Annotated in this window: 53 protein-coding genes and 2 tRNA genes (2 of these 55 only partly in view); 21 read left to right on the plus strand and 34 right to left on the minus strand. The window is 58.2% G+C overall.

Features of this window, described 5'->3' with window-relative positions; translation table 11 throughout:
- On the minus strand, positions 1 to 556 hold the 5' portion of the coding sequence (locus tag CEPID_RS08505; RefSeq protein WP_047240613.1) for an alpha/beta fold hydrolase. It extends 401 nt beyond the left edge of the window; 556 of the gene's 957 nt are visible here — the first part of the coding sequence; it begins with the start codon at positions 554 to 556; the stop codon falls past the left edge of the window.
- A gap of 117 nt (positions 557 to 673) precedes the next feature.
- Here CEPID_RS08505 and CEPID_RS08510 point away from each other — a divergent pair, with 117 nt between their 5' ends.
- Positions 674 to 934: an acyl carrier protein gene (locus CEPID_RS08510; RefSeq protein ID WP_047240614.1), complete on the plus strand. Its 261-nt coding sequence runs from the start codon at positions 674 to 676 to the stop codon at positions 932 to 934.
- Here CEPID_RS08510 and CEPID_RS08515 read toward each other — a convergent pair.
- From CEPID_RS08515 to CEPID_RS08530, 4 genes are all read right to left on the minus strand, one after another.
- Positions 931 to 1,266, minus strand: a complete 336-nt coding sequence (locus CEPID_RS08515) for a hypothetical protein (protein ID WP_047240615.1) — start codon at positions 1,264 to 1,266, stop codon at positions 931 to 933. The two genes, CEPID_RS08510 and CEPID_RS08515, sit on opposite strands and share 4 nt — an antisense overlap.
- 191 nt (positions 1,267 to 1,457) lie before the next feature.
- Positions 1,458 to 2,270: a serine hydrolase domain-containing protein gene (locus tag CEPID_RS08520; RefSeq protein ID WP_047240616.1), complete on the minus strand. Its 813-nt coding sequence runs from the start codon at positions 2,268 to 2,270 to the stop codon at positions 1,458 to 1,460.
- A gap of 24 nt (positions 2,271 to 2,294) precedes the next feature.
- Positions 2,295 to 3,641: a dicarboxylate/amino acid:cation symporter gene (locus CEPID_RS08525; protein ID WP_047240617.1), complete on the minus strand. Its 1,347-nt coding sequence runs from the start codon at positions 3,639 to 3,641 to the stop codon at positions 2,295 to 2,297.
- 666 nt (positions 3,642 to 4,307) lie between these two features.
- Positions 4,308 to 4,380, minus strand: a tRNA-Asn gene (locus CEPID_RS08530).
- 156 nt (positions 4,381 to 4,536) lie between these two features.
- Between CEPID_RS08530 and CEPID_RS08535 the strand changes: the two genes are divergently transcribed.
- A tRNA-Ile gene (locus CEPID_RS08535) sits at positions 4,537 to 4,610 on the plus strand.
- Positions 4,611 to 4,666: 56 nt separating this feature from the next.
- Here CEPID_RS08535 and CEPID_RS08540 read toward each other — a convergent pair.
- Complete coding sequence (locus tag CEPID_RS08540; protein WP_047240618.1) at positions 4,667 to 5,497, minus strand: cytochrome c biogenesis CcdA family protein; 831 nt, start codon at positions 5,495 to 5,497, stop codon at positions 4,667 to 4,669.
- A gap of 101 nt (positions 5,498 to 5,598) precedes the next feature.
- Here CEPID_RS08540 and CEPID_RS08545 point away from each other — a divergent pair, with 101 nt between their 5' ends.
- Entirely contained in the window at positions 5,599 to 5,841 is a 243-nt protein-coding gene (locus CEPID_RS08545; RefSeq protein WP_047240619.1) for a hypothetical protein, read from the plus strand.
- Here CEPID_RS08545 and dnaG read toward each other — a convergent pair.
- Entirely contained in the window at positions 5,838 to 7,739 is a 1,902-nt protein-coding gene (dnaG, locus tag CEPID_RS08550; RefSeq protein WP_047240620.1) for a DNA primase, read from the minus strand. The genes CEPID_RS08545 and dnaG overlap by 4 nt on opposite strands.
- Before the next feature lie 107 nt (positions 7,740 to 7,846).
- Here dnaG and CEPID_RS08555 point away from each other — a divergent pair, with 107 nt between their 5' ends.
- Both CEPID_RS08555 and CEPID_RS08560 read left to right on the plus strand, forming a co-directional pair.
- Positions 7,847 to 8,371 (plus strand): ribonuclease domain-containing protein, encoded by a 525-nt coding sequence (locus CEPID_RS08555; RefSeq protein ID WP_144413493.1) that lies wholly within the window; start codon positions 7,847 to 7,849, stop codon positions 8,369 to 8,371.
- On the plus strand, positions 8,361 to 8,624 hold the full coding sequence (locus tag CEPID_RS08560; RefSeq protein ID WP_047240622.1) for a hypothetical protein: 264 nt from the start codon (positions 8,361 to 8,363) through the stop codon (positions 8,622 to 8,624). Before CEPID_RS08555 ends, CEPID_RS08560 begins: the two co-directional genes overlap by 11 nt.
- Here the strand turns inward: CEPID_RS08560 and CEPID_RS08565 are convergent.
- Positions 8,621 to 9,886 (minus strand): deoxyguanosinetriphosphate triphosphohydrolase, encoded by a 1,266-nt coding sequence (locus CEPID_RS08565; protein WP_047240623.1) that lies wholly within the window; start codon positions 9,884 to 9,886, stop codon positions 8,621 to 8,623. The two genes, CEPID_RS08560 and CEPID_RS08565, sit on opposite strands and share 4 nt — an antisense overlap.
- Positions 9,887 to 9,974: 88 nt before the next feature.
- Between CEPID_RS08565 and CEPID_RS13415 the strand changes: the two genes are divergently transcribed.
- The gene (locus tag CEPID_RS13415) at positions 9,975 to 12,026 is read left to right on the plus strand and encodes a TPM domain-containing protein (protein ID WP_083984421.1); all 2,052 of its coding nucleotides are present in this window, start codon (positions 9,975 to 9,977) and stop codon (positions 12,024 to 12,026) included.
- A 32-nt stretch (positions 12,027 to 12,058) separates the two neighbouring features.
- On the opposite strand, the gene CEPID_RS08575 is transcribed toward CEPID_RS13415, so the two are convergent.
- Genes CEPID_RS08575 through CEPID_RS08585 form a run of 3 tightly spaced genes read right to left on the minus strand, consistent with a single transcriptional unit; the run spans position 12,059 to position 14,424 of the window.
- A complete protein-coding gene (locus CEPID_RS08575; protein ID WP_236684228.1) occupies positions 12,059 to 12,499 on the minus strand; it encodes a hypothetical protein in 441 nt (146 codons plus the stop codon).
- A 21-nt stretch (positions 12,500 to 12,520) separates the two neighbouring features.
- Complete coding sequence (locus tag CEPID_RS12520) at positions 12,521 to 13,042, minus strand: hypothetical protein (RefSeq protein WP_052843465.1); 522 nt, start codon at positions 13,040 to 13,042, stop codon at positions 12,521 to 12,523.
- Positions 13,043 to 13,044: 2 nt separating this feature from the next.
- Positions 13,045 to 14,424, minus strand: coding sequence for a glycine--tRNA ligase (locus CEPID_RS08585; protein ID WP_047240625.1), 1,380 nt, complete (start codon positions 14,422 to 14,424; stop codon positions 13,045 to 13,047).
- Positions 14,425 to 14,675: 251 nt separating this feature from the next.
- On the opposite strand from CEPID_RS08585, the gene CEPID_RS08590 reads away from it, so the two are divergent.
- On the plus strand, positions 14,676 to 14,978 hold the full coding sequence (locus CEPID_RS08590) for an ArsR/SmtB family transcription factor (RefSeq protein WP_047240626.1): 303 nt from the start codon (positions 14,676 to 14,678) through the stop codon (positions 14,976 to 14,978).
- 49 nt (positions 14,979 to 15,027) lie between these two features.
- Positions 15,028 to 15,438 (plus strand): Fur family transcriptional regulator, encoded by a 411-nt coding sequence (locus CEPID_RS08595; protein ID WP_047240627.1) that lies wholly within the window; start codon positions 15,028 to 15,030, stop codon positions 15,436 to 15,438.
- 632 nt (positions 15,439 to 16,070) lie between these two features.
- Here CEPID_RS08595 and CEPID_RS08600 read toward each other — a convergent pair.
- The 13 genes from CEPID_RS08600 to CEPID_RS08660 all read right to left on the minus strand — a co-directional run bounded on the left by CEPID_RS08600 (position 16,071) and on the right by CEPID_RS08660 (position 28,991).
- A complete protein-coding gene (locus tag CEPID_RS08600; protein ID WP_047240628.1) occupies positions 16,071 to 17,141 on the minus strand; it encodes a VIT1/CCC1 transporter family protein in 1,071 nt (356 codons plus the stop codon).
- Between the two features lies 1 nt (position 17,142).
- Positions 17,143 to 17,814 carry an isoprenyl transferase gene (locus CEPID_RS08605; RefSeq protein ID WP_236684328.1) on the minus strand — a complete coding sequence of 224 codons (672 nt, stop codon included), beginning with the start codon at positions 17,812 to 17,814 and terminating at the stop codon, positions 17,143 to 17,145.
- 64 nt (positions 17,815 to 17,878) lie between these two features.
- On the minus strand, positions 17,879 to 18,610 hold the full coding sequence (gene recO / locus CEPID_RS08610; protein ID WP_047240630.1) for a DNA repair protein RecO: 732 nt from the start codon (positions 18,608 to 18,610) through the stop codon (positions 17,879 to 17,881).
- An 18-nt stretch (positions 18,611 to 18,628) separates the two neighbouring features.
- Positions 18,629 to 19,537 (minus strand): GTPase Era, encoded by a 909-nt coding sequence (gene era / locus CEPID_RS08615; protein ID WP_047240631.1) that lies wholly within the window; start codon positions 19,535 to 19,537, stop codon positions 18,629 to 18,631.
- Entirely contained in the window at positions 19,534 to 20,826 is a 1,293-nt protein-coding gene (locus tag CEPID_RS08620; protein WP_047240632.1) for a hemolysin family protein, read from the minus strand. The genes era and CEPID_RS08620 overlap by 4 nt, the downstream gene beginning before the upstream one ends.
- A complete protein-coding gene (ybeY, locus tag CEPID_RS08625; protein WP_047240633.1) occupies positions 20,823 to 21,353 on the minus strand; it encodes an rRNA maturation RNase YbeY in 531 nt (176 codons plus the stop codon). Before ybeY ends, CEPID_RS08620 begins: the two co-directional genes overlap by 4 nt.
- Positions 21,350 to 22,303 (minus strand): PhoH family protein, encoded by a 954-nt coding sequence (locus tag CEPID_RS08630; RefSeq protein ID WP_047241454.1) that lies wholly within the window; start codon positions 22,301 to 22,303, stop codon positions 21,350 to 21,352. Before CEPID_RS08630 ends, ybeY begins: the two co-directional genes overlap by 4 nt.
- Before the next feature lie 75 nt (positions 22,304 to 22,378).
- Positions 22,379 to 23,137 carry a 16S rRNA (uracil(1498)-N(3))-methyltransferase gene (locus CEPID_RS08635; RefSeq protein ID WP_047240634.1) on the minus strand — a complete coding sequence of 253 codons (759 nt, stop codon included), beginning with the start codon at positions 23,135 to 23,137 and terminating at the stop codon, positions 22,379 to 22,381.
- Entirely contained in the window at positions 23,134 to 24,270 is a 1,137-nt protein-coding gene (dnaJ, locus tag CEPID_RS08640) for a molecular chaperone DnaJ (protein WP_047240635.1), read from the minus strand. The genes CEPID_RS08635 and dnaJ overlap by 4 nt, the downstream gene beginning before the upstream one ends.
- A 51-nt stretch (positions 24,271 to 24,321) precedes the next feature.
- Positions 24,322 to 25,320 (minus strand): heat-inducible transcriptional repressor HrcA, encoded by a 999-nt coding sequence (gene hrcA, locus CEPID_RS08645; RefSeq protein WP_047240636.1) that lies wholly within the window; start codon positions 25,318 to 25,320, stop codon positions 24,322 to 24,324.
- A gap of 1 nt (position 25,321) precedes the next feature.
- Positions 25,322 to 26,416, minus strand: coding sequence for a radical SAM family heme chaperone HemW (hemW, locus tag CEPID_RS08650; RefSeq protein ID WP_047240637.1), 1,095 nt, complete (start codon positions 26,414 to 26,416; stop codon positions 25,322 to 25,324).
- Positions 26,413 to 27,075, minus strand: a complete 663-nt coding sequence (locus tag CEPID_RS08655; protein WP_047240638.1) for a hypothetical protein — start codon at positions 27,073 to 27,075, stop codon at positions 26,413 to 26,415. Before CEPID_RS08655 ends, hemW begins: the two co-directional genes overlap by 4 nt.
- 86 nt (positions 27,076 to 27,161) lie before the next feature.
- Positions 27,162 to 28,991: an AMP-dependent synthetase/ligase gene (locus tag CEPID_RS08660; RefSeq protein WP_047240639.1), complete on the minus strand. Its 1,830-nt coding sequence runs from the start codon at positions 28,989 to 28,991 to the stop codon at positions 27,162 to 27,164.
- Between the two features lie 84 nt (positions 28,992 to 29,075).
- Here CEPID_RS08660 and malQ point away from each other — a divergent pair, with 84 nt between their 5' ends.
- Positions 29,076 to 31,178: a 4-alpha-glucanotransferase gene (malQ, locus tag CEPID_RS08665; RefSeq protein ID WP_047240640.1), complete on the plus strand. Its 2,103-nt coding sequence runs from the start codon at positions 29,076 to 29,078 to the stop codon at positions 31,176 to 31,178.
- 205 nt (positions 31,179 to 31,383) lie between these two features.
- Here the strand turns inward: malQ and CEPID_RS13325 are convergent, their stop codons facing one another.
- The 3 genes from CEPID_RS13325 to CEPID_RS08675 are packed head-to-tail and all read right to left on the minus strand — an operon-like array spanning position 31,384 to position 35,129.
- Complete coding sequence (locus CEPID_RS13325; protein ID WP_158408037.1) at positions 31,384 to 31,551, minus strand: hypothetical protein; 168 nt, start codon at positions 31,549 to 31,551, stop codon at positions 31,384 to 31,386.
- A gap of 12 nt (positions 31,552 to 31,563) precedes the next feature.
- Entirely contained in the window at positions 31,564 to 33,543 is a 1,980-nt protein-coding gene (locus tag CEPID_RS08670; protein ID WP_047240641.1) for a M3 family metallopeptidase, read from the minus strand.
- 26 nt (positions 33,544 to 33,569) lie between these two features.
- On the minus strand, positions 33,570 to 35,129 hold the full coding sequence (locus tag CEPID_RS08675) for an FMN-binding glutamate synthase family protein (protein ID WP_144413495.1): 1,560 nt from the start codon (positions 35,127 to 35,129) through the stop codon (positions 33,570 to 33,572).
- A 172-nt stretch (positions 35,130 to 35,301) separates the two neighbouring features.
- Between CEPID_RS08675 and treS the strand changes: the two genes are divergently transcribed.
- On the plus strand, positions 35,302 to 37,053 hold the full coding sequence (treS, locus tag CEPID_RS08680; RefSeq protein WP_047240643.1) for a maltose alpha-D-glucosyltransferase: 1,752 nt from the start codon (positions 35,302 to 35,304) through the stop codon (positions 37,051 to 37,053).
- Between the two features lie 12 nt (positions 37,054 to 37,065).
- A complete protein-coding gene (locus tag CEPID_RS08685; protein WP_047240644.1) occupies positions 37,066 to 38,187 on the plus strand; it encodes a phosphotransferase in 1,122 nt (373 codons plus the stop codon).
- Here CEPID_RS08685 and idi read toward each other — a convergent pair.
- The gene (gene idi, locus CEPID_RS08690; RefSeq protein WP_047240645.1) at positions 38,146 to 38,688 is read right to left on the minus strand and encodes an isopentenyl-diphosphate Delta-isomerase; all 543 of its coding nucleotides are present in this window, start codon (positions 38,686 to 38,688) and stop codon (positions 38,146 to 38,148) included. The genes CEPID_RS08685 and idi overlap by 42 nt on opposite strands.
- Positions 38,689 to 38,753: 65 nt before the next feature.
- On the opposite strand from idi, the gene CEPID_RS08695 reads away from it, so the two are divergent.
- Together CEPID_RS08695 and crtI are read left to right on the plus strand one after the other, a co-directional pair.
- Positions 38,754 to 39,644, plus strand: a complete 891-nt coding sequence (locus CEPID_RS08695) for a phytoene/squalene synthase family protein (RefSeq protein WP_047240646.1) — start codon at positions 38,754 to 38,756, stop codon at positions 39,642 to 39,644.
- Positions 39,644 to 41,158, plus strand: coding sequence for a phytoene desaturase family protein (crtI, locus tag CEPID_RS08700; protein ID WP_047240647.1), 1,515 nt, complete (start codon positions 39,644 to 39,646; stop codon positions 41,156 to 41,158). The genes CEPID_RS08695 and crtI overlap by 1 nt, the downstream gene beginning before the upstream one ends.
- A 22-nt stretch (positions 41,159 to 41,180) precedes the next feature.
- On the opposite strand, the gene CEPID_RS12525 is transcribed toward crtI, so the two are convergent.
- Entirely contained in the window at positions 41,181 to 41,741 is a 561-nt protein-coding gene (locus CEPID_RS12525; protein WP_052843467.1) for a hypothetical protein, read from the minus strand.
- Positions 41,742 to 41,890: 149 nt separating this feature from the next.
- On the opposite strand from CEPID_RS12525, the gene CEPID_RS08710 reads away from it, so the two are divergent.
- Positions 41,891 to 43,738 (plus strand): ABC transporter ATP-binding protein, encoded by a 1,848-nt coding sequence (locus CEPID_RS08710; protein ID WP_047240648.1) that lies wholly within the window; start codon positions 41,891 to 41,893, stop codon positions 43,736 to 43,738.
- Between the two features lie 203 nt (positions 43,739 to 43,941).
- A complete protein-coding gene (brnQ, locus tag CEPID_RS08715) occupies positions 43,942 to 45,330 on the plus strand; it encodes a branched-chain amino acid transport system II carrier protein (RefSeq protein WP_047240649.1) in 1,389 nt (462 codons plus the stop codon).
- Between the two features lie 701 nt (positions 45,331 to 46,031).
- On the opposite strand, the gene CEPID_RS08720 is transcribed toward brnQ, so the two are convergent.
- Both CEPID_RS08720 and CEPID_RS08725 read right to left on the minus strand, forming a co-directional pair.
- A complete protein-coding gene (locus CEPID_RS08720; RefSeq protein WP_047240650.1) occupies positions 46,032 to 47,903 on the minus strand; it encodes a BCCT family transporter in 1,872 nt (623 codons plus the stop codon).
- A 169-nt stretch (positions 47,904 to 48,072) separates the two neighbouring features.
- Entirely contained in the window at positions 48,073 to 48,624 is a 552-nt protein-coding gene (locus CEPID_RS08725; RefSeq protein ID WP_047240651.1) for a hypothetical protein, read from the minus strand.
- 120 nt (positions 48,625 to 48,744) lie between these two features.
- Between CEPID_RS08725 and CEPID_RS08730 the strand changes: the two genes are divergently transcribed.
- Genes CEPID_RS08730 through CEPID_RS08745 form a run of 4 tightly spaced genes read left to right on the plus strand, consistent with a single transcriptional unit; the run spans position 48,745 to position 53,692 of the window.
- Positions 48,745 to 50,289: an ABC transporter substrate-binding protein gene (locus CEPID_RS08730; RefSeq protein ID WP_047240652.1), complete on the plus strand. Its 1,545-nt coding sequence runs from the start codon at positions 48,745 to 48,747 to the stop codon at positions 50,287 to 50,289.
- On the plus strand, positions 50,289 to 51,224 hold the full coding sequence (locus tag CEPID_RS08735) for an ABC transporter permease (protein ID WP_047240653.1): 936 nt from the start codon (positions 50,289 to 50,291) through the stop codon (positions 51,222 to 51,224). Before CEPID_RS08730 ends, CEPID_RS08735 begins: the two co-directional genes overlap by 1 nt.
- 6 nt (positions 51,225 to 51,230) lie before the next feature.
- Positions 51,231 to 52,079: an ABC transporter permease gene (locus CEPID_RS08740; protein ID WP_047240654.1), complete on the plus strand. Its 849-nt coding sequence runs from the start codon at positions 51,231 to 51,233 to the stop codon at positions 52,077 to 52,079.
- The gene (locus tag CEPID_RS08745; RefSeq protein ID WP_407921622.1) at positions 52,076 to 53,692 is read left to right on the plus strand and encodes a dipeptide ABC transporter ATP-binding protein; all 1,617 of its coding nucleotides are present in this window, start codon (positions 52,076 to 52,078) and stop codon (positions 53,690 to 53,692) included. Before CEPID_RS08740 ends, CEPID_RS08745 begins: the two co-directional genes overlap by 4 nt.
- Positions 53,693 to 53,804: 112 nt before the next feature.
- Here the strand turns inward: CEPID_RS08745 and CEPID_RS13660 are convergent, their stop codons facing one another.
- From CEPID_RS13660 to CEPID_RS08755, 3 genes are all read right to left on the minus strand, one after another.
- On the minus strand, positions 53,805 to 53,933 hold the full coding sequence (locus CEPID_RS13660) for a hypothetical protein (RefSeq protein ID WP_269079456.1): 129 nt from the start codon (positions 53,931 to 53,933) through the stop codon (positions 53,805 to 53,807).
- 59 nt (positions 53,934 to 53,992) lie between these two features.
- Positions 53,993 to 55,027: a bile acid:sodium symporter family protein gene (locus CEPID_RS08750; RefSeq protein WP_047240656.1), complete on the minus strand. Its 1,035-nt coding sequence runs from the start codon at positions 55,025 to 55,027 to the stop codon at positions 53,993 to 53,995.
- 259 nt (positions 55,028 to 55,286) lie between these two features.
- Positions 55,287 to 56,549, minus strand: a complete 1,263-nt coding sequence (locus tag CEPID_RS08755; protein WP_047240657.1) for an alpha/beta fold hydrolase — start codon at positions 56,547 to 56,549, stop codon at positions 55,287 to 55,289.
- Between the two features lie 56 nt (positions 56,550 to 56,605).
- On the opposite strand from CEPID_RS08755, the gene CEPID_RS08760 reads away from it, so the two are divergent.
- Together CEPID_RS08760 and CEPID_RS08765 are read left to right on the plus strand one after the other, a co-directional pair.
- The gene (locus CEPID_RS08760; protein ID WP_047240658.1) at positions 56,606 to 57,310 is read left to right on the plus strand and encodes a 6-carboxyhexanoate--CoA ligase; all 705 of its coding nucleotides are present in this window, start codon (positions 56,606 to 56,608) and stop codon (positions 57,308 to 57,310) included.
- Positions 57,307 to 57,671: the beginning of an aminotransferase class I/II-fold pyridoxal phosphate-dependent enzyme gene (locus CEPID_RS08765; RefSeq protein ID WP_047240659.1), read on the plus strand. It continues 772 nt past the right edge of the window; the window shows 365 of its 1,137 coding nt (coding positions 1-365); the start codon lies at positions 57,307 to 57,309; the stop codon falls past the right edge of the window. The genes CEPID_RS08760 and CEPID_RS08765 overlap by 4 nt, the downstream gene beginning before the upstream one ends.

A 57,671-nucleotide genomic window follows, 5' to 3' on the forward strand; every position in this document is an offset into this window, starting at 1 on the left:
CGAGAATTCGATAGGCCCGGTCAGCGATCGGCATTGCCAGTACCTGTGGCAACCCTTGTGCTGAAAGCGATTCGATGGACGTTGCAATGAGCATTAAGCCCCGAATGCGTCGATACACTGCCTCCGGTGCGCGACGCAGCAGGCTCAAAGCGATCAAACCACCCAAGGAATGCCCAACGACGATGAGTGGCCCTGCCGGGGCTAACGCATCGATAGCAGCCCGGACGTCGTCCGCAGCTCCGTCCACGGTCAGCAGCTCGGGGTCATACTCCCCGGTGCGGCCGTGCCCACGCAAGTCAAGCATCAAGCAGCGCACGCGCGGGTAATTATCTCGCAGGAAGCGGGCCTGCTGGAAGAAAGAATCCGCGGCAAGGGTGAAGCCGTGTATAAAAACGACTGTGGTCTCCGCATCATCGGGACCCAGGGTGTAGGTGGTAATGGGACCAGCCGGGCCGTCAATGTGCCCAATGGTGCACAAATTCCCCAGCCCAGGGACTTGTTTGGTCGGCGGGTTGGTGAGCCTAGCGAGGCGGTTGAACAATGGGGAGAAGTCCATGGAGCGACAAGTATCTTTCTTAAGGCTGGAAGCTGATGCCCTAGCTTATCGAACAACCGAGTAATGTTGTAGGGACACTATTTTTCGTCCTGCGTGGTTGCAGTAAGGAGATTTCCCATGAGTGAGTCCGGACGCGACGCCAAAAGCATCTTCGCGGCGCTGAGCGATCTCATCGTCAAGTGCACCGGATTTGATCCCGACGAGATCCGCCGAGAATCACGCATCAATGATGAACTAGCCATCGATTCGCTGTCACTGGTGGAAATTGCCGTTCGCGCGGAGGACACCTTCGGCGTGCGTATCGACGATGACGCAGTCAATTCCTTCCACACCGTCGGCGATGCCGCCGACTACCTCGAAGCTCGCCTCAAAGACTAATCGACGATTCGCAAGTCCACGATAAAGCCGTGCGCTAGCGCCAGCTTGGCGACGGCGGCGTCGAAAAGCTCCAGTTCGGCCAGAGAACCGGTCAAGACTTGCCGACACGCGATGGTGCCCGGCGCTGACTGACTACGGTGCCACTGCGTGCACCAGGCAGCTGTGAGCGGGTCTGCACCAGGGACATAGAGCTGAGATGGGCTGGTTAAGCAGTCCACCATGAGGTCTTCCACTGTTCGTCGCAAAGATCGGGGCATCCGATCGATTGCGAGCACAGCGGTGCTGGCGGTGCACACCTCGTGGTGCGTCCGCTGTGGTGAAAAGGTGGTCACGAGTGGTGTCCTTTATGAATTGTTGCGGGCAAACAGCGAGCGCTTGTTTGCAAGACGAGCATCGTCTTCCCCAACGTCCTCGTGTGCAACACCCGCCATTGTGCGCAACACCATCCACAAGGGCAACCCTCAACTAACACTTCATTCCCCCGTTTATTGAAGTTCAAGTTGAGGTTAATGGCAGTAGCTGACTAGCGGGTGGCGCTGGCCCAGAGGTCGTCGTTGAAGTCGCCCCAGCGAGGCTTGGCCCACTCCCCGAAGGCGCGATCTGTGAGCACGATCCCGGCACAGGAAGCAGCCAAGTCCAACCACAGAAATGTCCCGGACTGCCCGAAATGCCCAACAGTTGCTGGGGGTTGGTGAGAACCAGTCCAATGCGGATTCTTCTCCCCTTTGATCTCGAAGCCCAAGCCCCACGAACACGGGTTAAACCGGCCATAACCAGGCACAATACCTGCCAGATCGGGGAACTGTACCGTAGTAGCCTCGCCCAAGGTTTCCGGGGAAATTAGGCGCGGGTCGAGCACCTCGGCCGCAAACTTCACTAAATCAGCGACGCTTGCCTGCGCGCCGTGCCCAGCCGACCCGAGCAAGCGAGCTGATTCCATGCCGAGCGGCTGGAACACGGCTTCAGAAAGGTAGTCCGCAAACGACATTCCTGCCTCTGTGGCGACATAGTCTGCGAGAATGTCGAACCCTGCAGAAGAATACAGCCTGCGCTCGCCCACCGGACGTTCCGGTTCCGGGTTGGAAAACCCTACCCCGGAGGCGTGTGCGAGGAGGTGCCGCACGGTGGCTCCTGCTGGCCCCGCGGGCGAATCCAGCTCAAAAACTCCTTCCTCAATCGCCACCAGAAAGCCGTATGCCGCCAGCAGCTTGGTCACACTGGCTAGTTCAAACACCCGGGAGGTATCCCCACTGGTGTTGATGCTAGCCGGCGTAAGCAATGCGCCAGCGGCGTTATCGACGGGCCAAGATTGAATGCGATCGAGCGTTTCAGTCATGCCCCCAAGTGTAATGAGTGTGGCCTAGCTACCCACGCGCACTTCCTGCTTTTCCAGAGCCTCTTGCTTTTCCAGCGCGGCTTCTGCGGTCTTGGTGTCGTCAAGGAAGACGGATTCGTCGAGAAGCCCTTCGCGCTTAGCCACGATCATTGGCACGAGCGCCTGACCTGTGACGTTGACGGCGGTGCGGCCCATATCGATGATTGGGTCAATCGCCAACAGCAGCCCCACGCCTTCGAGTGGCAACCCGAGTGTGGACAGGGTCAAGGTGAGCATCACGGTAGCACCGGTGGTGCCCGCGGTGGCTGCAGAGCCGATCACCGAGACGAAGGCGATCAGGATGTAGTCAGTCAGTTGCAGCGGCACGTGGTAGAACTCGGAGACGAAAATCGCAGCGATCGCTGGGTAAATCGAGGCGCAGCCATCCATCTTTGTGGTGGCACCTAGCGGAGCAGCAAAGGACGCGTAGGCCCGAGGGACACCCAGCGCCTGCGAGGTGGTGCGCTCCGTCACTGGCAGCACGCCCATCGACGAGCGCGTAACAAAACCGAGGGAAGTAAGTGGCCACACCTTGCGGAAGAACTGCGCAACGCTCAGGCCATGCATCTTCAAGATAACTGGGTAAATCACACCGATGACCAGCGCCAAACCAATGTAGATCGCCAGAACAAAGTGCCCCAATGAACCAATCGCCTGCCAGCCATAAACGGCAACTGCCTTACCAATCAGCGCTGCGGTACCGATCGGCGCAAGGCGAATAATCCACCACAGCACCTTCTGCACGATCGCCAACACCGACTCCGCCAGCTCCAGCACCGGCTCCGCCTTCTTACCGACCTGCAGCGCAGCCACACCAAAAGCAATCGACAACAGCAGCAGCTGCAAAACGCTAAAGCTTGTCGACGCACTGTCGCCCTTCACCGAGACGCTCAGGCCCAGGATATTGCTTGGGACCAGCCCCTGCAGGAATGCCCACCAGGACCCAGTGCTCGACGGTGCCTTCGCAGCAGCCTCGGAGACAGTCGTGTGCGTACCTGGCTGCAAAACCAACGCGACGAGGATACCCACCACAACCGACGCGAAAGCCGTGATTGCGAACCACACCAAAGTTTGCCAGGCGAGCTTAGCTGCATTGGAGACCTGACGCAGGTTTGAGATGCTGGTCAGCACAGCTGTTACTACCAGGGGCGGAATGAGCACCTTCAACAAGCTGACGTACGCGCTACCAACTTGAGTCAACCCCTGGGTCAGCCAGTTACCCTCCGCCATTCCACGGGCAGCTAGCCCTAAGGCTATACCGATAATCAGACCATAAATGATCTGGGCACCGAAGCTGGTAAACCTATTGGCACCCGATGAAGTCTTTGCCATCTCATTCCCATCCCTAAAGTAGACCGATTAGTCTATCTTGACTTTGTTTCATTTTGCTTAACGTCGGAATTTTAGCGCTTATTCCCGTCGTGTCATAATTGATTAAATGTAGACTAACTAGTCTACTTCTGCGGTGGTGCTGAGGTTGCGGTTCAGTCGACGCACTAGCGCTCGTGGCAGGGTGGACCGGTGCGCCGACGCACCATCGTCAGTGCGTCATGCGTGCTCCATCCGTGAGCCCTCAACGCGCCCTCAGCGCGCCCTCAGCGCGCCCTCAGCGCGCCGAATACCTTCGAGAATGCGCCGCAAATTTCTTACAACCTGAAAGGCAATCGGGGGTTAAGTAAAGAAACGGGTGTCTCTGATGCGTGTTTTCCGCGACGTTGTAGGCCCGAAGCCAGTATTTACTGTTGTCTGGGGGGCCGTAGCCGCTCGATGTCGTCACTTCGGTGTAGTCGGACTACCGCTGCGGGATTATATTCATTAAACAACGCTGCTCTACGTAGTCAGACTACGCCGAAGCGACGACATAGCACTTATGCAGCAAACCCGCACCGCCGACGACACCCCAACCGGACACACTTTTCTTTACTTAACCCCAGATCCGCAAACCGAAGAAACAACAAAACCCGCTCCTGTTTCCACAGGTAGCGGGCTTATTACTTGCTCCTCCAACTGGGCTCGAACCAGTGACCCTTCGATTAACAGTCGAATGCTCTGCCAACTGAGCTATGGAGGAATATGTTTTCCCTCACCCTTCCGGGCGCTTCCAACGAGAATTAACTATATAGTCGGGTGCCGTTTCAAATCAAATCGCCAGTTCAAGACCGTTTTTTCGGCTTCGATACCCGCTAAAGCTATACTAAATTCCATCGTTGTGTTTCGCACCGATGCAGGGGCTATAGCTCAGTCGGTTAGAGCCGTGGACTCATAATCCATTGGTCGCGGGTTCGAGCCCCGCTGGCCCCACAATAAACCTGCAAAACCCTGCAAAACCCTGCACATTCTCACTATGTGCAGGGTTTTCACGCCTCATCACGCTCCCGCGTGCTCCGTATCAGCGCACTCATCGCCATCACTAACAAAATCGCCAACGTCACAATGGCAAGCAAGAGTTCTTTGCCTCGCACAAATCCCAACACAGCGGCTTGTGCACAAAGTTGTTGGTCCACTGAAACCAAGCTAGGCAGCCCGGACGTGCCGTGCGTCGCGAGGAACATCCAACCAATCAACACGAACAACGCGCCAGCAATCGCGGATGTCGTATGCAAACGTAGCGGACCGAAGTGAAACACTCGTCCTCGCAGCCAGGTAACCGATCCCAACCGGCGGCTGTCCCACAGCCAAGCCAAGAGGAAAAGCGGAAGCGCCATACCGAAGGCATAGGAAAGCATGACGAGTGCCCCGATGATGGCGGATCCGGTGACGGTGGCCGTCGTTAAGACTGCCCCCAGTAAAGGCCCAGCGCAGAAACCGGCGAAGCCGTACACCGCCCCCAGGAGAAACACCGAGAGCCAGCTGACCCCGCTCACTCGAGAATTGAGAGAGGAGAGGAAGGGAATTCGGAACCCGCCGCCGAAGAATGTCAGCACGCCAAGGGCGATGACCAGCCAGCCGCCCGCAGTAATGAGGGTGCTGCGTTGCCCCGCAAGCAGAGAGCCTGCCCAGCCGAGCCCCATCCCAATCGGCACGAGGACGAGGGACAATCCGGCGAAGAACACGGAAGTCCGCAGGAGAAGCTGTCGCGCCGATTGGAAAGCGTAGGCGAAAAATGCCGGTAAGAGCAACGCTGAACAGGGGCTAAGTAAAGACAGGACGCCACCCAAAAACGCCCCGAAGATCCCGACTGAAACCATGTGGCCCACCGTATCGCACGTTTTGGGTAAAGTGGCGGTGAGCAGCGCCTGCCGTGCAGGTTGCCACAATCCACCCCACTAGCGAGGATAATTCTTTACCCATGATTCAGTTCGTTGTAGGTGCCGCAGCCGGATACGTATTCGGAACCAAAGCTGGTCGACGCCGGTTTGAGCAAATCAAAAAGGGCTACGAACTCGCCGTCAACTCCCCCGCCTCCCAGGCAGCCGTGCGGGCGACCCGTAAAGCTATCGCGAATCGGCTCGATCCGGAACCCCGCATGAAAGAAGTCAAAAACCTGCATCGCCCGGACGGTTCACAGATCCTCGAGCCTGATCACGACTAGTTCAGCGCCCGGTTCAGCAACTCTCGTCGTGCTTGCTCCAGAGCGATCAGATCTGCGAACAGCGAGTTGTAGGCCTGTTCGTCGTCGGAAGGCCGCATCCGCTGCAATTGCCCTTTGAGCAGCGCAATCTGATTGCCGACCCGAATTTCCTGTAGACGCGACAACACCGAATCACAATAGCGAGGCAAGTCGGCCTCGTCGCAGTTGATGGGCTCAACGGTCAGTTCTGAGAGCAGCGATCGTTCGGTGAGGTCGCTCAAAGAATCCGCCACTCGTGGCAGCCATGCCCCAACATTCCACTGTTGGCCATCCCAAGCGCCGACAGTCCCGTCAGCGCCAGCGATGGCCAGCCGGAGGCGTCGATAAGCTGGCTGTGTGAAGCAGTCCTCGACTAGGCCGTCGAAGTAGTCCCCAGCGATCCACGGGTATTGCAGGGCGAGCTTGAGGGACTCCCGCTCCGGCCACAGCCGCGGGTTCTTCCGGTCCGGCAGCTGCACCATCGGAGCCACCGGCGCCGCTGGCGTAGCTTGTCGACGCGCACCTCGCTTAAACTTCTCCTGCTTCGGCATCCGTAGCGCCGCCCGGACCTGAGCAATCACCTCACCTGGATCCGCCCAGCCAATCCACCCAGCCAACTGTCGCGCATATTCGTTGCGGAGAGTTTCATCGCGGATGTCCGCAAGCACGGGCACTGCCCGCTGCAACGCCTGCAGGCGGCCCTCAACGCTATCCAGCGGGAACTCCGCGATAATCGCGCGCAGGACGAACTCAAACATCGGGAGCCGGCGCGCCACGAGATCCCGAACAGCGCCATCGCCCCGCGCCAGTCGCAAGTCACAAGGATCCATGCCATCGGGCGCCACCGCCACATAGGACTTACCCGTAAACTGCTGGTCGCCCTCGAATGCACGCATCGCAGCCTTTTGTCCCGCTTCATCGCCGTCGAAGGTATAGATCAGTTCGCCACGGAAGAAGTTGTCGTCGAGCATGAGGCGACGCAGCATCTGCAGGTGGTCCTCGCCGAAGGCAGTGCCACAGGATGCCACCGCGGTAGTAATTCCCGCAGCGTGCATCGCCATGACATCGGTGTAGCCTTCTACCACCACGGCTTGGTGCCCGGCCGCGATGTCTTTCTTGGCCATATCGAGCCCGAAAAGCACCTTGGATTTGTTGTACAGCAAGGTGTCGCGGGTGTTGAGGTATTTGCCCATCTTGTCGTCGTCGAAAAGCTTGCGGGCGCCGAAGCCAATCACATCGCCAGCGAGGTTCTTAATCGGCCACAACAGGCGTCGGTGGAACTGATCTATGGGGCCACGCTTGCCCATTTTCGACAAGCCGGCGGCTTCCAGTTCCTCATAGCTAAAGCCCTTGCGGAGGAGGTGTTTGGTCAGAGTGTCCCAACCCGCGGGGGCGTATCCGCAACCGAACTGGTGCGCGTGTTCTGCAGAGAAGCCGCGCTGGGTGAGGAATTCCCGCGCCGGCTGCGCTTCCGGAGTTTCCAGCTGCTGCACATAAAACTCATGGGCATGCCGGTTGGCGAGGATCAGGCGCTGGCGGGTGCCGGGCTCTTCTCGACGCCCAGGTCCCCCGCCCTCGTAATTAATGTGATAGCCGATTTTGTCAGCGCACACCTCCACCGCTTCCGGGAACGAGATGTGCTCCATCTTCATTAAGAAGGAGAAGACATCGCCACCTTCACCAGTGGAAAAGCAGTGGAAGTAGCCACGGTTGGGTCGGACGTGGAAAGAGGGGGTCTTTTCGTCCTTAAACGGCGACAGCCCCTTGAGGGAGTCCGCCCCGGCAGGCTTGAGCTGGACATACTCGCCGACGATCTCCTCGATCGGGGTACGCTCACGGATCGCTTGAATATCACTTTCCGGAATCCTGCCTTTTGCCATGTTCTAACCATAGCGTGCCTGGCAAGTCGTACTCCTAGCTGCGAACTATTGGCTGGCAAAGGTGCTAAAATCGCGTTGCTGCCCGGCAATCTGACACAATAACTCCCATGGCCGCACGGAAAACAGCGTTAGCAAGCATTGGTGGGTTGGCACTTGTCATCGCCGCCTCCTTCTTTGGTTTTGACCTCACCTCCAATTCTTCCGACTCGAACAAGCAGGCTGCCACCCACACCGCCCAGCCCTCGGCCACCGCTCAAGGCAGCCGCGCCACTAGCACCGCTCGAAGCACCAGTGCCAGCAACACCCCGAAACAGAACGCCTCCAAGCAGGGCACATCTGGTCTGCCTACGTGCCCCGTCGCAACCCTGCCAGACCAAGCTCGCGACGTCATCGGCGACATCAAAGCCGGCGGACCTTTCCAATACCCGGACAATGACGGGGTGCATTTCGGCAACTTTGAAAACAAGCTCCCCCGAAACAACTACCGGGAGTACACCGTCGAAACGCCCGGCTTAGGCCACCGCGGCGCCAAGCGCATCGTCACGGGTGGCGGCTCTGACCGTAACCCTGACACGTGGTTCTTTACCTCTGACCACTACGAAAACTTCTGCGAGATTCCCGATGCCGAATAACACCCACACCTCAAAAACGCTGCTTCTCGACGCCCGCCGCGCCTTCACCCTCGACGAGTTCTTCGCGCAATTCAGCGCTGCAGCACTCCCCGGCCGCCCCGTGGCGACCAACCTCGACGGCTTCGCTGACTATGTCCGCGAAACACGCCTAGGTGGACTTGTGTTGCGAGGTTGTCGCCTGAGTATTCCGGAGTATCAGCGCCTCGCCGATGTCGCACGAGAACTCGGATTGAAGCTGACGACTATTGCCTAACCATAGAAGCCGGCGATTTCGACCGCTGATTTCGCCGTTCGTTCCAGGCGAGATTCCGTCATCGATGCGATTTGGTCGATAACTACCCGTTGGCGCTGGGCATCTGACTCGGCCCGGTCGAACCAGAATTGGAACATCGGGTCCAGCGTGCCGGGAGCGCCCAGCCACAGGTAGTCATACACTCTGGTGATGCGCTCTCGCTGGCGATCTTGACGCATAAGGTGCGAAGGTTCGTCCATGACGTAGAGCACGGCAATCGTCTTGAGCAACTTGACCTCATTCGCGGCCTTTTCCGGCACGACGAGATCACCGAAGCTGCGGCCTAGGACATCGTTTTCAGCCCGGGTAGCAGAAATCGTGACTCCTACGTAACGCCCCACCAACTCCGAAGTCATAGCTTTGAGCGCCACCAGGGCACGCAGCGATCCATCAAATTCCGCGGCAGCGCGCACGATGGGCAGTTGGCGGAGCCGGTCGGCAGCGTCTAGCAGTGCCTCAGGCTCGCCACCAAACGCGCGGGCTCCTTTTTCGGCCAACGCGGCAAGCTCCACCAAATCCCACAAGACAGCCAGTGAAATCCGGCCCGATAGTACGCCGTCTTCGACGTCATGCACGGAGTAGGCGATATCGTCGGACCAGTCCATAACTTGGGCCTCTACCGGTTTACGCTGATCCGGGTGCCCTTCTCGCAGCCAGTCAAGGATCTCCTGGTCTTCTTCATATGCCCCATACTTGCGAGGATTGGTTGCTGCCGTCCAGGGGTACTTGCAGGCCGCGTCGAGGGCAGCTCGGGTGAGGTTGAGCCCAAAGCTCTCCTGGCCCGGTCCCAACACCTTAGGTTCCAGTCTCGTTAAGATGCGTAAGGTTTGGGCATTTCCTTCAAAACCACCGCATTGATCTGCAAGTGCGTTGAGAGCAACCTCCCCATTGTGTCCATATGGCGGGTGTCCAATGTCATGGGACAGCGCAGCCAGCTCGCACAGGTCCTTGTCTAACCCCAGTCCTTCCCCAATGCCCCGCGCAATCTGGGCAACTTCCAGGGAGTGAGTTAGGCGAGTGCGGGGAGTGTCACCATCTCGAGGTCCGACGACTTGAGTTTTGTCGGCGAGTCGTCGCAAAGCTGCAGAATGCAGCACCCGTGCTCGATCGCGGGCAAAAGCACCGCGATGTTCCTCAGTGTTGACCAGCTGGCTGCCTTTTTCGGGCTCGGTAAATCGTCGCTCGAAGTCTGCAGCTGAATACGCGAACTGGGTCACTTGCATCATTTCTTGTTGGTTCGTTATAGGTACGCATTCATCTTGCCCTATTTCAACCCACAGATTTCACTGGCGCGCACTATTCTGGGTAGATATGAATCGGTCAACTGGAATTATCGCGTCCCTGTGCGTCTTCGGCTTGAGCTCGACCATGCCGACGCTCCTTCCAACAGCCTATGCCGCAAGCGCCTTTTCGACGCCCGCCTCGCCAACAGCAGGAACACAGCCGTTGCTCCTGGCAGAAGCCCCGCAGCAATACCAGCAGACCGTGACAGACAATGCTGGGGTGCTCACTGCAGATCAGCGCTCTGATTTGGAAGACAAGATCAAGACGCTGCAAAAGGAAAAGCAGATCAAGGTTTACGTGGTCTTTGCCCAGGACTTCTCCGGACTCGACGGCCCTACCTGGGCGCAGCAAGCTCGGGCGAAGAACAGCGGCCCCAACGTGATCGTGTTCGGCGTGTCGCCCGCGACCAGTGACTACGGCATTTCCTACGGCTCAAACATTCAACAGTCAGATCAAAAGCGCATCGATAAGGCCGCCTACGACAAGCTGGTGGACCGTGATTTTGCAGGCGCTGCCAGCGCTGTCATTGCTGCTGCCGGTGGGAAGTCCAGCGGAGGTGGTTCCACGAGCTCGCCAAGTGCGCCCAGTGGCTCCTCCTTGGGCTGGCTGGGCGCTGGTGCCGCCGGAATTGCCGCGGTAGGTGGAGGCGCGTGGGTTGCTTCTCGACGTCGCAAGAAAACGATGACAGCAGACGCCAAGGCAATCGATCCGGCCGATACCAATAGTCTGCTTCGTCTTCCTACCGACGTGCTGTATACCCGCGCCCATGAACAGCTGGTCGAAGTGGATGAATCTATCCGCCGTGGCCGGGAGGAACTCGATGTGGCTATCGCGGAGTTCGGCGCCGAGCGCACTCGCTCCTTTACACGCGCAATGAATAATGCCAACTCCACTATGCAAAAGGCATTTGCACTGCGTCAGCGCTTGGACGACTCCATCCCGGAAAGCGAACAGGAACGTCGCGCGATGCTCTTGGAGATCATCTCCAGCTGTGGTGTTGCGCAAGAGGAAATCACCAAAGAATCGGCTGCGTTCGCGCAGATGCGCGACCTGCTCATCAACGCCTCCACCAAGATCGATGAACTCACACGTTCCCTCATCGATCTGCGCACCCGCCTGCCTCAGGCTGAAATCACCTTGAGCGAGCTGCACACTCGTCATTCTGCCGACGTGCTCACCTCAATTGCGGACAATATCGCACTTGCGACCGCTAGTATCGACGAAGCCGAAAAGTCCCTCGAGGCCGCGCGCTCGGTGTCGCAACTTCCGGCCGGCCAGCAAGGTTCACTCATCGACGACCTTCGGCGCACCGAAATCGCAGTACAAAAAGCCGACAAGCTTCTTAGCGGCGTCGAACATGCCGATGACAACATTGCGACCGCCAAGGCCCGCTTGGACGCGCTGATCGAGGAAATCAAGCAGGAGATCAACGAATCTACCACCTTGAAAGCTCACGGGCAGAGCTCCGGAGTAGCCACTGACTGGAACGCGCTCGACGCAGCCGTAACAAAGGGGCAGGCAGCACTAGCCCAGGCACAACAAACCGCGGAATCAGATCCGCTCGGTGCGTTTTCGATGCTCACGGAGGTCGATGCTGCGCTCGATGAACAGCTTGACAAGCTGCGCCAACGTGCGGCCGATCAAGATCGCGCGCTGAGTGTCTTCGACAACACCTTGCAATCGGCCTTCGCTGCAATTCAAGGCGCCGAAGACCTCATCGCCACTCGCGGGCGAGTAGTGGGTGCCCAGGCTCGTACCCAGTTGGCGGATGCTAAGCGTCTCTACGCTCAAGCGCAGCTAGCGCGCACCTCGGACACCCGCGGTGGAATCGAGGCAGCCCGACAAGCTCTCACTGCGGCGCAACGCGCGGCTGCATCTGCGCAGCATGACATCGAGGATTACCAGCGTCGCCAAAACTACTCCGGTGGTGGCAGCGGTGGCATTGTCACCGGCATGTTGATCAACGAGATCATCAATTCCGGGCTGCGGGGTGGTTTCGGCGGCGGAGGCTTCGGTGGTTTCGGCGGCGGAGGCTTCGGTGGTGGAGGCGGTGGCGGGGTCTCCGGCGGAAAGTTCTAGCGACCCCCGCCCCACCTGGGGCCGTGGCTAGGCTAAAACTTGGGTCTGCGAACTGGTGAATCTACCAACACACAGGCCCAAGATAGGAAAACCGCGTCTAGGTCTGGGAGTTCTTCGGCGTATTGTTCGCCGACAACTTGTACTTTCCCTGAGATCAGCGGGCGGATCCTTGCCATAGGCCCCTGGGCACCATAGATCATGCGTTCTTTGCGCCACAGCGATAGTCGTGGCAGGTCATAGGCGGCGCTGCCACATTGCGCAACCAATCTGCCCACTGTCATCCCTCGCTGATGGACGGTAAATACCCTTCCATCTGAGGAAGTCGCCCGCGCCCGAAACACCATTGTTCCGGGCGTGGACTCTATGAGGAGCCTTTCCCCATTCGTGTGAATAACGTCGGAACGCACTTGGGCGATGAGCCCACCCAATTCGTCACGAAGCTCGTTGCCCGTCCAAGTCCAGATCGTGGCCATCGTGCGTTCTCCCATACAGCACTAAAACAGGAACACCAGCAGCGAAAACACGGACAAAATCAGTAGGGAGATCGATAGGATCCAGTTGGTGGCGACCATCTTCTCCTCCAACGCGATCCGTGCAACCCAGGCCAAGAATACCTTTTCGGAATCTTCCAACTCCGCGTCCGGCTCCAGTTCGACGCTCACCCGGCGTACCCCATGGTTCGCCCCGGTGAATTGGCCCAGCTTGACGTCGTTTTCATCCAGGATCCAGTCAGTCTTTTGCTCGTTGATCAGATCAATATCGCGCAGGTTGACGTTGGTGTTGATTTCCTTGGACTGTTTGAACGGCTTTGCTGAACGAGCCTCGTAAGTCACGTGCGCATTGCTCGCGCGCGCACAGTCAGCTTCCCGCTCGAATCTCCATTCCTCGTCGCCGATGACCGCTCGTGCGCTACCGTCTTCCTTTTCCACAAAGTCGGTGAGCACCCGGGCGTCGTCAAGCACCTGCATAACGACGCCCGCGTCGGTCTTTTGTCGGGTTGACCAGCTCAGTGTCACAACTATGCCCCGATGAGTCGCTGGGCGAGGTATGCCTGTAGCTCGGCCAGTGGCACGCGCTCCTGCTCCATCGTGTCGCGTTCGCGCACGGTGACGGCCTGGTCTTCGAGCGAATCGAAGTCGAAGGTGACACAGAACGGAGTACCGATCTCATCTTGACGGCGGTAGCGGCGACCGATGGCACCGGAGGTATCGAAATCGACGTTCCACAGCTGACGCAGTTCGCGAGCCAGCTTCTGTGCCGGCTCGGTGAGCTCAGGCTTCTTAGACAACGGCAGCACCGCAACCTTAACCGGCGCCAGGCGTCGGTCCAGCTTAAGCACCACGCGCTTATCCACCCCACCCTTAGCGTTCGGAGCTTCGTCCTCGGTGTAGGCATCAATCAGGAACGCCATCATGGAGCGGGTCAGACCAAAGGAAGGCTCGATCACGTATGGATGGTACTTTTCACCAGTGACCTGGTCGAAGTACTTCATTTCCTCCACCGAATGCTCAGTGTGCTGAGAGAGGTCGTAATCGGTGCGGTTGGCCACACCCATCAGCTCGCCCCACTCGTTGCCGGTGAAACCGAAACGGTATTCGAAGTCGATGGTGCGGTCCGAGTAGTGTGCGCGGTCATCGGCAGGGACGTCGAACTGGCGCAGGTTCTCCGGCTTAATGCCAAGGTCAATGAACCAGTTCCAGCAGTCGGTGACCCACTCGTCGAACTTTGCCTCCACCTCCGATGGGTGCACGAAGTACTCGATTTCCATCTGTTCGAACTCGCGGGTGCGGAAGATGAAGTTACCTGGGGTGATCTCGTTGCGGAACGCCTTGCCCAGCTGACCAATGCCGAATGGAGGCTTCATGCGCGCGGAGTTCATCACGTTTTTGAAGTTGATGAAAATACCTTGCGCGGTCTCCGGGCGCAGGTAGGCCAGGCCTTCCTTATCGTCCACGGCCCCGAGATAGGTCTTCATCAGTCCGGAGAACATCTTTGGTTCGGTCCAGTTGCCAGGCTGGCCGGTTTCTGGATCGGGGATGTCTGCCAGACCGTTTGCCGGCGGGTGTCCGTGCTTAGCTTCGTAAGCTTCGATGAGGTGGTCAGCGCGGTAGCGCTTGTGCGTATGCAACGATTCCACAAGTGGATCCGTAAAAGTTTCCACGTGTCCAGAGGCTTCCCACACCTGACGAGGGAGAATGACGGAGGAATCCAGGCCCACGACATCGTCGCGACCTTGGACGAAGGTGCGCCACCACTGGCGTTTGATGTTCTCCTTCAGTTCCACGCCCAAGGGACCGTAGTCCCAGGCCGAACGCGTACCACCGTAGATTTCTCCACATGGGTAGACCAGTCCGCGACGCTTCGCGAGGTTTACTACTTGATCAATGACGGAAGCCACAGCTCTCCTTGCAGTTATCGCACCAAGTCACCTGCCGAGTGTGCGCCCCAGCCACATTCCGGCAATGAACGGGCGGATCACGCTCCACTTCTCGCAGCTTGACGCAAGAAAGATGTTTCCCGACTGGCTGCCGGGCGTACTTATCCCCTTAGTTTAGCTAACTGTGTCCAACGCCCCTTTCATAGCCATTGACCAGCAACATCACCCAGACATAACGTAATCATTAGCGGCTTTGAATAAAAGGAGTCATCATGGCACAACCCCCAAACTATGACGGGGCCGCAATCCTCATGCGCGCCCTCGATTCAAAAGTCAGAATGCGCATATTGCACCTGCTTCAGGAGCGGACCCGCTGCGTGCATGAGCTCGTCGAACTTCTGGATTCGAGCCAACCCCTAGTCAGCCAACACCTGCGCGTGCTCAAAAACGCCGGGCTTGTCGACGCCGATAGGCGCGGCCGCGAGATGTACTACTCCCTTTCACGGACCGATGTCATCCCTATTTTGGACGCAGCAATAGCCCTCATGCAGGCGAATACGAAAACACTTGTCTAATCGTGGTATTTTGTTAATGAAAATCCATTACCACGAAACCAGGTGAAAAATGACTAAAGATACCATGCCTAAGCTCGGACAACGCTCGACCCGTCAACGTGCCGCCGTAGTAGAAGTGCTGCGCGATATTGACACATTTTCCTCGGCAAAAATGATCCACCACGAGCTGGTTGAGCGCAAGTACAAGGTTGGCCTCACCACGGTGTACCGCACGCTGCAATCTTTAGTGGACATCAACGCGGTGGACGTACTACACATGGCGAACGGTGAATCCCTATACCGTCGCTGTGAATCTAGTGAGCACCACCACCACTTGGTCTGCACCAATTGCGGTAACACCGTCGAAATTAGTGGCAAGGTCGTAGAAACCTGGGCTGATAACACCGCGAAGGAACACAACTTCCAGATCTCCGGTCACACCGCCGAAATCTTTGGCTTGTGCTCCAACTGCCACGAATAGACACCAAAGCCCTCGGCCACCTTGCTCCTTTGCAAGGTGGCTTTGTACATCTCGGAAATCTAGTTAAGTAAATGAAAGTGTGTCCCGAAGTCGTGATACCCCAGTTCAAGCACACTAGATCCGGGTTGTGTTGTTCCTGCAGGTTACGTTTGATACCGCGTCTTGTGCTCGCGACGGGGTGTTGGTGTTCGAAACCGCCCCTCCTGCGCAGTGTGCGCTGGACCGGTGAAGAAAAGTTTGTGTTGCAGCGATGAGACTTGTGGCGCTTCTACCAGTCGACTCAAAGAATGCCCGCTTGTACCACGTGCTGCGATCTCCTCAGGAGCAGGTGTCACTTCTGGGGATACGGCGCGATTAGATGAGTCGCCGTTTTAACCAAACCGCAGGAACAGGTTGACCAGCTCACTCGCGACCACGCTTTGCTGGCTGGGCGCAGGTTGCTTTATGTATCCCAGTTTTCGGGTGGTGCTTCGTGGTTCTTGTGGTTCTGTCTGAGGCTGCACAAGTGCTGTTCAGTACTTCCGAAGTAGGAGTACTACCACGGAAGTACGACCTAGCACTTGTGTAGCAGATTCGCACCGCCGCCGACAACATGCAAACAAGACACATCTCGTTGCTGATCCCGAAGGCGATCAACTCACTGAGGTCCCAAAAAGCATGCCTAACGCATACGTCACCCCGGCTGCCCCCAAACCAATCGCCAGCTGACGAAGTGCCCTACGCAGCGGCGGGGCACCTGAAAGAACGCCCACAATGCCGCCCGTAAGCATTAAGGCAATACCTACCAACACGCAAGCAAGGATGGTGGCAGCCGAAGTAGAAAGCCACAAGAACGGCAAAATTGGGATCAGGGCGCCGGAGGCAAAAAAGAGAAACGATGACCACGCCGCAGCAAAACCGGAACCCACCACTTCATTGTTAGCGCCCCCAAAGCTATCTTGAGCTGCAGGATGTTCAAAGTGGCTCAGCACAGTTCGGGCACGAGACCTTGCCTCCTCCGCAGACATTCCCCGCGCGCGGTAGACCAACTCGAGCTCGTTGGCGTTGACATCAAGCTGCGGAATCGCCGCTGCGGTGTCGGGGTTGGGGGTAGAGGCGTCGAGAAGCTCGCGCTGGGAGGAAACCGAAACATACTCCCCTGCTCCCATGGAAAGCGCGCCGGCGAGCAAACCAGAAAATCCAGTGAGCAAAATGAAGTGGTTAGAAACTCCGGACCCGGCGATGCCCAAGACCAGGGCGAGATTCGAAACCAAGCCGTCGTTCATGCCGAACACCGCTGCGCGGAAATTGCCGGACATTTGCTCACGCCCGCGGGCAGCCAGGCCGCGAACAACCTCGGCATGGATCCGTTCGTCGGCGGACATCTGCGCAGTGGCATCGGCATCCGACAAATACGGGGAACGTGATTCCGCGGACTGCATCAACGCCAGGGCGAACACCGAACCAAAGTGACGGGCAAAAAAGCCCTTAACCTGTGTGGAAATATCGGGTGCAATACTGCGTGCTTCCGGGCCGAGGAGCCGCAACCAGTGTTGCTCGTGGCGGGACTCGGCCTCAGCAATCGCTAACAAGATCTCGCGTTCTTCACCTTCTTTGCGGGAAGCGAGCGCCCGATACACGTCCGCCTCGGCGCGCTCATTGGCTAGGTGCTTGCGCCAGCGCTTGATCTGAGCTTTGGTGGGTTGTTCCCAATCGGAACTCACACTATTTCACCCCACCGAAACGCCGATCACGCTGGGCATATTCGAGGACAGCAGCGTAGAGGTCCTCCGGGGTGAAATCCGGGAACAGTTTGTCCTGGTACACCATTTCCGCGTAGGCCGACTGCCAGATTAGGAAGTTGGAGGTGCGCTTTTCACCCGAGGGTCGGAGGAAAAGATCTACGTCAGGCATATCGGGTTCATCGAGGAACTGCGCGAAGCTCTTTTCCGTGATGTCTTCGGGACGCAACTGACCTGCAGCCGCCTGGCGGGCGATTTCGCGAGCTGCATCAACGATTTCAGCCCGGCCGCCGTAGTTCACGCACATGCCCAGCGTCATCCGGGTGTTGTTTTTGGTCAGCTCTTCGGCGGCTTCCAATTCCTTGATCACCGCACGCCACAGCCTTGGTTTGCGTCCCACCCAGCGCACCCGAACTCCCTTTTCGTTGAGCTGATCGCGCTGGCGACGCAACACGTCCCGGTTGAATCCCATGAGGAAACGCACTTCCTCCGCGGAGCGTCGCCAATTTTCCGTCGAAAAGGCGTAGGCGGATAGGTACGGGATTTCCAATTCGAGGCAGGCATCGATGACATCCATCAAGACCGCCTCGCCTCGCTTGTGGCCTTCGGTGCGTTTCCAGCCTCGCTCCTGGGCCCAACGGCCATTGCCGTCCATGACCAGAGCGATGTGGTTCGGGCGAAACTCTTTCGGGATGTTCGGTACAGTCACCCCGACTATCTTAGTGTGTCCAGCCAGCGTCGACGAAGTCTAGGGAACCCAATTTGCGCTCCAGATGCCACTGCAGATGCGCGCGCACCAATTGATGCGCGCTATTGCACACACTCTCCGGCGCAACTTCGGCACCTTCACCACCAACATGGGCAAGCAGCCACATCACGTGAAGTACTTCCGGGTCCACCTCAGCACAGCCGGAATAGTGACAGTTTCGGCAGAGTGCCCCACCGGCACCTGGGTGGAAAAGCTGATGGGGCCCGGGGGCATTGCAATGGGCACAGTCGAAGAGCTGTGGCGCCCAGCCTGCGGTCTCCATCGCTTGCAGCAAGAACGCGTCTAGCGCGAGGGTGGGACGCGTGGCTACTTGAATGTTTTTGAGGGCTTCCACAGCGGCGTCGAAAAGCTCGCCTCCGTCGATGCTGAGCCGCTCCGTGGCCTCCAACACCGCGCAGGCGGCAGTGTAATGCTCGTAGCGATCGATGATGCCCGTACCGAAATACGCGACGGTGTCGGCGCCGGTGATGGTGTCTAAATTTCGGCCAGGATAGAGCTGCGCCTGTACCAAAACAAAAGGTTCAAGCCGAGAGCCAAACCGGGAACGCAACCGACGCACCCCTTTTGCCACTGCCCGCACGAGACCGGCCGGGGTCAGCAGCACGATGATGCGGTCGGCTTCGCCGAAGTCGTAGGTCCGCACCACTAATGCGCGGGTGGAATAACTGTGTGCTCTGGCCACTAGAAGTGTGTCACCACGCTAGAAGCCCAGGCGTCCCAGGGACTTCGGGTCGGACTGCCAGTTTTTGAGCACCTTGATCCGCAGATCCAGGTAGACGTTGCGGTCGAGCAGCTTACAGATTTCCAGGCGCGCGTTGTGGGTGATCCGCGACATGCGCCGACCATCTTTACCGATAAGAATGGTCTTTTGGCCAGGCCGCTCCACGTAGATTACTGCGTGCACCGTCAACCGGCCGGTTTCCTCATCCTCGAGCATCTCATCGACTTCGACCGCAACCGAGTGCGGCAGTTCATCTTTGAGGCCGGACAGGGCAGCTTCTCGGATCAGCTCGGAGATGCGCTTTTCGGTGTCATCGTCGGTGATGTGATCGTCTGGGTAGTACTTTGGCCCGAGCGGCAGGTAGGACGCCATGACGTCGACCAGCACATCGATCTGCTCATCTTTCACCGCAGAGACCGGCACCACATCGGTGCCAAGCAATTCGTGGACCGCGATCAGCTGCGCACCCACTTCATCGCGGGAAACCTTGTCGATCTTGGTGACCACCCCAATGACCTGTGTTTTCGGCGCAGCGTTTCGGACTGCGTCTAAAATCCACCGGTCGCCCGGCCCAATCTTTTCATCGGCCGGAATCGTCAACACAATCAAGTCGACGTCAGAATACGTCTCTTTCACAATCTCATTCAGCCGCTCGCCCAGCAACGTCCGCGGGCGGTGCAGGCCAGGCGTATCGACGACGACAATCTGGCAGTTTTCGCGGTGCACCAAACCACGGATCGGGTGACGCGTCGTCTCCGGCTGGTTGGCAGTAATCGCAATCTTCTCGCCAACCAGGGCGTTTGTCAGTGTGGACTTACCAGTATTCGGCCGGCCAACAAAACTAACGAAACCGGAACGAAAATTATCTTCGGTATATCCAAGTGTCATGAGTCGATCCTACCAATGACTTCCACAATTGCTGAGGTCACTCGCATCCGGCCGCGCCGATCCCGCTTCCCTTCCGTGGTCAACCGCAATCCAGCGACCTCCACTTCAGCCCCGGGCAACGGCACACGCCCCAACTCATAAGCGATCAGCCCGCCCACCGTATCGACCTGTTCCTTATCGAATTCCACCGACACATCCAGCTCTTCCGACAACAAACTTTCCAGGTCATCCAGGCTCAGGCGGGAGACGACGCGCAAGGTAGTCTCGTCCAGCTTCTCGACGGGCGCGGCCTCCGAAGCATCGTACTCATCAGCAATTTCGCCGACGATTTCTTCCAAGATGTCCTCGATGGAGATCAGACCGGCGATACCACCATATTCGTCGACCAGCATGGCGATGTGGTTGCGATGCAGCTGCATCTCGTGCAACAACCCATCCAAATTCTTGGAATCCGGAACGAAGGTCGCTTCGCGCATGACCTCGTCTACCCGCACGCTCGTACCACCGTCGGTGGCGTGGTAGGTCTTTTGCACGAGGTCTTTCAGGTAGACAATGCCCACGATGTCATCGACAGTTTCCCCGATCACGGGTATGCGAGAATGCCCCGAACGAACACACAGGGCGGTGGCCTGGCCGGCCGTTTTATCGCGCTCAATCCAAATCATCTCGGTGCGCGGCACCATAACAGACCGGGCTGTAGTGGAAGCCAAATCGAAGACGTTTTGAATCATACGTCGTTCTTCGATCTCCACAATGCCGTGTTCTTGCGCGATGTCCACCATCTCACGGAGCTCAATTTCCGTGGCATAAGGACCATCACGGAAGCCCGAGCCGGGGGCCAGCAGATTGCCCAGCCAGATCAACACCTTGGGAATGGGACCGAGTACAAAGGCTGCAGAATTTAGGATCAACGCACTGTTAAGGGAAACCGTATAAGGATTTTGGCGTCCTACGGTGCGCGAGAGCACGCCGACCACAGCGAAGGTAACCAACGACAGGCTCAACACGGCCACCGTGATCGCCGTGGAACGCACCTCGAACAGTTCCAAGGACAGCGAGACCGCAAAGACGGCCGCCACGGCGTCCAAAATCGTGCGGATGAGCACCAAAAGATTAATGTGATCCGCGCGTTTCGTGACCACTTTGAGCAGCGCTGGCGCGCCTGGGCGTTCTTCCTTGACTAGCTCCTCAACTCGAGCGCGTGAGATCGAAGAAACCGCAGATTCGACCGTCGATAATGCCCCAGAGGCCAGCAGAGCCAAGAGAAGGCATAAGCCCTGCAGAATCAACTGAACTCACGATCCGCAGCACTCGGGAAGGCTTGGGCACCCTGGGGCTTATCTTGCTCGGAGTTCTCGTACCACTCACTCAAGATCTCGTTTTGCAGCGCGAACATCTCTTGTTCCTCGGCCGGCGTCACATGGTCATAGCCCAACAAGTGCAGGCAACCATGGACGGTGAGCAGCGCCAACTCGTGGGCGAGACCGTGGCCGGCTTTCTCCGCCTGGCGCTGCGCAAATTCCGGACATAACACGATGTCACCCAGCATTGCTGGCGATGGATCGGCAGCGTCGGGGCGTCCTGACCCGGGAGTGAGCTCATCCATCGGGAAACTCATCACGTCGGTGGGACCTTCCAGATCGAGCCATCGAACGTGCAGGTCAGCGATCGTATCCAGGTCCACAATGTGGATGCTGAGCTCCGCGGCGGAATGCACATCCATCGCGCGCAGAGCGAACGCAGCTACGTCGATGAGCTGGGTCTCGTCGACACCATCGCCTGCAAATCCAGATTCGTTAAAAACTTCGATGCTCAACTGTTTTCCTCTTCAAATGCGTCGTAGGCGTCCACGATACGGCTTACCAGCGCATGCCGCACCACATCTTCACTGTGTAGTTCCGCAAAGTGGACGTCTTCCACTCCGCGCAAAATGTGCCGGACCAAGCGCAAACCCGATTTTTGGCCGCTCGGAAGGTCTACCTGGGTGATGTCACCGGTCACCACCATTTTTGCACCAAACCCCAGGCGAGTGAGGAACATCTTCATCTGGGCTGGAGTGGTGTTTTGGGCCTCGTCCAGAATCACGAAAGCATCGTTGAGTGTGCGTCCACGCATGTACGCCAGTGGTGCTACCTCGATCACCCCAGATTCCATCAGCTTCGGGATGATTTCGGGGTCGATCATGTCTCGCAGAGCGTCATAGAGCGGACGTAGGTAGGGGTCGATTTTCTCGTTGAGCGTGCCGGGCAGAAATCCCAGCTTCTCCCCTGCCTCCACTGCGGGGCGCGTCAAAATAATGCGACTGACCTGCCGCGAATGCAAAGCCTGCACTGCCTTGGCCACCGCGAGGTAGGTCTTGCCGGAACCTGCAGGCCCCAAACCAAAAACAACAGTGTTGGTGTCGATGGCGTCCACATACTCTTTTTGGCCCAATGTCTTGGGTCGCACGGCTTTGCCCTTGCGGGCGATGATGTCGCTGGCCAACACCGCACGAACGCTTTGAGGTGCTTCATCGGTGATGATCTTGACGGCATTCTTCACCGAATCCGGCGAAATGACGTGCCCACGCTGTGCGATGGCCTGCAGCTCATCGAGCACCTTGATTGTGCGCGCTACCTCGTAGTCCGGACCGGAAATCTTCGCCTGGGTTCCACGCACGAAAACGTCCACGGGAATCAGGTTTTCCAGCACTTTAAGGTTTTCGTCATTGATCCCGAGGACCGTATGAACGTGTGCTTCGCACAAGGAGTAATCCTCGGAAATAATGCTGGTCTTTTGATAGATAGCCAAACTGGGCTCGCCTGCCTGTCGGAACTGTGGTGACAAGTTATGACTCGAACTTTACCAGCGCCGGAGCGCACCATAGGCGGCAAGTGCCACCAATCCGGCGCTCGCGGTACGAAGAACCTCAGGCCCTAGCACGGTAGCCGCTGCCCCCGCAGCCCGAAACTCTTCGACTTCCTCCGGAGCCAATCCCCCTTCGGGGCCAACGATGATGAGCAACGGTTCAGCCAGTGCGACGCTGGCAAAGGGCACCGACGCCTCCTCGTGGAGCATCACCGCGGTGCCACCTGCCATGCGACACTGCTGGATCAATTCCACGACATCAGCGCTACTCTGTGCGAGCTGCCCGATCTCCGGAACCGACAGCCGGCGCGATTGCTTGGCCGCCGCAACCGCCGCCGAACGCCACTTAGCCCTCCCCTTCTCCGCCTTGTTGGCCCACTTAGCGATACTGCGCGACGCCTGCCACGGCACAATCGTCCCCACCCCGCCCTGGGTCATGAGGTCCACTGCCAACTCGGAGCGCTCCGCCTTCGGCAACGCCTGCACGACGGTCACCGCGGGGCGCGGGAACTCATGCCTGGCCAGCACCTGCAGCGCCAACGCAGCCTTATCGACGCCTTCGACTCGCGCCTCGACACCTGCCCCGCAGCCGTCGATAAGAATGAGCACTTCACCGACCTGCAGTCGTTTCACGGTCGCGGCATGCTTGCCTTCTGCTCCGTCGAGTACGAACTGCGCGCCGATCTCGGGCAAAACCGGGGTATCGCCGGCGAGGTAGGCATCCAAATCAGCGAGGAAGACGGGCAGACTCATATGCGAAAACGGTTTCGTAGTCGGGAGAAGACGGATTCCGAACCGGCTTCGGAGAATAGTTTGGTTTCGTCATCCCGGTGATCCCGCAGCTTTTCCAGCATGTCTCGGGAACGCTTATCGAGCTCGGTAGGGATCTTGACATCAAGGTGAGCATAGAGATTACCTACCTGATCACCTCGCAGCACCGGCATACCCGCGCCCTCGACGCGCACCTGTTCGGCAGGCTGGGAACCAGCCGGCACGGTGATGGTGACCTTGTTGCCGTCAAGCCCCTCGATGTCGAGAGAGCTTCCCAGAGCGGCATCAACCATGGGAACCTCCACCGAAACGTGCAGGTCATCACCATTGCGAGTGAACACTGGGTGCGGTGCCACAGAGATCTCCACGTACAGGTCGCCGGCTGGGCCGCCGCCACGGCCGACTTCGCCACGTCCTGCCATGCGGATTCGCATGCCGTCGTTAATTCCTGCTGGTACGGATACCGTCATATGCTTGCGGGACTTCACTCGGCCGTCGCCACCACACTTGTCACACGGATCCTGGATAACCTCGCCTGTGCCTTGGCACACGTGACATGGCCGCGAGGTCATCACATTGCCCAGGAACGAACGCTGGACTTCCTGGATTTCACCCGAACCGTGGCAATTGTTACAGGTGACCGGCTTTGACTTGGAATTGGAACCTGTACCTTCGCAGCGGTCACACAGGATTGCGGTGTCTACCGTGATCTCCTTTGCCACACCGGAAAATGCCTCTTCCAGGGTGATTTGGGTACGCAACAGCGCATCGTTGCCCGGTTGGACACGCGAGCGCGGACCGCGACTGCCCCCAGCGGCACCACCAAAGAAGGCTTCAAAGATGTCTCCGAAACCGCCACCGCCGAAGCCACCGCCGAAGCCACCGCCAGCCGCCGGGCCTTCCATTGGGTCGCCACCAGCATCCACGATGCGGCGCTTCTGCGGATCCAACAGCACTTCATTGGCGAGGGAGATTTCGCGGAATTTCTCCGCGGCTTCCTCGGTGTCGTTGACGTCCGGGTGGTACTTCCTGGCGAGGCGTCGGTAAGCTTTCTTGATCTCCTGGTCGGTGGCGTCCCTATCCAATCCAAGAATGCCATAATAATCGCGTGCCACGATGTGTGTTGTACCTTTCTTCAGCAACTGTGTTGGTGCTAATGCCGTCGATTAGCGCCCGCCGAGAACTCGACTGACATATTGTGCAACGGCGGACACCTTCGAAATAGTTCCGGTGTAATCCATAAATGTTGGCCCAATGACCCCCAAAGCTCCAAATGTAGCTTCCTCATCACCGTAGCCGGTGGACACGATGGAGGTGCTATGCAGGTCCTTTTCCTGGATTTCGGAGCCGATCGTGACGTTGACCTCACCCTCTTGCACGTGGCTGAGCAGGCGCAATACCGTCACTTGCTCTTCGAGAGCGTCGAGTAGCGAAGTGTTGATCCGGGTGAGATTCGATGCCCCCGCCAAAATCAGGCGGTCAGAAGGCGCCTCTACCAAGGTTTCGATCAATACGGTCGCACAGCGGATCACGATGTTGCGCAGGTCTCGCGGCGCGGACTCCGCCAGATCAGCCAGCGCAACCGATGCCTCTGGCATGGTCTTCCCGCCCATCGCCTGATTAAGCAGGTTGCGCAGGGTGCTCACGTCATCGATAGCCTCATCGAGCTCCACGTTGCGCTGCTCTACGCGCCCCACGTCAGTGATGAGGACCAGGAGCAGCCGAGACGGGGTCAGCGCAACCACTTCGCAGTGCTTGACCCGCGAGACCTTCAAGGTCGGTAGCTGAACCACGGCGGCCTGGCGGGTGAGCTGTGAAAGCAGCTGCACGCTGCGCCGCAGCACATCCTCCATGTCCACCCCGCCCTCGAGGAAGTTCAGAATGGCACGCCGCTCGGGCAAAGACATTGGCTTGATCTCGTGAATCGAATCCACGAACAGCCGATAGCCCTTTTCAGTAGGAATGCGGCCCGAGCTGGCATGTTGTTGAGCGATGTACCCCTCGGCCTCCAGCACGGCCATGTCGTTGCGCACGGTGGCACTCGAAACACCCAATTGGTGTCGCTCTACCAACGCCTTCGAGCCGACGGGCTCCTGAGACGCTATGTAGTCAGCGACGATGGCGCCCAAAACCTGCCGACGTCGCTTCTCAGTTGACGATGCCATCTCACTCCTCAGCTAGGATATCGGCAATAATACCGTCTGCGAGCAGCCTTCCTTCGTCAGTGAGCGCCACCCGATCGGAAATCTGCAGCAGCCCCGCAGCCTCGTGTCGACGCGCCGCCTCCCAAGCAGTGATGTGGTGCGCCTCAATTCCCTCCCGCAACCGCAAACCAAGCATCAGCTTTTCGACGTGCCGATCCTCTGCTGTGAGCTCCTCAGTCTCAGCAATAGGCAGGCCGGTGCGCAACAATTCCGCGTAGCGACGTGGATGCTTCACGTTATAGAACCGCTTATCGCCCAAGTGCGAATGCGCCCCTGGGCCAGCTCCCCACCAGTCCCCATCCCGCCAATAACCGAGGTTATGCTGGCACTCACCGCCTGGCTTCGCCCAATTGGAAACTTCATACCAGCTAAATCCGTGGGCAGAAAGTGCCTCATCGATGATCTGGTAGCGATCCGCCAAGACGTCTTCGTCAGGAGCAGGAAGTTCCCCTCGGGCGACCTTGCGAGCCATGCGAGTACCGTCCTCAACGATGAGCGAATACGCCGAAACGTGGTCTACGTCAGCAGATAACACCGCGTCGAGGGTGCGACGGACATCGTCATCGGTTTCTGAGGGCGTGCCATAGATCATGTCCAAGTTGACGTGCTCAAATCCAGCGGCCTTCGCTTCGCGGGCTGCTGCCACCGCCCTGCCCGGGGTGTGCGTCCGCTCCAAAATGCGCAGCACATGCGACGCTGCACTTTGCATGCCCAAGGAGATCCGGGTAAAGCCTGCTTCTTTCAAACCGGCAAAGAATTCCGGAGAGGTGGATTCCGGGTTGGATTCGGTGGTGATTTCCGGGCCGTTGAGGTCGAAGTTGTCACGAACCACATCGAGAATCTGAGTCAGCCCTCTCGCCCCCAGCATTGACGGGGTCCCACCCCCAAAGAAAATGGTGTCGAGTGGTCGCTTTTCCGCCAGCTCCAGTTCCCGAAACAAGGATTCAAGATACGTCTCCGGAGACATGCCTGCCTCGCCGGGCGTATATGTGTTGAAATCGCAGTATCCGCACCGAGAAGCACAAAAGGGGACGTGAATGTACAGGCCGTACGTCACGAAGCCTGGACCTTTCGCTTCGCGATAACGCGCGCCACCACTGCGTCGATCCGCGCCCGCTCGCCGAGGAACCGAGGAGGCTTACTTCCGCGCATTCCACGCACAAATTCGGGATGCAGCTGTGCAACGTCGCGCATCCAAGTCTCCACGGCGACGTCGACAATGCGCTGGGTTTGCGAGTACAACACTGGCAGGCTCAGCGCGCCGAGGTCGTCGGCAGCCACCGCAGTCCGATCCAGCACCCACTCAACCGTAGCTTCCAGGTTGCGCACCACTGCCCGGCTCCTGGCTTTCATCGCCCGCGCGACCTTTTCGACCCCCGCGGGAGAACTCAGCGGCGCAACCTCCGTGACATCGGTAAGCACTGCCGGCTTAGCGACGACCACGTCCCGCCGCTGCCGGACGGACACGGTGCCACTACGCAGGCCAGACGTCAGCGCTTGTCGCACGCCAGCGAGCTCAGCGACTGCCCGTCGCGCATCGACACGTGCGTCTTCGACAATGTCATCGAACTCTGCTTTGCAATCAACGACGAGTTCAGTGTCCCAGTCGTTGATTGCCTCAATGAGGTGCTCGATGTAATCAACGACTTCGTCACCGATGTCGTAGACCGCTTGGGTCAACTCACGGTGACGTAGCTTGGCGTCAATTAGTTGCACAGCCCCTCCTTTTGGACGTTTTCTACCTTAAAGGTTTGCTGGCAGAAAATCGGGTAGGCCCGCCGGGAGAGGCTGGGAGTGTCGGACTAATTGCGCTTGTAGATGTGATTGATTTCCTTGGTGAACCGACGCACCACCACGTTGCGCTTAACCTTCATGGTTGGCGTGAGCTCATCCGCCTCCTCAGACAGGTCCCGGTCCAAGATGTAGAACTTCTTAATGGCCTCAGTGTGGGAAACGGTGGCGTTGGTGTTGTTGATCGCGTCCTGGATATCGGCACGCAGCTGCGGATTCAGCGCCAATTCGGTCACCGAGGTCTTTTCTGGGAAGTTGTGCACCAGCTTCCAGCGACGGAACGCATCCTCGTCCAAGGTGAGCAGCACTCCGACGAACGGCTTGCCGTCGCCAACCACCAGGGCCTGGGAAATGAGTGGATGCGAGCGCAACAAATCTTCCATCGGCCCCGGCGAGATGTTCTTGCCACCGGCGGTGACAATCAAGTCCTTCTTTCGGCCGGAAATCTGCAGGTAGCCCTCATCGTTGATCTCGCCCAGGTCACCAGTGTTGAACCAGCCGTCGACGATCGCCTCGCGAGTAGCCTCCTCATTGTTCCAATAGCCGGTAAACAGCTGCAGCCCCTTAAGCAGGATCTCTCCCTCTTCATTGACCCGCGCTGCCATGCCGCCAACTGGTCGACCAACAGTCCCGATGCGCTGTGGCTGAAAATCGACCGCGGCTGCAGCGGAGGTTTCCGTCAATCCATAACCTTCGTACACCGGGACCCCAATGCCCCGGAAGAAGTGCAGCAGGTCGTGGCTCATCGCGGAGCCACCAGAGATGCAGTAACGCACCTCATCACCCATCGCAGAACGTATCTTGGCGAATACAAGGCGGTCAAATGCGCGATGCTTAAGTTTCAGACTCCGGCTAGGCCCGCCGTTATCCAAAGACTTCGAGTATTCGATAGCAACCTTTTCTGCCTCAAGGAACATCGCCCCCGACACAGCAGACTTATCCGCAGCTTTCTGAGCTGCACCATTACGAACTTTTTCAAAGACTCGTGGCACACCCAGGATCAGATTCGGGCGTGAGCGTTGGAATTCCACCGTTAGAGAGGAAAAATCGGACCAGTGCGACTGGGTGGCGCCGCCTACTGCGACTGCAAGCGACACCGCGCGCGCCAAAACGTGCGCCATCGGCAGGAATGTCAACACCCGGGTGCCAGGGACGGCGATAGCCCCAATAGGGTGAGTGAGCAGCGCGCGGACCTCCGACAGCCAATTGGCGTGGGTTAGCATGCAGCCCTTTGGCCGCCCGGTGGTGCCGGAGGTATACACCAGGGAGGCGAGGTCGGCGCCCATGGTGGCGTCGATACGCTGCTGAACTTCCTCGTCAGTGATGCCGCGCCCTTCAAATTTGAGGGTGGTCACAGCGGAGGAGTTAATTTCTAAAATGCGCCGCAGCTGTGACGGCGAACCCTGGAGGCGTGGTTCGCCGTTGTCTTGCAGCTCGAGGTGCTTCATCAACTCGGTGTGCTCGCGCGACTCGGTGATTGCGAAGACTGCGCCGGAGTCCTCAATAATCCACTGGATTTGGGATTGGGAGGACGATCCATAGATCGGCACCGAGGCTGCCCCCGCAGCCCAGATGGCGAAGTCCAGCAGGGACCACTCATAGCGAGTCTCCGACAGCAAAGCCACCCGATCGCCCTCGCGAACGCCATTAGCAATCAAGCCCTTGGCGACCTCAAATACTTCTGCAATGAATTCTTTTGCCGTGACATTGACCCACTCGAAGTTTCGCGGGCGGGTGAACATCACTCCGTAGGGACGCGCCGTCGCCGTGGCAATCAACGCCTTCAACGGTGTCTCATGAGGTTCGAGCTCGAAGTTAGCTTGAGTGGCAAATTCCTGCATAATCTTCCTTTTCATGAGGGATAGTTCATGTTCACGCTACACTTTGGCAGCAGCAATGCGCGATAGATGGCAAGATAAATCGGTGTGAGCTACGAATCCTTGAAAGAATTGGCCGATCTCCACGGTATCGCCACCAGCTATTGGTCCGCCGAGGGCGAATATATTGAAGTAAGCGCAGATACGCTGCTCAAGACCTTGCATGCCTTGGGTATCGACGTTGAAATCAGTGGCGATTCTGTCACCCGGGCCATCAAGGAATTCCACGATCGCGCGGCCTCACGCCCGCTCCCTCCGTGTGTGGTGTCTACCCACGGCTACGAATACATCGTCAATGTCCACGTCCACGATGGCGCTCCCGCACGCGTCACCATCACCACCGAATCCGGCCGCACTGTCGATGCTGAACAGCGGGAAAACTGGACCCCACCCACCGACGTCAACGGCGTGCGCTGGGGTGAGGCTTCCTTCGCGATCCCCGCAGACCTCGAACTCGGCTGGCATACCCTGCGTTTGGAATCGAACAGCCTGGTAGCCACCTGTGACCTGGTGGTCACCCCAGAGCGAATTACAGTGCCGGAACACAAGATCACCGGTGTGATGGCGCAACTCTACTCAGTGCGATCCAAGGGATCTTGGGCGATGGGCGACTTTCATGACCTCGGTGAACTCTGTGAGGTAGTCGCCCGCCACGCTGACGCCGACTTCCTCCTCATCAACCCTCTGCACGCCGCGGAGCCGTTCCCACCCATCGAAGACTCCCCTTACCTTCCCACGACCCGCCGATTCATCAACCCGATCTACATCCGGGTGGAAGACATCGAAGAAATCACTCAGCTCGACAGCGATTTGCTTGCCGACGTCCGGGAACTCGCCACCGAGTTCCAGGAGCTCAACACCACCTCCCAGACAATCGAGCGCAACCCTATCTACGCAGCAAAGCTGCAGGTGCTGCGGGAGATTTTCCACCTCGAGCGTTCCGATGCCCGACAGCGTGCGTTCAAGGAGTACTGCAAACTCGAAGGGGCCGGACTCGATAAGTTCGCACGTTGGTGCGCCGCGCGTGAACTACTGCACAACCCGGATGAGAATGCCCACGGAATCGCCCCTTCAGTGGAAGAGACTGCCGAGTTCTACCGTTGGCTCCAGTGGATTTGCGACCAACAGCTCGGTGCCGCCCAAGCCAAAGCCAAAGCCGCTGGAATGCAGCTAGGAATCATGGCCGATCTGGCTGTGGGCGTGCACCCCGGAGGTGCCGACGCAGAAATCCTCGCATCTGTCCTCGCACCAGCCGCGTCAGTCGGGGCGCCACCTGACGGCTACAGCCAACAGGGCCAAGACTGGTCCCAGCCGCCATGGCACCCGGTAAAGCTCGCCGAAGCCGGGTACAAGCCCTGGCGAGACATGCTGCGTACCGTGCTGCGCCACTCCGGCGGTATCCGCATCGACCACGTCCTGGGGCTGTTCCGCCTGTTCTGGATCCCAAGGATGCAATCACCAACAACCGGCACCTATGTTTCCTACGACTACCAAGCCCTCATCGGTATCTTGGCGCTCGAGGCAGAGCGGGCGGGAGCGGTGGTTATCGGCGAAGACCTCGGCACCTTTGAGCCGTGGGTCCAAGAAGCACTGGCAGCACGTGGTGTGCTGGGGACCTCAATCCTTTGGTTCGAAAACGAAGCTGACGCTCCGAAGTCCCTGGAAAGTTACCGCGAACTCGCCCTGACGTCAGTTACGACCCACGATTTGCCACCAACCGCCGGCTACGTACAAGGCTCCCACATCACCCTGCGCGAAAACCTCGGCGTACTCACCCGAGACGCCGAGGAGGAAGACGCCGAAGACGCCGCTTGGCAAAACCAAGTGTTCCGGGAAGTGGCCAAGCAAGGCAGCTTCGAGGGCACCTCAGCTGCCGACGCAACCTTCGAATCCGGCCGCTACCAGGGCGATTTCACCGATCTTCTCATCGGCCTGCACCGCTTTGTAGCTGCGACACCTTCCTTGCTCACCTGCGCGGCATTGGTGGACATGGTGGGCGACATCCGCGCACAGAATCAGCCAGGCACCACCCGGGACATGTACCCGAACTGGTGTATTCCACTCTGCACCGGCGAAGGTCAGGCAGTGCTCATTGAGGATCTCGCCGACAACGAGCTTTTCAAAGCCGTCGCGGAGGCAAGCAAGCGCTAGCGTTGGAAGCGCTGGTTCTTGCTGTCCCGGGGCGTGCTGGGTTCGCGGATTGCGGAGGCGCTGGCGCCAGCAACGCCCGCCGAAAGCAATCCTCGGTCGACGCCAGTTCAGCTATCAACCAGCTCAGAAATATCCGACAAAGCCTGCGATAATCACGAGTGCTAGAAGCACATAGAGCGCGAGTTTGACTCGGGACTGCGGGTATTTATTTTTCATTCTTCCCCTTCAACCAGCGCGTGAGCTTTCCATCCGCAACGTCGATAAGGCGCAAGAAGCCGAATGCGATAGCGGCGCAGAGTGCCGCCGCGGTGCCTACCACCAGCGGGGCCTGCAGCCACAACGGCGCGGATGTTAGCCAATCCAAAATATGCATTGGTTGTTGATACTACACCTCAGTGCCAGCAAGGCCACGGCGCGTGAGTAGTGGAGTCAGGTCGCGGGCTCGGCCTCGGAGTTGTTCGTAAGCGGCATCGAAGTCTTTCGAAGCTCCCTTCGAGAGCACCAGCTCCCTAAAGCGCTGGCCTGCCGCCCGCATGTCTGACTGCTCCTTGAACCAATCGAAACCGTCCGCATCCAGGGCTTCCGCCCACAGGTAGGAGTAGTAGCCCGCAGAGTAGCCGCCGCCGAAGATGTGGTTGAAGTAGCAGGTCTTGTAGCGAGGGGCCAGCTTATCGACGACCAGTCCAGCATCCTCCAACGCGGCAGATTCGAAAGCCTCAACATCGGTAACGTCGGCTGCCTGCGCGGCGGACAAGGAATGCCAGGCGAAGTCGATGATTGCGGCTCCTAGGTATTCGCTGGTCCCAAAGCCTTGGCCGAATTGCTTCGCAGCTTCGATGGCCGCTACGAGATCAGTAGGGATGACCTCGCCCTGTGCATTTCGGGCATAGTTGGCGAGGATCTGTGGTTCGAAGGCCCAGTTCTCATTGATTTGGGAGGGGAATTCGACGTAGTCGCGTGGCACGTTGGTGCCGGAGAAGGTTGGGTAGCGGACGTCGGAGAGCAGGCCGTGGAGTGCGTGGCCAAACTCGTGGAACAAAGTGGTCACTTCGTCGAGGGTGAGCAGCGGGTTCTCGGTTTTGGTAATGCCCATGACATTGATGATTACGGGCTTGGTGCCGAGGAGTCGGGATTGGTCCACGAAGGAGCTCATCCACGCACCACCGCGCTTGGATGGTCGGCCGAAGTAGTCGGTGAGGAATAGGCCGATTCCGGTGCCGTCGGATTCTTTGACTTCCCAAACCTTGACGTCCTCGTGGTATCCGGCCAGATCATCGCGGGGTTCTACCGTGATGCCATACAGCAGATTCGCGGCATAAAACACGCCGTTGACCAGCACGGATTCCAGCGGGAAGTACTGGCGCAGCTGGTCTTCGTCGAGTGCGTAGTCGCGGGCGCGGATCTTCGACTCGTAGTAGCTCCAGTCGGCGGCTTCGACTTCATTGTCCTCGGAGATCAGCTTGTATTCCTGTTGCGCGTTCGTGGCGGCAGCGGGGGCGAGCCCGTGAAGCAGCTTGCGGACTGCCTCTGGAGTCTTCGCCGTCTCCTCCTCCAGCACATACTCTGCGTGGTTGGCGTATCCCAAGAGTTCGGCCCGCTGCGCGCGCAAGCGAACCATCTCCAACGCCACTTCAGCATTCGCAGTGCCCCGAGCCAAGGAAGCCTCGTAGAGCTTCGCACGAGCCTCCGGGTTGTCCAAAGAAGCCTGCTCCGACTGGACGGTAGGCAACTCCAGCGGAATAACATAACCTTCACGGCCCAAGGCGTTCGCAGCATCGGCAGCTGCTGCCTTGCGAGAGTCGCTAAATCCAGCGAGTTCGTCCTCCGACAAGGACACCGCCAACTTGGTGGTGTCACTGAGGAGATTCTTGCGGAATTCCTCCCCCAAAACCGCCAGGCGCTGGTTGTACTCCGAAAGCTGTTGCTTTTCGGTAGCGGTAAGGTCCGCACCGCGGCGTCGGAAAGCACGCAGCAGCTGCTCATGCAAACGCTGGCTTTCCTCATCGGCCGGTGGGGTCACCGACTTGATGCGGGCGTAGAGCTGCTCGTTCTGATAAACGGCATCCTCGTGCGCCGACAGCTTAGGCAGGATGGCGGCCGAAATCTTGTCGAATTCTTCGGACGCGTCAGTGCCGTTGAGGTTGAAGAACACGTTGGCAACCCGAGCTAGTGCCTGGCCCGATTTCTCCAGTGCCTCTACCGTATTTTCCCAGCTAGGTTCCTCTGGGTTGGTGACGATCGCGGAGATTTCCGCGTCGTGATCATCAAGAGCAGTATCGAATGCCGGGAGGTAGTGCTCAGACTTGATCTCGGCAAACGGCGGCAGCTGGTACGGCAGTTCGCTGGGTTGAAGCAACGGGTTCATGAGACCTCTTTCTTAGTTAGTAGTGACTAACGCATTCCTTGGTTACGAATCAGACCGATACGCGATGGCGGGCTGGTGTAGGAGCTCGCGTCGGCGCGGTCGAAGTCACGCTGCCAATCGTAGGGCGCTTCGCCGTCGACAAGTGCGCCCGGGTTGAGCCAGTCGAAAATGTCCTCGTAAGGACGCGCTTGGGTGGGGTCAATACGACGCACGACGTGGGCTGGTCCCAGCTGCGAGAAATCAGTGAGTCCCATCGCGGAGAGAATACGCATAGCGGACTTCAGGGTGTTGGCCTGGTAATTCTTCACGCGCTCAGCTTTGTCGTCTACATCCAAACCACGCATCAAACGCGCGTCCTGGGTGGCGACACCCGCTGGGCAGGTGTTCGAGTGGCAGGTCTTAGCCTGAATGCAGCCCACGGCCATCATCATGCCGCGCGCGGAGTTGGTGAAGTCTGCGCCGATCGCTAGACGACGGATAATGTCCGCCCCACCGACGATCTTGCCTGCTGCACCAATGGCAACGCGGTGACGAAGATTGCAGCCAACCAGCGCGTTGTGCACGATCATCAGGCCTTCAGACAGCGGAGAGCCCACGCGGTCCAAGAACTCCAGTGGTGCTGCACCGGTGCCACCTTCCGCACCGTCAACAGTGATGAAGTCTGGGGTGATTCCAGTCTCGAGCATGGCCTTCATCATGCACAGCACCTCGTGTCGGGTACCCACGCAGAACTTGATGCCAACTGGCTTGCCACCCGACAGTTCGCGGAGCTTCTTAACAAACTCCATCATTTCCGTCGGGTTGCTAAACGCGGAGTGGGAGGCTGGGGACAAGCAGTCCACGCCTTCCGGAATACCACGTGCTTCTGCAATCTCCGCCGACACTTTTTCGCCCGGCAGCATGCCACCCATGCCCGGCTTGGCGCCTTGGCTGAGCTTGATCAAAATCGCCTTTACCTGTGGCAACGTCGCCTTTTCGGTAAACTTCTCCGGGGAGAACGTGCCATCAGCGTTCCGACACCCGAAGTAGCCGGAGCCTATTTCCCACACCAGGTCCGCGCCGTACCTGAGGTGGTACTTGGTGAGCCCACCCTCGCCGGTCTCGTGCGCGAACCCGCCCATCGCGGCGCCCTTGTTCATCGCCAAGACGGCGTTCTTGGACAAGGACCCAAACGACATCGAGGAGACATTGAACAGCGAAATGTCATAAGGCTTGGTGCAGTCCGGACCACCCAGGCGAACCTTAGGCGCCTGAATGAGTACCGGTGCCGGGTTAGCCGAGTGCATGATGTGGTCACGCCCAGGCTTGAGCAGGTCACGCTCAGTACCGAACGCCTCCTCCGCACCCAGATTCTTAGCCTGCTGGTAAATCATCGTGCGGGTTTCGCGGTCAAACGGTGCGCCATCCGTGTCGGACTCGATGAAGTATTGCTGCACTGGTGGTCGCAACGCTTCGGCAGCCCAGCGGCCACGGCCGACGAGCGGGAAGTTCCGTCGAATCGAATGCTTAGTTTGGAAGAAGTCAAACACAGCCACGGCAGATGCGCCTGCTGCGATCGTGAGAGCACCGATCTTGGTCTTTTTCACTTGGGGTAATCTCCTGTAGGCAATGGGGTTAGCTAAGACTTTATGTCATGTTGCTCACTCGTGATTACCATCGCCTCGACATAAGTTTCACACCCAACCCGAGCCAGGAACTTTCCGCAGGTTATCACGTACTTCCCCCGCATAGTCACCACTTTTCTATAACCTGGTGGCTATGAACGAAACTTATTCCACCACCCCAATTGTTGATGAACTGGGCTTCGTCGTAGAGCCGAATTCGGAGGACTTCCGTACCCCCGCGCCCGCGCCAGGCGAACAACCTTGGGAGCGTTCCCAGCCGGAATGGTATAAGCAAGCCGTTTTTTACGAAGTACTAGTACGTGCCTTTGCCGACGAAAACAACGACGGTGTCGGCGACCTCCGCGGACTGACCGGAAAACTAGACTATTTGCAATGGTTGGGCGTCGATTGCTTGTGGATCCCACCCTTCTACGACTCCCCTCTCAAAGATGGCGGCTACGACATCCGCAACTTCCGCGAGATCCTGCCGGAGTTCGGCACCGTAGATGACTTCGTCGAACTCGTCGACCAAGCACACCAACGTGGCATCCGAATCATTACTGACCTGGTTATGAACCACACCTCCGACCAGCACCCGTGGTTCGTAGAGTCCCGGCGCGATCCAGAGGGGCCGTACGGCGACTTCTACGTGTGGAACGACACTCCTGAGCTCTACCAGGAAGCCCGCATCATCTTCATCGACACCGAAGAATCGAACTGGACCTTTGACCCGGTGCGCGGGCAGTACTACTGGCACCGCTTCTTTAGCCACCAACCCGACCTGAACTATGACAACCCAGCTGTCCAGGAAGCGATGCTGGACGCAATGCGTTTCTGGCTGGACCTCGGCCTTGACGGTTTCCGCTTGGACGCCGTGCCCTACCTCTACGAGCGCGTGGGAACCAACGGCGAAAACCTTCCTGAGACCCATCAATTCCTCAAGCTGTGTCGCGAGGTCATCGAAAAGGAATACCCGGGTCGCGTATTACTGGCAGAAGCAAATCAATGGCCACAAGACGTGGTGGAATACTTCGGCGAACCAGAGGTCGGCGACGAATGCCACATGGCCTTCCACTTCCCGCTCATGCCCCGCATGTTCATGGCCGTACGGAAAGAATCCCGCAAGCCGATTTCGAACATCTTGCGGGACACCCCGCCGATCCCGAGTTCAGCGCAATGGGGCATCTTCCTGCGCAACCACGACGAATTGACCTTGGAGATGGTCACCGACGACGAACGCGCCTACATGTATTCTCAGTATGCGAAAGAGCCTCGGATGCGCGCGAATGTGGGCATTAGGCGTCGATTAGCGCCGTTGCTGGAGGGCGACCGAAACCAGCTGGAGCTCTTCCACGCGATGCTGCTGTCCCTGCCCGGTTCCCCGGTGCTTTACTACGGTGACGAGATCGGCATGGGGGACAACATTTGGCTGCATGATCGCGACGGCGTACGCACCCCGATGCAGTGGAATGCCGACCGCAATGGAGGATTTTCCAAGGCTGAGCCAGAGCGGCTCTATTTGCCGGCGATCCAGAACGCGCAGTACGGCTACGCGGCGGTGAATGTGGAAACGCAAATGAACCAGGAGAACTCCCTGCTGAAGTGGTGTCGCGCGCTGATCCATATCCGCAAGCAGTATGACGCTTTCGGTCTGGGCACCTTCCGGGAAATCGAGTCAAACAACGACGCCGTGTTCTCCTACTTCCGCGAATACCGCGGCCAGGTGATCTTGTGCATCAACAATTTGTCCAAGCGTCCGCAGGCCGCCTCCCTGGATCTTTCGGAGTTCGTCCGCATTGTTCCCCGCGAGTTGACTGGTGGCGAGCTCTTCCCAGAAATCGGTGATCGGGAGTGGACAGTCACACTCGCACCGCACGGCTTTTTCTGGTTCGACCTGACGCGTTAGGAGCCCGCACTCATGTATGACGACATCGCAAACGCCCGGTTCTTCCGGGCCAAATCCAGCGGCATCAGTAGCTTCAGCGAGGTAAAACGTGCGGGCAACTGGGTTATTGCCGACATCGACGGGGACCTCTACCAACTCGTCCTCGACGGGGAGCGCGACATCCTCACCACCGAAGCAACAACTGCGGAGATGGCCACGGCATTCTCCCAGGGCAACGCCTTCGGCGCCGGTCACATGCACGCGCTTGTCGACGACCTCCTCCCACCCCACCCCACGCCAAAGGTATCGGGTGCAGAGCAATCAAATACCTCCATCATCTTCGGTGAAGTAATGGTGAAATTCTTCCGAAAGCTGGAACCTGGGATTAACCCCGATGTCGAATTACTTGCTGGTCTAGCCCGAGTGAACTGTAGCTACGCCCCAAGGCTGCGTGGCTACACCACCGTCGATGTGGACGGTGTCGAATATGTCACCGCGATGCTCCAAGATTTCGTGGCCGATGCCCGGGAAGGTTGGGAGCTCACGCTCGCCCGCGCGCAAGCCGGAGCAGAACTTACGGGAGAAGCCACCCTGATGGGTGAAGCGGTAGCGGCGGTGCATCGAGATTTGAAAGCCGCTTTTGGGTCCGAGATGGTTTCAAATGAATCGATAGTCGCCGGCCTAGCGCAGCGGGTGGATACGCTGGTGGCGCAGGCGCCTGTCCTATCCGATTATGCTGAGGCGGCCCAAAAACTCTATGCGCGGGCAGCAGAAGGAAATACCGAGGTCCAACGTATCCATGGCGACCTCCACCTGGGACAGATCTTGCGAACCACAGACCGCTACCTACTCATTGACTTCGAAGGTGAACCAGCCCGCCCACTCGCGGAGCGACGCGAACTGATGTCCCCGCTGCAGGATATCGCTGGCATGCTGCGGTCTTTCGACTATGCGAGCCAGGTTGCCGGGACGAAAGTGGACCTCAGCGAGCCATTCCTCACCTCGGCCGGAATCTCTGCGAAAGATCCGCTGCTCGCAGCCTTCGTCCTGGACAAGGCACTGTACGAAGTGGCCTACGAAGCAAACAATCGCCCCGATTGGGTCCCTATTCCGCTAGGAGCAGTGGAGCGCCTGACGCAGCCGTTCATGGCTTAGCTGTTCGACTAGCCAGGGACTAAAAGCAAACGGAGTGGCATCCACTGCAGCGCACAACTGTTGCGCCGAAACCCAAGCGAAGGAATCAACTTCCTGCGGGTTCGGGTGCAACTCGCCGTCGAGAAGCGCGCTGAAAACCGGGCAAGCTTCCCACTCCACGATTCCGGAAGAGTCAATGGCGCGGTAGCTGAAATCAGGTAGCACTTCGGAGATGTCCACCAGGGTGGCGCCGAGTTCTTCTCGCCCGCGTCGTTGCACGGTGTCAACGTAGGACTCGCCCGGTCCTGGGTGTCCACAGACTGAATTTGTCCACACCCCAGGCCACGTCAACTTTGACAATGCTCGTCTGGTGAGGAGAATCTCGCCCGCAGCATTGTGGACGTAGCAAGAAAAGGCTAGGTGGTATGGGGTGTTTGTGGTGTGCACCGTTGACTTCGGGGCGGTCCCGATGGGATTGCCGTGCTGATCTGCGAGCACGACTAACTCTGGGGTCGTCGTCATAATACTTCCCACCATAGCTGCACAAAGTTCGTGGCAGCACAGGTGGTCATGAGATTATGGAGTGTATGAAATTTCTTCGTGCCCAATCCTGGCAGACCTCACGGTCAGCACTAGAAGAATTCCGGTACGCGACAGCCGCTGCCTCGGCACAGATTATCGAGCACTATTCCACCTCTTTTGCGTTGGCCTCCCATGCGCTTCCACCCCGGATGCGCACAGATATCCGCAACCTCTACGCTATGGTCCGCATCGCCGATGAGATCGTTGATGGTGTGGCGGAGGGGGCCGGTCTCAGCCCGCGCCAGGCCGAGGAGATTCTCACGCGGTTCCACGCTGAGGTCCACGAAGCGATCCGCACCGGCTTTTCCACCAACCCCGTGCTACATTCATTCGCTACCACTGCACGGCACTGCCAGCTCAACCCAGAGCATATCGACGCCTTCTTCGCATCCATGCGCGCCGATATCTCCCCAGCCCAACACACCGAAGAATCATTATCGAAATACATCTACGGATCCGCCGAAGTCATTGGCCTCATGTGCCTGGCTATCTTCACGGCGGACCATCCACTCTCGCCACGTGTGCACGCCAATTGCGACCTCGGGGCGAAAGCCCTAGGGCGTGCTTTTCAAAAGATCAATTTCTTGCGCGATTACCACATCGATTCCACCGCACTTGGCCGCCAATACATTTCGCTCACCCCAGAATCCAAAGCAACTTTTATTGCTGGGATCCGGCGGGATCTTTCGGTGGCGTACCGCAGCTTGGGCAACTTACCGCTGAGCGCCCGCACCGGCGTACTCTCGGCCTACCTGCTGTTTTCAGAGCTGACCGATCTTCTGGACGCGGCCTCGATCAGCGAAATCGAGCACACCCGAGTGCGTGTTTCCGCCTCCCGCAAGTTACTCCTCACCGCTCGCGCCGCTACCCTAGCACCACGTTTGAAGGAACAATAATGACCACCGCAGTTGTCATCGGAGGTGGGGTCGCCGGCCTCGCCACCGCAGCTCTCCTAGGACGGGCTGGCCTTGAAGTCACGCTCATTGAAAAGAATGATCTTCTCGGCGGACGCGTCGGCATGCACGACCAAGACGGATTTCACTTCGATACCGGCCCAAGCTGGTACCTCATGCCCGATGCCTTTGATCGCTTCTTCGCGCAATTGGGCACCAGCACCGAAGAACACCTCGACCTGGTGCCACTCAGCCCGGCCTACCGAGTCTTTAGCGAAGGATTCGCTCCGGTTGATGTGGAATCGGGAATCGAAAACGTCGAAAAGCTGTTTGCCCAGCTTGAGCCGGGCAGCGCGGCAACTACCCGCAAGTACCTCGCCTCCGCGCAGCACACCTATGACATCGCGTTACGACGCTTTCTCTACACCACGTTCCGCACCCCCGCCCCGTTTATTAACCGCGAAGTGCTGCCCCAGTTTGGACCGCTGATTAGTTTGCTGGCACGATCGTTGCAGTCCTGGGTGGAACGTGATTTTTCAGATAGGCGAATCCGGCAAATTCTGCAGTACCCGGCGGTATTTTTGTCCTCCACACCGCGTCGCACTCCAGCGATGTATCACTTGCTCTCCGCAACGGACCTGGTTGACCAAGTGCGATACCCGCGCGGGGGCTTCCGCAAGCTTGTCGACGCCCTCACCCAACTCGCCGTCGAACAAGGGGTCCACATCCGCACGAATACGCCCGCGCTGGGAATTAGCACTCAACCTGGCCCCAAGGGTCGAACCCAGGTCACCGGGGTGCGTACTCCGGATGGACACATCCCGGCAGACATTGTTGTCTCCGGTGCGGACCTGCATCATACCGAGCGCGACCTCTTGCCGAAGCAACTGTGGAGCGTACGCAGTTGGCGTCGCAAAGACCCGGGCATTTCTTGCATCGTTGCCTGTCTTGGGGTGCAAGGCGAGCTGCCGGAATTAGTGCATCACCAGTTGATTTTGAGCGCAGATTGGGAGCGAGACTTTGCCGCTATCGCGCCGACAGCGTCTGGTACCGCGCATGACTTTTCACGCTCGGTTTATGTGTGTAAGAATTCTGCCACGGACCCCTCGGTTGCCCCTGAAGGCTGTTCCAACATCTTCATTCTGATCCCGGTGCAGGCCGATGAGCACTTTGGGTCGGGAGGAAGCCCGCAAGTGGAGACAATCGTCGATGCGGTCATTTCGCTCATCGAGGAGCGCACCGGTGCTGCGCTTGCGGACAACATCATGGTTCGGCACACCTTGGGCCCCACGGATTTTCATCGCGAATATCACGCCTGGCGTGGCAATGCCATTGGGCTTGCCCACACGCTGTGGCAGTCGGCGTTTCTGCGCGGGCGCAACGCATCCAAAAAAGTCGATGGCCTCTATTTTGCGGGCGCGACGACTGTCCCCGGGGTTGGCCTCCCCATGTGCCTGATCTCAGCGGAAAATGTAGTCACTCGGCTGAAAGAGGAAGGCAAGCTACGACGCGACTAGCTTGCCACGCTGGGAAAAAGGTCTAGAGGTTCAGGTAACCTTCAAAAACAACGTTGCCCAGGGTTAGCTTGGAGTTCGAAAGATTGTACGGGCTGGTGTTGAAGCTGACATTGATAACTGTCGAAGCTCCCGGGCCAAGCGGAAGGTCCAGGCCCTCATCTTCGGCCTTTTGGCGCGGGACATCACCATTACCTGGGATAGCCAGGTGGAACTTGTTGATCTCCTCTGCTGGAACCGCAACATTGAGATCCAGATTTTTCACCAGGACCTTAAACTGCGTGCCTCCGGTAGGACCGTTGTTGGCGGCAAGAATTTTCCATTCCACATTGAGACCATCGTCCTTGGCCACGCTCCCCGGCTTTTGGCCAGTCTTTTGTGGCACTTGCTGGGCAACGAAACTAGGCTTCGGAGTTTCGGTGACTTCCACTTTTTCCTGCTTGGTAGCGTTGGTCGGATCCTCCCCAGCAATCAGATGGCCGATCTGAGAACAGCCACTCAATGTGGGTAGCAGGATTAAGGCTGCAAGCACTGCCCAGCTAGTCGTGGCACGTTTTGGGGTGGTCTTCACGTCAGTCACCGTCATCGAATCTTTTTTAAAAAGCAAGCGGATAGGTCGTTTTCTCGGTTCCGAGTTTTCCCAGTTGGTCCCTTCAGTGACCTCCGGCTGGGAAAACTTTGGCGTTGTCCCTTATTGTAGCTACGTCAACTCAACCCACTTCGGTTAGGACATCGATGAATTCCTTTGCCCGCATCCTCAAAACGACCAAGGCATTGTGGCCGTACTATCTACTGGTCGTGGTTACCTCGACGACGGTCGCGGCATTAGCACTGGTCACACCGTTCATTTTGCGTAGTGCGACCAACCTCATCGTGGACACCGTCAGTGGGGAAACCACCGCCGCCGCGGTTTCAAAGACCTTGATTTGGCTCGCAGTTGGATTGCTCGTCGCCGAGATCTCGCACACCGCCGTCCATAACATTGGTGGATATGTGGGAGATGTCATGTCCTTCCGGATGCGACAGATTTTGTCCACCCGCTATTTTGCCAAATTACTCTCACTGCCCCAACGCTATTTCGACAACCAAGTCACCGGCACGATCATCTCCAGGTTGGAGCGGTCCATCACCTCCATTACCCAGTTTGTGCAGGCGTTTTCCAATAACTTCTTCTCCATGCTGATCACCACCACCGCCGTTTTGGTGATTTCTGCCTGGTATTACTGGCCACTAGCGCTGTTGTTAGCGGTGATCTTCCCGCTCTATATGTGGCTGACAGCCATCACTTCCAAGCGGTGGCAGGTGTGGGAAAAGGACAAGAATGAGCAAATCGACGCAGCCGGTGGACGCTTTGCCGAAGTAGTCAGCCAGGTCAAGGTAGTGAAGTCTTTCGTGGCAGAAGTTCGCGAATTGTTGGGGTTCGGCACCCGCTATAACTCTGGCGTAGCTACCACCCGAGTTCAATCTCGCTATTGGCACTGGATGGACTTCGCGCGCGGCGGCGCACTAAATGTGATTTTCTTCGGCATCTACGCTCTGTTGTTCTTCCGCACCCTGCACGGCCACTTCTCGCTCGGCGACATGGTGATGTTGCTCCAACTGGTGAATATGGCAAAGCAACCAGTTTTCATGATGAGCTACTTGGTGGATACCGCCCAGCGGGCCGTGACGGGCTCGAAAGAATTCTTCGCAGTGATGGCCGAAATACCTGAGCATACTGCGAACCCACAACTAGTCACGGCAGCAACCGCCCCCACGACCCCACAGCTAGATGACACCGAAGTAGTTCCACTTCAGCCGTTGCCTGGCAAGCCCGTGATTGCCTTTGACAATGTCAGTTTCTCCTACTCGGATAACGAGCAGGTTATCCATGGGGTCACGTTCGCTGCGCAGCAGGGACAACGTGTGGCTCTCGTTGGTGAATCCGGCGGTGGTAAGTCAACTCTGGTGAATCTGCTACTCGGCCTGTACCGTCCAGGTTCGGGCAGCATGCTGGTCTGTGGACATGATGTGGATTCCTTGGATAATGCCAAGCTGCGAGCTTCAGTAGGTGTGGTCTTCCAGGAAGCTGCGCTGTTTTCGGGCACCATTCGCGAAAACATTGCCTACGCCCGGCCGTCGGCAAGCGATGCCGAAATCGAAGAGGCAGCCCGCCGCGCAAATGCCCACGAGTTCATTACAAAGTTCCCTGATGGATACGACACGTTGATTGGTGAACGCGGCCTTCGGCTGTCCGGGGGCCAGAAGCAGCGCGTGGCAGTTGCGCGCGCGATTTTGAAGGATGCGCCTGTGCTCGTTCTCGATGAGGCGACCTCGGCACTCGATACGAAGGCGGAGCGCGCAGTGCAAAAGGGGCTTGACGAACTGATGCACAACCGCACCACACTGATCATTGCGCACCGCTTGTCGACGATCGCCTCGGTGGACACCATCGTCACGCTGCGCGACGGTCGGGTCGATGAGGTCGGTACGCCTGCCGAGCTGGCACAGTCCGGTGGAATTTACGCCGAGTTGCTGGCATTGACGGCCAGTGATTCGGCGGAGAATCGCAAGCGCCTGCAGGCTTTCGGATTCCAACAGTGAATTTTTTTGGGAAACGATTTCCCAAAATTGCCTCGTTCGTCTTACACTATGAGAACAAACCACATAACTAGGGTCCACGCTGACTTAGCCACCACCACCGGCTGACTGGCTTGGCTTCACCACATCTCTCTCCAGCTATCGCACACTCACCCGGTGGGCGCGACTAGCAATTTAAGCGCGAACACCTCGTGAAAGGTTTACTCATGACCGCAGCCGAAACTTCGGTATCCCCGAATAAGAATCAACGAATCTCCACTGTTATCGCAGCCAGCCTGATGCTGTTTTCGATGTTCTTCGGAGCCGGTAACCTCATTTTCCCACCGATGCTCGGCGTGCAAGCTGGCCACGGCTATGGACCTGCCATCATCGGATTCCTCATTACTGGCGCTGCGATCCCAGTGGTCGCGGTCATTGCAGTGGCAATCACCGGAAACAATGTCCAAGACCTCGCCCGTCGTGGTGGACCGGCCTTCGGCCTGCTGTTTCCGGTAGCTGTCTACCTATCCATCGGCTGTTTCTACGCCCTGCCCCGCACAGGTGTGGTGAGCTTTTCCACTGCAATAACCCCGATCACCGGTTGGGATTCCACCATGGCCAAGGTGATCTTCTCTGCGGTGTTCTTCGGCGTATCGTTGTGGTTGGCTTTCAACCCGGACGGTCTGGTGGACCGCTTGGGCAAGATCCTGACCCCAATGCTGGTTATCCTGCTGATCCTGTTGATCACGCTGTCCTTCTTTAATCTGGGTGGCACCCCAGGGGCTGCCTCGGAAAAGTACGCTGGCAACCCATTGGCTACCGGCTTGGTCGAGGGCTACCTCACCATGGACTCCCTGGCTGCACTAGCATTCGGCATCGTCGTGGTGAACTCCCTGAAGTACAAGGGCTTCAAGGAGGGCGGGTCCCTTGTGCGAGGCGTGAGCATGGCGGGCATCGTGGCCGGTGTTCTGTTGGCGCTGATTTACGTCGGTCTAGGCATGGTCGGACAGGTCATCCCGGAGCCAAGCAAGTACGCCAACGGCGCCGACTTGCTTACCGACGCCGCCCGGCTAACGATGGGCGAACCAGGCATGATCGTCTTCGGCGCCATCGTTTTGCTAGCCTGCATCACCACCTCGGTCGGCTTGATCGGTGCTACCTCTGAGTTCTTCAACCACCTGATGCCAGGTATCTCCTACCGCACGTGGGCTGTGGTCTTTTCCCTCATCGCTATGGTGATTTCTACGATGGGGCTCCAGACGGTGCTGTCGATTGCTGGTCCGATCATCGGCTTCCTTTACCCTGCTGCGATCACCCTCATCGCGTTGACCTTGATCGAGCCGCTGTTTGGTCGCCGCATCAACATGTCATTCATGCTCAGCCTGCACGTGGCCCTGATTTGGGCTGCGTTGATGAGCTTCAACTCGCTAGGCTGGGGTTCCGACGTGATCGAGCCGCTCATCAGCTGGTCGCCAATGCACAAACTTGATCTGGGTTGGGCGTTGCCTACTTTCGTGGCTTTCATCATCGGCCTGGCAATCGATTTCGCACGCCCCAAGCAAGAGGTTGTTGCCCGAGCTGGTGCCACTGAAATGACTGTTGACACCTCCGCTTAAGACTTCTGCCCCAGCTAAGAATTTACCCGCTACCGCTGGTTTGAGCACCAGCGGTAGCGGGTTTCGAGGTTTAAGTAAAGAAATGTGTGTTCGGTTTCGATGTGTTGTCGGCTGTGCGGTGCGGATTTGCTGCACACGTGCTAGGTCGTACTTCCAAAATAGGAGTACTACCTCTGTGGGCGTTTTTTCGTCCAAATTCTCTGATCTAGGTAGGAGTACTACCACGGAAGTACTGACTAGCACCTGTGCAGCCCCGGAAGCAGCTAGGAGAGCCCTCGGAAAACAGGGATAAGTAAACAAGTGTGCGCCCAGTCGGCAAAGCGCGGCCACAAGCAAGCTGGTCAACCAGCTCCTGTGGCTTGGGGCAAGACGGCGACTGATCTGAGCGCGTCGTTTCCCTCGCGGTGACACCAGCTCTCGCCGAGATCGCAGCAAACGACATAGCTAAATTCCAGTCGTAGACCTAGCGGAATGCCGGCGCGTTCGTTGAGGCGACGGGAAACAGAGCTATAGGTTTCACCGCTCCACCGCAAGCATTTCTTCACCTGCCCAGCACACACTGGGCAGGTGGGGCGGTTTCGAACACCAACCCACCCCGCCACGAGGGTAAAACACGGTAGTAAACGTGGCGGGGTCGGCGATCGCTCTGCAGGGAGCAATACTCGACCCCGATTTCGTGCTGGTACTTGAGTTGTGGCTACCTAGTCGTTTTGCCCCTTCGGTACCGAGGATTCAATCACTCGGTGTGGCGGTTGTCCGACTTCGTTCAGGGGATCTTCATCGACATCGCCTACCACCCCAAGGTTGCCGTCAATCACGACATCACCAGGGATAACAATGCGGCCTTCCTCGTCATAGGTGACTTCCAGGACTGGCAGCTCGTTACCGTCTTCGTCGTAACCCGGCGCGGGTTGGGACTCGTGAGCCTCGAGCTTTTCTGGAGTATCAGTCTTTTGCCACTGACGGGTGCGGGTGCGACGGCGCGCGGCAGAATCATCGCTCATGCCTTTCACGAGCGAAAACATCATCAAAAACTGCATGACAAAGAACGGCAGCGCGACAATGATGACCACCTCTTGCAGTGTGGCGATGCCAGCATTAGGGGAGATCAGCAACAGCGCGCCGGCAACCGCACCGATGAGCACCGCCCACAAGATGCGGTAGCTGGTCGGCGCCTTGTTTTCTTCGCCCGTGGCAATCATGTCGTTGACCATCGCCGCGGAGTCGATGGAAGTGATAAAGAAGATGATCACGATCGCCAAGGCGAATGGCCCCATAATCGCAGTAAGCGGATATGCCTCGAGGAACTTAAATAGCGCCGCTGGCACGTCGCCTTCCACCACTACCGGTTGAGTCAAGAATCCGGGCTCATTAAGTTCCAACTCCAGGCCGGCACGGCCAAAGATTGCGAACCAGATGATCGCGAAGATCGTCGGCAAGGCAAGCACACCGGCGATGAACTCGCGGACCGTGCGGCCACGGGAAATACGCGCGACAAACAGCCCCACAAAAGGCGACCAGCACATCGTCCAAGCCCAGTAGAAGGCGGTCCACTTGCCCTGCCAGCCTGGGTTTTGGTCGAAAGAATCCGTCCAGAACATCAACGATGGCAGCTCGTCAGCGTAAATGCCAAAGGCTTCGACAGTCGCGCGCAGCAACGACAAGGTCGGTCCGGTGACCAGCACAAAGATCATGAACAAGACGGCCATCGCGATGTTGGTATTGGACAAAATTTTAATGCCTTTATCCAGGCCCGATGCCACCGAGATGCACGCCACAACGGTAATGAGCATCAGGATGGCCATTTGAATCCAGGAGATCTCAGGAACACCCCAGAGCTTGTGCATACCAGCGTTAATCTGCAGCACACCCAAACCGACGGAAACAGCGATGCCGAATACCGTACCAATGATGGCGAGGGCATCAATGAGTTTGCCTGGGGTCGAGTAGATTTTCGCGCCGAGCAGCGGGGCAAATACCGACGACAGTCGCGCGGGAAGCTTGCGCTTGTAAATGAAGTATCCCAGCGCCAAACCGGGGACCACCATGATGACCCACATGTGCAGACCGAAGTGATAGAAGGTGAAAGCCATCGCCTCGCGGGCTGCTTCCTGTGTCATCGAGTCTGCGTCCTTGCGGGGGACGTTGTAGTAATGGTTGATCGGCTCTGCGACTCCCCAGAACATCAGTACCGCCCCAGTGCCGCCAGCAAAGAGCATGGCGAACCATACCGGGAGGGAGTATTCCGGTTCATCGTCGTCGTCACCCAAGCGAACTGAACCATAACGCGAGACGAAAACGGCGATCAAGAAAATGAATGCGAGGGAGACACCACCGATATACATCCAGCCCAGGTTGGTCAGCAACCAGCCTGCGACACCAGTGAAGAAGTTCTTCGCGGTTTCACCCAAAATGATAGTTGCGAGGACGAAGGCCAAAATGAAGCCAGCGGAAACGAGAAAAATGACGGGATCCGTCTTTAACCCTAGGAAACGCTTTTCGTTGGGATTAACGGGTTCCTGGTCGTCCACAATCGTGGTACTAACAGGCTGTGCAGTACTTTCTGCAGCCATAACAGTTAAGTTCTTCCTATTCGTTGGACATGAACTATTTAAGATTACGGAAACTGGGCTGCATTACTGCTACGGAGAATGGGAAGCTAACAAGTTTTTAATCAACGTGTTATACATTTGTGATTTAAGGCCTAGGTATGCAAATCAGGGCTTTCGGCAGCGTGTGGCGTCACCAGATTTCCTGCATGGCTGCCACTGCCCCAATCTTTTCCACCTTCACAGATGGGTAAGTTTCCTGTAGTTTTTCCGCTACCTCGAACGTCTTCATATTCGACCCAACAGGAAATTCCACTACATAGGGGCCAAGCGAGTGAGAGCCGTCGCCGAGACTCGCCGCGCTCAACTGCTCCGAAATATGGGCCGGTATGAGGGCCATGAAGGCACGTGAGCGATAGGTAAAAAGCTGGACCACGCCCAGATCCTCCACCCGGAAATCGATCCCGGAGCGCGGAATACGCACTCGCTCGCCAATCCGCAACCGCACTTTTCTCCCCCGCAGCACGTAACGGGCGAGACCAAAAATTGCTGTGGCAATCCCAGCCCCCGGCGCAGCCAGGCCCACCGTAAAGAGGGTGCTCATCAGCTCAGAAGTCGCAGATTGTCGAGCGGAATACAAAACCCAAGCCAGCGGCACCAAAATCGCAACCACGATCAGGCAGGCCTTTGCTACTTTCGAGGTCAGCAAAGCTTTCAACTGAGATTTGATGCGGATTTCGGTCACAGCGCATTAGTCTAAAGCACGGATGTGGAAATTCGAGTTGTACGAACCGAAAGCTCGCCAAAGGATATAGTTTTCCTAAAATTGTTATCCAGGTAGCTTCACCCACTATATTTGCAGGGCATGTGGGAAAAGTTTCCTCAGCGAACCAAAATCAGTGCTCTGATCACGTGTGTCGGGCTGCTTACTGTCACTGCGTGCTCCGCAGGGTCGACCGCCACCCGGGTGGGACGCATTGCTGATTCCGACGCCGTGGTGGTAGCAAGCTTCGGCCCGCCGGCCTCCCTCGACTTCACGCGCACTGCAGGCGCAGCAATTCCTGGCGCACTGATGATCAATGTCTATGAATCGTTGGTCCGCGTTGACGAGCACGGCGAGATCCAGCCGTGGCTGGCGGAATCGTGGGAAACCAACCCCGAACGCACCGAATACACCTTCCATCTCCGCCCCGGAGTGAAGTTCTCCAACGGCGATGCTTTCACTGCGGAGACCGCGAAATTCTCCATCGACCGGGTGAAAGGTGACGCCTGGACGAACGGACTTAAGGCCCAGATGAAGCCGGTAGCAGCCACAGAAGCTATCGACGAACACACCCTTAAGGTGACGCTGAGCAAGCCGAGTAACCAGTGGTTGTTTTCGATGGCTACGTTCGTCGGCGCGATGATGACGCCAAACGGCGTCGATAAGCTGGCCACGGACCCGGTCGGGACCGGCCCCTACGTGGTGGAGCAATGGGCGATTGGACAGTCGCTGACTTTTAGCGCTCGCGAGGATTATTGGGGGGCTGCGCCGGAGAATCGCACTGCGGCAATTCGATACTTTTCCGACGCCGTCGGCGCCACCAACGCCCTGCAATCGGGTGATGTCGACGTCGTGTGGGCGATGCAGTCGCCAGAGCTCATCCGCCCGTTGACCGCGCGCGGGGGTTACCACGTACAAGTGGGTACCTCGAACGGCGAAGTTTTGTTGTCGATGAATAACAAGCGCGCTCCGTTTACGGACCCGCGCGTTCGCCAAGCCGTGATGTACGCGATTGACCGGCAGGCTGTGATCGACACGGCGTGGGACGGCTACGGCACCGACACCGGCGGTGTGCCGGTACCTCCAACCGATCCTTGGTTTGAGCCGTCCACCGCTTATCCTTTCGACCCGGAAAAGGCACGTCAACTGCTCAAAGAAGCCGGGATCAACGAGACAAACAATAAGATAGTCTTCTCCGTGCCCTCGCTGCCGTACACCTCGGCAATTTCCGAGATTGTGGTCTCGCAGCTTCGCGACGTCGGCCTCGATGTCACGATCGAGTCCACTGAATTCCCGGCGGTCTGGTTGTCCAAGGTCCTCAAAGGCAAGGACTACGACATGTCGATCATCGCGCATGTCGAGCCCCGCGACATACCAACGCTGTTCGGCAACCCGGACTACTACCTGGGCTACAACTCTCCCGAGGTTGTGGCAGCGCTCCAGGCAGCTGACAGCGGTTCCCCTGAAGACTATGAGAAGTTCATGGCGGAGGCTGTCGACACCATCATGGCCGACGCAGCCGCGGATACCCTGTTCAATTTCCCGAACATCGTCGTGGCCCGCGACAACATCGCCGGGATCGACCCGAATGTGCGTACCGACGGCCTAAACCTGAAGGTCATCGCCAAGAAAGGACCACAGCACTAATGCTGAAGACGCTGTTTCGTTACGTGCTGACAGTCTGGGCAGCTTCGGTGGTGGTATTCACTTTGCTCCGCATCATCCCTGGTGACCCCGCAGAAATTGCCCTTGGCGTAACAGCCACCCCCGAAACACTTGCGGCCAAGCGCGCCCAGCTCGGCACCGACCAACCACTATGGAACCAATACTGGGACTGGATCCTCGGACTCTTGCGCGGTGACTTCGGGATCTCCCTCACCTCCGGCGCTCAACTTTCCCCCATCATCACCGACCGCATGCAGGTATCCCTCATCGTGGTCAGCCTATCCATGCTGGTAGCTGTGATCGTCGCGATACCTTTGGGGATGTGGGCGGCCCTACGCAACCGCCACGCCGACGGCATCATCATCTCAGCAGTGGTCCAAGTTGGTATCGCCGTGCCATCCTTCTTGGCGGCTATCCTGCTGGTCTCGGTGTTTTCGGTGAACCTGGGCTGGCTACCTGCCAACGGCTGGGTGCCGCCGGGATATGACTTCGGTGGATTCTTTAAACGCCTGGTGCTCCCCGTGGGCGCCCTCGCAGCCGTACAGGCAGCAATATCGACGCGCTACGTACGCTCGGCGGTACTCGAGATCATCAGCGACGACTTCCTCCGCACCGCTCGGGCGAAGGGGCTCACGACGACTCAAGCACTGGTTCGTCATGGTATGCGCAATGCCGCGATCCCGGTCCTCACCGTGCTGGGGATGCAACTATCCACCCTGGTCGTCGGTGCCGTGGTGATCGAGCGCGTGTTCACGATCCCAGGCCTCGGCTCCCTGCTGCTGGATTCGGTGGTCAACCGAGACATCATCGCGGTGCAAACCATCGTCATGCTGCTTGTTTTGTTTACTTTGTTGGTCAATATGCTCGTCGATGTGGCCACGCTCATCATCGATCCCCGGTTGCGAAAGAAGGCTTAGCTTGTGATGCAGAAGGCAAAGAACATTTCCACCACCGGACTGATCGGGCTGGTTATCGTCGCAACCGTCATCATCGCGGCGCTGGTTTCCTTCGTGTGGACCCCTTACGACCCAATCCACGCCATCCCCGCCGACCGCTTGCAAGGCTCCTCGTTTCGTCATTTGATGGGCACCGATCGCTACGGGCGAGACGTTTTTTCCCAAATGATGGCTGGGTCGCGTATCACGCTGTTGGTCGGGGTGGTGGCAGTGGGAATCGCGGCCACGTTGGGCACCCCACTCGGAGTGTTCGCGGGCATGAAGGGCGGCTGGGCTGACCGGCTTATCATGCGCATTTCCGACGTCATGTTGGCGTTTCCTGCCCTCCTACTAGCAATTATCACTGGCGCGATGTTTGGCACGTCGACGACCACCGCGATGGTGGCCATCGGGGTTGCCTCCATCCCTTCCTTTGCTCGGGTCGCCCGCGCCGGCACCCGGCAAGTGATGAGTAAGGATTTCATCTTGGCCGCCACCAGCGCCCGGCTGCCCGGCTGGCGCATCGCTATCAAGCACGTACTGCCGAACATCATGGGCATGCTCATTGTGCAGTCAAGCGTGGCATTCGCGCTGGCCATCCTTGCGGAAGCTGCGTTGTCTTTCCTGGGCCTCGGCACTCCCCCACCCGAGCCGTCGTGGGGGCGACTCCTCCAAAACGCCCAAGCATCACTTGCTTCGGCTCCGATGCTCGCGGTCTGGCCAGGTCTTACTATCGCTATCACGGTGTTTGGCTTCAATGTTGCCGGTGACGGCCTCCGCGACATCTTCGATCCGAAGGCGCAACGCGCCGTGAACGTCTCTGAGCTGGAGGTATAACCATGCTCACCATTGAAAACCTGCGCGTTTCCACCCACTCGGGCCGGACTGTGGTACAAGACATCTGCTTTGACATTGCCCCTGGACAGCGGGTCGGCCTGATTGGGGAATCCGGGTCCGGGAAGTCATTGACCGCCTTGTCGATCATGGGTTTGCTACCGCCAAACCTGAGCGCCACCGGCACCATTTCCTTTGATGGCACCGCCCTGCTGGGTGCTTCCGAGCGCCAACTCGCTAGTATCCGAGGCCGACGGATCTCGATGATCTTCCAGGAACCGATGACGGCGCTAAATCCCCTCATGACGGTCGGCAAACAAGTTGCCGAGGCCGTGACGATTCACAGCGATGCGTCGAAAAACGCCGTGCGGGAACGCGTCTTGGAATTGTTCGCGGACGTGCAACTACCGGATCCAGGGGCGACCTTCGACAAGTTTCCGCACCAACTCTCCGGCGGGCAACGCCAGCGCGTGCTGATCGCAATGGCACTGGCCAACGAACCAGACCTGCTACTATGCGACGAACCTACCACCGCGCTAGATGTGACGGTACAGGCGCAAATCGTGGAACTCATTCTCGAACTCGCCGCCAAACACCACGCTGCGCTACTGTTCATTACCCACGACCTAGCTCTGGTCAGCCAGGTGTGCGAAGAGATTCTGGTGATGAAGGACGGCCGCATCGTTGAGCGCGGCCCGTTGGACAAAGTATTGCATGCGCCGGAGCACGAATATACCCGTGGCTTGATGGCGGCTTCTGATCTGCGTGCTCGTGATGAAAACGCCCAGCTCTACACTGTGAAATCAGCGTCGAGCGGAACTTATTCGCCGGGGGTGGCGCTAGCGCAGCCGAAACGACCAGCAGTGGGTGGGGTCATCGCGTCTGGCAGCGATCTGCGTCGGGAATACTCCCACTCGCGGTTCTTCCGACGCTCCGCCACAGTCGCTGTAGACGGGGTGTCTTTTGAGCTGCGCGAACGCGCCCGCCTCGGCATCGTGGGGGGTTCCGGGTCAGGAAAAACTACGTTGCTGCGTATGATCGCTGGGCTTGACCAGCCGAGCTCAGGCACGGTCTCTGTTAGTGGCTCCACCGCGATAGTGTTCCAAGATCCGTTTTCTTCCCTTGATCCGCGGATGCGGATTGCCGATATCGTCGCCGAACCACTCACTCGCGCCGGGTTATCTGCAGCTCAGCGGGTGGAGCGCGTCCGGGAAGTACTCGTTGAGGTTGGACTCCCCGAGTCCAGCTTGGAACGCTACCCACACGAATTCTCCGGCGGTCAGCGCCAGCGCATTTCCATCGCCCGCGCTCTGTCAGTACGCCCGGACATCCTGCTTGCCGACGAACCTGTTTCGGCCCTCGACGTGTCCGCCCGCGCGGTCATCCTGAATTTGCTGGAAGACCTCGCCAATTCCTATGGACTGTCGATGATTTTTGTCTCACACGACCTGTCCGTCGTCCGCGAAATCTGCACCGAAGTGCTGGTGATGTCGCAGGGGAAAATCGTGGAGAGCGGGTCGATTAGAGACGTTTATGGCGCGCCAAAGGATCCTTACACCAAGAAACTGCTGGCGGCGATCCCCACGCTAAAACCTGCGGGGAAGGCCGTTACCTAAAAGTTAGAGGCGCCTATTTACCCACACCGAGTTCCTTTGAGATTGCTCAAAAGTCGCAAAACTGAACAATCTCAAAGGCAAACAACGGTCGTTGAGAGCGGAAAAGCGGGTACTAGCTGACGTACACCCTACGAAGCGAGCTAGCTACCAGGACGCGCTCTTCGCTAACTTCGAATTCTGCGGTGAGAGCTTCAAATTGTTCCAGCTCGGCAATAGACAAGCGGAATTCCCCTCGCTCCATGGCTTGGCCTTTCCTCCGGTAGCAGCATCTCTTTCCTTGTCAGCTTAGGCGCCGTACTTCTAGACGTCCACCGCGACACGCTCCGTTTCCTGTCGGGACACCTTCGCTTGCTGCTCGACACTCTTCGCCCGCCAGCGCACCAGCGCAGCATAAATGGCCCCGTTGACATTGTGCAGCACACTGGCCACCGCCGAAGGTAGCGCTGCTTCGGCTGAGAAGAACTGGGCGGCCATGCCTGTGGCCAGGCCTGAGTTTTGGGTTCCCACCTCGATCGCGGTGGTGCGACACGCTTCCACTGGCTGACGAGTCACCCGAGCAGCGACATATCCGAGTAGGTAGCCCAGCATGTTATGCAGGATCACGGCCAGTACGACGAGCAATCCGACGGTCGCCAGCTTCGCGGAATTCTTTGCCACATTGGGCAGCACCACCATCAGGATTGCGAAGATGGACAGCCACGGCAAGATAGGCAGGATTTTTGCCACCCAGCGTTCCGCGAAGAAGTTGATCACCAGACCGGCGGTGACAGGAATCAGCACGGATTTCATCAGGCTGATTGCCATGGCGCTGGCGTTGACATCGGTTTCTGCTCCAGCGAGCCCCAGCATCAGCAGAGGGGTGACAAAGGGCGCAAGCATCGTGGACACGGAGGTCATCGCGACGGAAAGCGCAACATCGCCTTTAGCTAGATACGCAATCACGTTTGAAGCCGTTCCCCCGGGCACGGAACCCAACATCAAGAGACCGACCGCGAGCTGGGGATTGAAGTTGAAGGCCTTAGCTACCGCGACGGCCCCGAGTGGCATGACAATGAACTGAGCGAGAACACCGATAACAATCGGTATTGGTCGCCGAAGGATTTCTTGAAAATCGGGCACCGTCAAGGTCAGCCCCATCGTGAACATAATCACCATCAGCATGTAAGTGATGTATTGCGCCATGGGAACAAATGGCGCGGGGAAGAAGAAGGCGACCACTGCGCCCACGAGAATAATTAGTGGAAAAGCAGCCACGGCAAGCGTGGCGGAACGATCTTCAGAAGATGCATCTGCAGATTGGGCAGGGCCGGGAGTGATGTGGCTATTGTCACGCATGGCGATAGCACCGAAGCTTTCTCAGGTCGGTCGGGACGTTTCGTTTTAGCGGCGATCACTCAACACAGCTAAGGGTGGGCCGTGCGTCATTGCCGAAACTAGGGTTCCTCACGAGATGGCGTGATACAAGTCACTACTCTAGGGAGCGTTCACGGCGTTGTCCAGGACTTTGCCCTCATTACCCCCACTACTAAAGACTGCGCGAAGCCACCGCATTGTCGGCCTCGCGCACGTTCTAGCAACAATGAAAACCCGGCACCTAGTGGTCGTCGATAAGCCCTTTGAGCGTGCGGACGATGCCTGCGCCATCGTGGCGAATTCCATCGTGTTGGAAGAGATTGGTTAGATATGGGCGCAGGTCACGATACATTTCGGCAGTGTTGCGAGAATAGCCAAATGGCACGAAGATGTCGTCAGCATAGATGGCAGCTGCCGCCACGGTCTCGGCGCTGGCCAACCCGGACGGCGAGTAGAGCTCCGGGAAATCTGTACGTTCCGCGAGCTCCTTCGCCGCTTCGCTGAGCCCGTGCAGCGCTGGATCTTCATCGAACTGCCAGGGGAAAATGTGCTCGCCGGTGAGATAGAACTTGTCGGCTGTTTGGGGGGCGGCATCTTCTTCGAACCCCGGAATCTCCTCGCGGATCCGGTGCGCTGACCAGCGCGTTGCTGCCCCGGGGTAGGCGTAAATGGATTCGTGGATTGTGGCGTAAAGGGGGCCGTCGGCAAAGCTTACGCGTCGGCCAACTTCGGCGAGAAAGTCGCTGCGCAGGCGCTTTTCCCCGCGCAGCGTCCGGAATGGTTCTTCCAAAAGGTAGGCTAGGGTGTCAAAACCATGTCCGCGCCCCAGCTCAATGCCGATGGTCCGGAAGCGGCGTGAGGTGAGGCGCTCGCCGGTCGGCAAGACTTCTGCCGTGGTGTCCAGGTGAGCGCACACCTCGCGGATCCGGGATTCGGCGAAGGGGATTTGGTGGTAGAAGGCGTCGTGACGGCGTTGTAGCGCCCGATAGGTGGCACGGTAGATGTCATCGATGTCCACACCTACTGCCGGCAACCCGCCCGTGAGAAAAGCCCTGCCCACCGAGGACGGATAGCGCGAGAGATAGGCAGTGATACAAAACCCGCCGAAGCTCTGCCCGAATAGGTCCCAGCGCTTGAGGCCCAAATGCTCGCGGAACGCTTCGGCATCGGCGCAGATCTGGTCAGCGCGTAGCAGGGCGAGCTGGCGGGAGCTTACTTTCGAATGCTGGTCAATTCTGTTCGAGCGGCCAGTCCCGCGCTGGTCCAAGAGCAGCACCCGGTGAGTCTTGAGGAATTCACCGATCACGCCGTCGGCTGCAGTCGGTCGCGGTGCGGGAAACCCCGGTCCGCCTTGGAGATAGACCACCACCGGCAGCTCCGCCCCACCAGATGGCCGGATTTCGCGGGCGAAGACTTCGATTGTTTCTCCTGGCACTGGGGCGAAATGATCCCAGGGAAGTTGCAGGGTGTGTTCGATGATGTCATGTCCAAAGCGCCTAATCATGCTCTAAAGCATAGCCACTTGAACGGTGTTTAAGACTACGCTTTAGGATAGTGATCATGGCTGAACAACTATTCAGCGTCCGCATGCGCGCATCCCAGGCCGGGCGCCACATCTCCGGCGCCGAACGCATCTGCACATTCGAACACGTGCCGCAAGTCAGCGCCCAGCTGCACCGCCGTGCCCTCACACACCCCAACGGCACCCCAGACAGCATCCATATCACCACTGAAGCCCTCAGGCAGGTCACCCATGTTCCAGCCCTGCAGGTGCGCGAGCTCGACCCTACAGTCCCGGCCAGCATCCACTTCGCCAAGCTTTTCGACGCCCACGGCTGGCACCCCAGCGCCCTGGACCACCTCTACTCCGTCACCGGCCTGCGAGGCGCGATGATCGTGGATGCCTGGACTGGACGGCGACTCGATCCGCATTTCGAACGAGGCGTGCGTGCCTCAACTATGGATGCCGCTGGACTCTCGCACTCCCCCGATGCCAAAGATCACGCCACCGAAGCGCTGGTGCTCGCCGCCAAAGTGGCCGCGGCCCCAGGAATCCTCGCGGAGTTATGCATTTCTGACGACCCCGATTACACCACCGGGTATCTCGCCTGTGACGGCATCTACCACCGCATTTTTCACTGCAAGGAACCCGGCAGTTCTATCGGCACCCGGGTGTTCCTCTTCGATTCCCAGTTGGCCGCACTGCCGGACACCATTGAATTCCTTGAACACCACCCGGTTTTGGTAGAAGGAATCTACTCATGAGCCTCAATGAACGTGCAGCCGACGCCAATACACAGTGGCGAGCCTTGGGGCTGGAGCGCACACCCGCCACGATCTCGCAGCTTAGTGGCGCACATGCCACCATCGAAGGGTGCGACTTCGTGTTGTTTTCCTCCTCCGACTACCTAGGACTATCGCAACACCCCGCGCTTTGCACCGCCGCTATCGCAGCACACCGGCGTTTTGGCGCAGGCTCCACTGGCTCACGACTCACCACCGGTACTACCGCCCCGCACGTGGCCGCAGAAGCAGCAATCGCCAGCTTCATCGGCTCTGAGGACGCCGTGTTCTTCGCCACCGGATATCAGGCGAACGTCTCCACGATCCAGGCGTTAGCCAGCAT

Source organism: Corynebacterium epidermidicanis, assembly GCF_001021025.1.
Lineage (GTDB): Bacteria > Actinomycetota > Actinomycetes > Mycobacteriales > Mycobacteriaceae > Corynebacterium > Corynebacterium epidermidicanis.

Coding starts and splice junctions, on each gene's coding strand:
- CEPID_RS13325 (WP_158408037.1), bottom strand. CDS start 31,551: ATGCATATTTTGGATTGGCTAACATCCGCGCCGTTGTGGCTGCAGGCC.
- CEPID_RS08555 (WP_144413493.1), top strand. CDS start 7,847: ATGGCCGCACGGAAAACAGCGTTAGCAAGCATTGGTGGGTTGGCACTT.
- CEPID_RS08755 (WP_047240657.1), bottom strand. CDS start 56,549: ATGATTAGGCGCTTTGGACATGACATCATCGAACACACCCTGCAACTT.
- CEPID_RS08560 (WP_047240622.1), top strand. CDS start 8,361: ATGCCGAATAACACCCACACCTCAAAAACGCTGCTTCTCGACGCCCGC.
- CEPID_RS08740 (WP_047240654.1), top strand. CDS start 51,231: ATGCAGAAGGCAAAGAACATTTCCACCACCGGACTGATCGGGCTGGTT.
- CEPID_RS08545 (WP_047240619.1), top strand. CDS start 5,599: ATGATTCAGTTCGTTGTAGGTGCCGCAGCCGGATACGTATTCGGAACC.
- crtI (WP_047240647.1), top strand. CDS start 39,644: ATGACCACCGCAGTTGTCATCGGAGGTGGGGTCGCCGGCCTCGCCACC.
- era (WP_047240631.1), bottom strand. CDS start 19,537: ATGACACTTGGATATACCGAAGATAATTTTCGTTCCGGTTTCGTTAGT.
- CEPID_RS08670 (WP_047240641.1), bottom strand. CDS start 33,543: ATGAACCCGTTGCTTCAACCCAGCGAACTGCCGTACCAGCTGCCGCCG.
- CEPID_RS08710 (WP_047240648.1), top strand. CDS start 41,891: ATGAATTCCTTTGCCCGCATCCTCAAAACGACCAAGGCATTGTGGCCG.
- CEPID_RS13660 (WP_269079456.1), bottom strand. CDS start 53,933: ATGGAGCGAGGGGAATTCCGCTTGTCTATTGCCGAGCTGGAACAATTT.
- CEPID_RS08685 (WP_047240644.1), top strand. CDS start 37,066: ATGTATGACGACATCGCAAACGCCCGGTTCTTCCGGGCCAAATCCAGC.
- CEPID_RS08595 (WP_047240627.1), top strand. CDS start 15,028: ATGACTAAAGATACCATGCCTAAGCTCGGACAACGCTCGACCCGTCAA.
- CEPID_RS08565 (WP_047240623.1), bottom strand. CDS start 9,886: ATGCAAGTGACCCAGTTCGCGTATTCAGCTGCAGACTTCGAGCGACGA.
- CEPID_RS13415 (WP_083984421.1), top strand. CDS start 9,975: ATGAATCGGTCAACTGGAATTATCGCGTCCCTGTGCGTCTTCGGCTTG.
- CEPID_RS12525 (WP_052843467.1), bottom strand. CDS start 41,741: ATGACGGTGACTGACGTGAAGACCACCCCAAAACGTGCCACGACTAGC.
- CEPID_RS08735 (WP_047240653.1), top strand. CDS start 50,289: ATGCTGAAGACGCTGTTTCGTTACGTGCTGACAGTCTGGGCAGCTTCG.
- CEPID_RS08730 (WP_047240652.1), top strand. CDS start 48,745: ATGTGGGAAAAGTTTCCTCAGCGAACCAAAATCAGTGCTCTGATCACG.
- CEPID_RS08525 (WP_047240617.1), bottom strand. CDS start 3,641: ATGGCAAAGACTTCATCGGGTGCCAATAGGTTTACCAGCTTCGGTGCC.
- idi (WP_047240645.1), bottom strand. CDS start 38,688: ATGACGACGACCCCAGAGTTAGTCGTGCTCGCAGATCAGCACGGCAAT.
- CEPID_RS08695 (WP_047240646.1), top strand. CDS start 38,754: ATGAAATTTCTTCGTGCCCAATCCTGGCAGACCTCACGGTCAGCACTA.
- CEPID_RS08760 (WP_047240658.1), top strand. CDS start 56,606: ATGGCTGAACAACTATTCAGCGTCCGCATGCGCGCATCCCAGGCCGGG.
- dnaG (WP_047240620.1), bottom strand. CDS start 7,739: ATGGCAAAAGGCAGGATTCCGGAAAGTGATATTCAAGCGATCCGTGAG.
- CEPID_RS08520 (WP_047240616.1), bottom strand. CDS start 2,270: ATGACTGAAACGCTCGATCGCATTCAATCTTGGCCCGTCGATAACGCC.
- CEPID_RS08635 (WP_047240634.1), bottom strand. CDS start 23,137: ATGAGTCTGCCCGTCTTCCTCGCTGATTTGGATGCCTACCTCGCCGGC.
- CEPID_RS08540 (WP_047240618.1), bottom strand. CDS start 5,497: ATGGTTTCAGTCGGGATCTTCGGGGCGTTTTTGGGTGGCGTCCTGTCT.
- CEPID_RS08750 (WP_047240656.1), bottom strand. CDS start 55,027: ATGCGTGACAATAGCCACATCACTCCCGGCCCTGCCCAATCTGCAGAT.
- CEPID_RS08720 (WP_047240650.1), bottom strand. CDS start 47,903: ATGGCTGCAGAAAGTACTGCACAGCCTGTTAGTACCACGATTGTGGAC.
- CEPID_RS08510 (WP_047240614.1), top strand. CDS start 674: ATGAGTGAGTCCGGACGCGACGCCAAAAGCATCTTCGCGGCGCTGAGC.
- CEPID_RS08575 (WP_236684228.1), bottom strand. CDS start 12,499: ATGGCCACGATCTGGACTTGGACGGGCAACGAGCTTCGTGACGAATTG.
- treS (WP_047240643.1), top strand. CDS start 35,302: ATGAACGAAACTTATTCCACCACCCCAATTGTTGATGAACTGGGCTTC.
- hrcA (WP_047240636.1), bottom strand. CDS start 25,320: ATGGCATCGTCAACTGAGAAGCGACGTCGGCAGGTTTTGGGCGCCATC.
- CEPID_RS08605 (WP_236684328.1), bottom strand. CDS start 17,814: ATGGACGGCAATGGCCGTTGGGCCCAGGAGCGAGGCTGGAAACGCACC.
- CEPID_RS08660 (WP_047240639.1), bottom strand. CDS start 28,991: ATGCAGGAATTTGCCACTCAAGCTAACTTCGAGCTCGAACCTCATGAG.
- CEPID_RS08590 (WP_047240626.1), top strand. CDS start 14,676: ATGGCACAACCCCCAAACTATGACGGGGCCGCAATCCTCATGCGCGCC.
- brnQ (WP_047240649.1), top strand. CDS start 43,942: ATGACCGCAGCCGAAACTTCGGTATCCCCGAATAAGAATCAACGAATC.